This is a genomic window from Novosphingobium aquimarinum (genome assembly GCF_009746585.1).
Classification (GTDB): Bacteria; Pseudomonadota; Alphaproteobacteria; order Sphingomonadales; family Sphingomonadaceae; genus Novosphingobium; species Novosphingobium aquimarinum.
Map to the genome: position 1 here is coordinate 55412 of NZ_WRPO01000014.1, position 44146 is coordinate 99557.

Below are 44146 nucleotides of genomic sequence, written 5' to 3' on the forward strand. Positions count from 1 at the left end.
GCGCAAGACCGTCGAGGAAGCCAGCCAGGCCTTCGACGGGATCACGTATTCGAAGGGCGAGTCCGTCATCCGCATGCTCGAGGCCTACACCGGCCGCGACCAGTGGCGCGAGGGCGTGCGCGCTTACATGAAGCGCTACGAATACGCGAACACCGTCACCGACGACTTGTGGCGCGAGATGGAGAAGGCTTCGGGCAAGCCGATCATCCAGATCGCCAACGATTTCACTCGTCAGCCTGGCATTCCGCTCGTCAACGCCAGCGCCACTTGCAAGGGCGGCAAGTCCGTCCTCAGCCTGACGCAGGGCGAATTCACGCGCGATCGTCCGGACAAGCAGCCGCTTTCCTGGCACGTGCCGGTCGTGGCTGCGTCGTTGGGCGGCGCGCCTGCGGAAACGCTGTTCGAAGGCAGCGGCAGCCTGGATGTGGCCGGTTGCGGGCCGGTGATCGTCAATTCGGGGCAGAGCGGCTACTACCGGGTGGCCTACGCCCCCGATATGTTCGCGGCGATTTCCAAGAACTTCGCCAAGATCGCTCCGGTCGACCAGCTCGGCCTGATCTCCGACACGGGCGCCCTCGGGCTTGCCGGGATCAAGCCGATGGCGGACCTGATGGCGCTGGTGCAGGCGACCCCCGCCAACGCCGAGCCGGACGTGATCGAAGCTGCGGCCAATTACATGTCGTCGCTCTATTCCTACGCCGACGGGATGCCGCAGCTGCAGCAGCGGCTGACCAAGTTCGTCGGCCGCAAGTTTGGGCCGGTGCTCGACAGGCTGGGATGGACGCCCAAGGCGGGCGAGCCCGAAACCGAAGCGTCGCTGCGCGCCTCGTTGATCACGCTGCTGGGTGACGTCGGCGAGCCCAAGGTGGTCAAGGAAGCGCAGCGCCGCTTTGCCGCCGCGCCGAACGATCCTGCCGCCGTCGATCCTTCGCTGCGCAGCGCGATCCTCTCGGTCGTGGCCCAGCACGCGGACGCGGCGACCTGGGACAAGCTGCATGAGATGGCGCGCGCCGAGGAGTCGACGCAGCTGCGCAGCCTGATCTACTCGCGCCTGGGGACGGCCGACGATCCGGCGCTGGCGCAAAAGGCGCTCGACCTGGCGATGACCGATGAGCCGGGCGAGACGGTCAGTCCCAGCATCCTGCGCTACGCCGCGTTCAAGCATCCCGACATGGCCTACGATTATGCCATGGCGCACAAGGAGGATGTGCTGAAGCGGGTCGATCTGTCGGCAGCGAGCCGGTATCTGCCCGGCCTTGGCGCGGGCAGCTACGATCCGGCGATGATCGGGAAGCTGGAAACCTATGCAGCGACCTTGAGCGAAGATGCGCGCAAGCCCAGCGAGGAAGCGATCGCGCTCATCCGTTACCGCATGAGTGTGCGCGATAACCGCATCCCGGGCGTCGATGCCTGGCTGAAGCAGGCCGGCTACTAAGTCCGGCGCGACTGCTCTGCGGCTGCCATCGGTTCCGTCCTTGCGATGTCGGAGCTGATGGGGCGCATGGGCCTGTCCCCAAAACGAGAAACCCCGTGGCCGCTTGCGCGACCACGGGGTCCGTCGGGTCGTTGACCTCTGTGATCAGCGCAGGAGCTGCATCACCTGTTCGGTGGCCTGGTTGGCCTGAGCGATCATCGCGGTCGAAGCCTGCGAGAGGATCTGCGACTTGGCCATCGCGGTCGTTTCCACCGAGTAATCGGCATCTTCGATCCGCGAACGCGAGTCGGAAAGGTTGGCGACGTTGCTGGTCAGGTTGTTGACCGCCGATTCGAGGCGGTTCTGACCGGCACCCAGCGCGGCGCGGGTGGCGTTGACGTCGGTCAGCGCGAGATCGATGTTGTCGATCGTCGTCGAAGCCTTGGCCGTGTCGGTAACGTCGAGCGCGGTGGCCGAGATGTTCGTGCCGTCGATCGCGGTCGAGGTCAGCGTGACGGTCTCACCCGAGTTCGAACCGGTCTGGATGTCGAAGCTGACGTCCGTGCCGGCCGTGGTCGAGAAGAGCGCGTTGCCGTTGAACTTGGTGGTCGTCAGCACGTCGGCGACCTGCTCGGTCAGCGCGGTGACTTCAGCCTGCATCGCGTCACGGTCGGACGACTGATAAGTGCCCGAAGCCGACTGCACGGCCAGCTCGCGAACGCGCTGCAGCATGTTGGTGATTTCCGAAAGCGCGCCTTCCGCCGTCTGAGCGAGGCTGATGCCGTCGTTGGCGTTGCGGATGCCCTGGCTCATGCCCTTGACCTGCGCGGTCATCGACGTGGTGATGGCGAGGCCCGCGGCGTCGTCCTTGGCCGAGTTGATGCGTTTGCCGGTGGACAGACGCTCCATCGAGACGCCGAGCTGCTTGTTCGCCGAGATCGAGGCATTGGTAGCGCGGATGGCGCTGATGTTCGTGTTGATGACTGCCATTGTAATTCCCCATTCAATTGACCCGACTGCGTCGATCCAACGGCGCGGTCTGATCCCCAGAACGGTCGATGCCTCCGGAAATTTAAGTGGAGGCTATTCCGGCGCGGTGAGATCGGCCTTGATTGGCCCGGCGAATGAACGCATGCAAGCGGATCGCTGGCCAGTCTGACCAAAGGAGTACCCTGCAACATGCCTACCGGTCTCGTCGCCCTTCTGGACGACGTCTCCGTCATCGCCAGGGCCGCAGCGGCCTCGATCGACGATGTAGGCGCAGGCGTGGCCAAGGCGGGGAGCAAGGCCGCGGGCGTGGTGATCGACGACGCCGCGGTCACGCCGTCCTACGTCACCAATTTCACGCCCGATCGCGAACTGCCGATCATCTGGAAGATCGCCAAGGGCAGTCTGTTCAACAAGCTGGTCGTCCTGCTGCCGATCGCGCTGTTGCTGAGCCAGTTCCTGCCCTTCGCGATCACCATCCTGCTGATGCTGGGCGGGCTCTACTTGTCGTTCGAGGGCGCGGAAAAGGTCATCGAGAAGTTCAGCGGAGTGAAGCACGGCGACACTTTGGAAGACGAGATCGTCGATCCGGTCGCTTTCGAGAAACAGCGTGTTTCCGGCGCGATTCGTACCGATCTGATCCTCTCGGCCGAGATCATGGCGATCGCGCTGGCCGAAGTTTCGGACGAAAGTCTGATCGCGCGCGCCATCATTCTCGCGCTGGTCGGGGTGGTGATCACGGCCGTGGTCTATGGTGCGGTCGCGCTGATCGTGAAGATGGACGATATCGGCCTCAGCCTCGCCAAGCGGCCGAGCGAAGCGGCGCAGCGCACGGGCAAGGCGCTGGTGCGGGCAATGCCGATCGTGCTCAAGGTGCTCTCGAGCGTCGGCACGCTGGCGATGCTGTGGGTCGGCGGCGGCATCCTGCTGCACGGTAGCGAAGAACTGGGCTTCGCCGCGCCCGCGCATCTCGCGCACGATCTCCAGCACGCCGTCGCGCATGCGACCGGTGCACTGGGCGGGGCGCTGGGCTGGCTGACCTATGCTATCGCGTCGGGCGTCGTTGGCCTGATCGTCGGCGCTATCGTGGCCATGATCGTGCATGTCGTGATGATGTCACGCGGCCATTCCGCGCATTGACGTTTTGCGGCGGAACCGATCCGGCCGAAATTTGGGACTGAACGCGAAGTCCGTCAGGGCAAAGCGGCGAGGACCTCGCGCGCGAATGCCGTAAGCGTGTCGTCGCGCGCGCCCATCACCACGACCCGGTCCCCCGACTTGGCGATCTCGACGATCCGACGTCCGCATTCGCCGCGATCGGCGATGTATTCGGCGCGGCCGCCGGCTTCACGGATCAGGGCGACGATGCGCTCGCTGCCTTGCGAGCGGTCGACGGTGCCGCCGAAATAGACCGGATCGCACAGGATCGTCACATCGTCCGGCCCCAATTCGCGGGCGAATGTCTCCGCCAGTTCCGCGCCCATCTGCCGCAAGGGGCCGTAGCCGTGAGGCTGGAAGAAGGCGATGACCCGGCCCGGCTCCGCCTTCAGCGTGCGCAGCGTCGCGGCGCATTTCTCGGGATTGTGCCCGAAATCGTCGATGACGGGGATGCCCGAAGGGCTGGTGCCGACGACGTCGAAGCGGCGCGCGAGGCCGGCAAAATCCGCCAGCGCTGCCACCGCATCCGCCACCGGCACGCCTGCCGCCGCACATCCGGCAATCGCGGCGAGCGCGTTGGCAAGGTTGTGCCGGCCCGGCATGCCGAGCTCCAGCGCGTGCTCGCTACCGTCGCGGCGGTCGATCACGGTCGCGGACTGGCCGAGCGCGCGCGAAGCAATGCTTTCCAGAACGACCGAAATCGCCGCTTCGGTGCTATCGATGCCGAAGGTGAGCGCTTTCGCACTGCGCCCCGCCAGAGCGGCGGCCTCGGCATCGTCCGCATTGATCGCAGCGCGCTTCGCCACACCGAGGAAATCGCCGAAGAGCTGGCGCAGCTCTTCCATCGACTTGTGATCGAGACTGACGTTGAGCAGCACGGCCACTTCGGGACGGTAAAGCGCGATCGATCCGTCGCTTTCATCGACTTCCGAAACGAAGTCATCGCCCTTACCGACGCGGGCACTGGCGAACGGCGCATCGTCCGAGACGAAGTTCTTCATCACCGCGCCGTTCATGATCGTGGGATCGCGCCCCGCGTGCGTCAGGATCCACCCGATCATGCCGGTCACGGTCGACTTGCCGCTGGTGCCGCCCACCGCGATCCCGCGCGGGGCGGCGTTGAACAGCGCGGCCAGCAGTTCCGCCCGGCTCATCCGGCGGCAGCCGAGTTCGCGTGCGCGCACCATTTCGGGCACGGTATCCTCGACCGCGGCCGAAGCCACGAGCACTTGCGCGGCATCGGTGACGCCGCTGCCATCCTGCGGGAACAGCGTGAAGCCCTCGCTCTCGAGCCAGGCGAATTTCGCCGCGCTGCGGCCCTGGTCGCGGCTGCGGTCCGAACCGGCGATGCGCGCGCCGAGCCCTTTGAGAATCAGCGCCAGCGGCAGCATGCCCGAACCGCCGATGCCGCAGAAGAACCACGGCTGCGCGGCAAGATCGGCAGTCGCAGAGGTGGCGGAAAGGTCTGTCTCCATGAGCATGAGCGGTATGCGCGCTTGCGCCGCGTGACAACCTCGATAGGACGTGTGGGGCCATGATCCGCATTGCCGTTTGCGCCCCCTCCGCCCCGATTACCCGCCAGGATGCGGAGCGCGTCGTCGCGCTGGCCGCGCGCGACTATCCACAGATCGAGCTGCATGTGCATCCGCAATGCTTCGCCTCGGAAGGCCATTTTGCCGGCAGCGACGAGCTGCGGCTCGCGGCCCTGCTCGAATGCGCCAACGATCCGGCCTTCGATGCCGTCTGGTTCGCGCGCGGCGGCTACGGCGCCGGGCGCATTGCCGAAGAGGCGATCACGCGCATGGACAAATGTGCGGACGCGAAGATGTGGCTGGGCTTTTCGGATGCGGGCTACCTACTGGGCGGGCTCTACCGGGCGCGGATCGGGCGGCCGGTCCATGCGCCGATGCTCGCTTGCGTGCGCAGGGAAGGGGGCGAGGATGCGGTTCGCCGCGTGTTCGATTTCCTGAGCGGCGACGAGGCAGGCGTCGAACCGTCGGACGACGGCCATCCGCGCGTGGCTTTCAACCTGATGACGCTGGCGATGCTGTGCGGCACGCCCTTGATGCCCGGTCTTGCTCGTCATGTGGTGATGGTCGAGGAGGTGTCCGAACATCTCTATGCGGTCGACCGCTTGTTCTTTCACCTTTCCGCGCATCTTGGCGGCGTGGCCGGGCTGCGGCTCGGGCGGGTGTCCGATGTCCCGGACAACGACCGCAAGTTCGGCGCGAATGCCGAGGAGATCGCGCGTTACTGGTGCGAACGCCACGCCATCGCGTTTCTCGGGGCTGCGGATATCGGCCACGATTCCGCCAATACGCTAGTGCCTTTCGGCTGATCCGATCGCCATCGTTCTGCGCGACCTGAACATCGGGGGAGGATGCGGCGATGCTCCACTTCTCACAGGGGATTACGCGCGACATTGCGATGGGATGATGCGCGTTGGCGCGCCGAGGGGTCTTGCCCTTGGCGCGGCGGGTCAATAAACCCCGCCGCCTTTACCCCCTAGAGATCGGCATGGGGCGGCAATAAGGAAGATCAAGGCCATGCGTGCATTCGTGTTTCCAGGGCAAGGCAGCCAGAAGATCGGCATGGGCGCGGAACTGGCCGAAGCGAGCGCAGTGGCGCGCGAAGTGTTCGAGGAAGTCGACGACGTGCTTGGCCAGCACCTCTCGAAGATTATGCGCGAAGGGCCCGACGATCAGCTGATGCTCACCGAGAATGCGCAACCGGCGATCATGGCGAACGCGATCGCCTGCCTGCGCGTGCTCGAGAAAGAGGGCGGCATCTCGATTGCCGACAAGTGCGATTTCGTCGCGGGCCATTCGCTCGGCGAATACACCGCGCTGTGCGCGGTCGGGGCCTTCAGCCTGGCGGACACGGCGCGGCTCTTGAAGCTGCGCGGCCAATCGATGCAGGCCGCGGTGCCGGTCGGCGTCGGCGCGATGGCGGCGCTGCTGGGCGCGGACATCGAGAAGGCCACCGCGCTGGCCGAAGCGGCGGCACAAGGCGAGGTCTGTTCAGTCGCGAACGACAACGATCCCACGCAAGTCGTGCTCTCGGGTCACCGCGAGGCGATCGAGCGGGCGATCGGCATGGTCAAGGAGCACGGCATCAAGCGCGGTGTGGCGCTGCCGGTTTCGGCCCCGTTCCATTGCGAGCTGATGCGGCCCGCCGCCGATGCCATGGCCGAGGCACTGGAAGCGACGCCCGCCCGCGCGCTTCACTTGCCGCTGTTCGCCAACGTCACCGCGGCGATGGTCACTGACCCCGCAGACGTCACGCGGCTGCTGGTTGAGCAGGTCACGGGCCGCGTGCGCTGGCGCGAGAGCGCGATCGCCATGCGCGAGGCGGGCGTCGAGCGTTTCGTCGAGTTCGGCGGCAAAGTCGTCGGCCCGATGATCAAGCGCAGCGCGGGCGAAGTGGATGTCGCTTCGGTGGCGACGATCGCCGAAATCGAGGAACTGGCCAAGGCCCTCTGATCGCGGCTAGAGAGCCGCCCCTAATCAGTGAGAGAGGAAAGACGATGTTCGATCTGCACGGAATGACGGCGCTGGTAACCGGCGCTTCGGGCGGGATCGGCTCGTCGATCGCGCGCGCGCTGGCGGCGCAAGGGGCACGGCTCGCGGTTTCGGGCTCCAACCAGGCCAAGCTGCGCGCCTTTCGCGACGAGCTCGACGAGCATTCGCCGCAGCATGTCCAGGAAGTCGATCACGTCGCCATCGCATGCGATTTGTCGAACGAGGACGAGGTCGAAAAGCTCGTCCCCGCCGCGATCGATTCGCTCGGCAAGATCGACATCCTCGTCAACAATGCCGGCATCACCCGCGACAATCTGGCGATGCGGATGAAGGACGAGGAATGGGACGCGGTGATTCGCGTAAACCTCGAATCCGCGTTCCGGCTGATGCGCGCGGCGACCAAGCCGATGATGAAGGCCCGCTTCGGCCGCATCGTCAACGTGACTTCGGTGGTCGGCACCACCGGCAATCCGGGGCAGGCGAATTACTGTGCGGCCAAGGGCGGCATCACTGCCATGTCGAAGAGCCTGGCGCAGGAACTGGCGACGCGCGGGATCACGGTGAACTGCGTCGCGCCCGGCTTCATCCGCACCGCGATGACCGACGTCCTGCCCGATGCGCAGAAGGAGGCGCTCAACGCGCGCATCCCGATGGGTCGCATGGGCGAGGGCGACGAGATCGCCTCGGCGGTGGTCTATCTTGCCTCGAAAGAGGCGGGCTACGTCACGGGGCAGACGATCCACGTCAACGGCGGGATGGTCATGATCTGAGCTGCCGGGGCCGGGGCATCGCGCGACCGTGGAAAACTCGCGTTATGTGCCTCCCTTATCCCCGGATTTCGGCGCTTTGCCGGACTCTTCACTTGCCGGGGGGCTTCGCAACGCTAGAGAAGATGGTCCGTCGTTGACGACCCATTTGGCCGACAAGGGGACCAGAGGCTAACATGAAGGCCACAATCGAACGTTCCACCCTGCTGCGTTGCCTTTCCCACGTGCAGTCCGTCGTCGAGCGCCGCAACACCATCCCGATCCTCTCGAACGTTTTGATCGAGGCGGCTTCGGGTGGCGCGCTCAAAATCATGGCGACCGACCTCGATCTGCAGGTGATCGAGACGCTGTCTGCCGTCACGGTCGAGACGCCCGGCGCGATCACCGTTTCGGCGCACTTGCTGTTCGACATCGCGCGCAAGCTGCCCGAGGGTAGCCAGGTCAGCCTGGATGCGTCCGAGAATCGGATGCTGGTGAAGGCGGGGCGCAGCCGCTTCCAGCTGCCGACGCTGCCGCGCGACGACTTCCCGATGATCGCCGAGGGCGACTTGCCGACCAGCTTCGAGGTCCCGGCGGCCACTCTGGCGCAGCTCATCGACCGCACGCGCTTCGCGATCTCGACCGAAGAGACGCGCTACTACCTCAACGGCATTTTCCTCCACGTCACCGATGACGAACTGAAGGCTGCGGCCACCGACGGCCACCGGCTCGCGCGCTTCACGATCAAGAAGCCCGAGGGTGCCGACGGCATGCCCGACGTGATCGTGCCGCGCAAATGCGTTGCCGAGCTGCGCAAGCTACTGGAAGAAACGCTGGACACCTCGGTGCTGGTCGATCTTTCCGCGACCAAGATCCGCTTCACGCTCGGCGGGGCCAATGGCGTCGTTCTCACCAGCAAGCTGATCGATGGGACATTCCCCGATTACACCCGAGTGATTCCAACGGGTAATGACAAGCTCCTCAGGCTCGATCCCAAGACGTTCTACGCCGGCGTGGATCGCGTCGCGACGATCGCCACCGAGAAGACCCGCGCGGTCAAGATGGCGGTCGAAGCGGACAAGGTGACGCTTTCGGTGACCTCGCCGGACAACGGCACGGCCGCCGAGGAAATCGCGGCCGACTACCGCGCCGACGGTCTCGAGATCGGCTTCAACGCCAACTACCTCAAGGACATCCTCAACCAGATCGAGGGCGAAAGCGTCGAACTGCATCTCGCCGACGCGGGCGCGCCGACTCTGATCCGTCAGAACGAAAAGAGCGAAGCGCTCTACGTCCTGATGCCGATGCGGGTCTGACGGCGGTAGGCTACCGAGACCTTCGGGGATTCCATCCGCCCCTGTCGTCATCCCGGACTCGATCCGGGATCCCGCTCGCTTTGCGCAACAGCCGATCAGCGGGACCCCCGATCAAATCCGGGGTGACGAGTGAGGTCTGGGGGGAGACGACCGCGCAGGTACCGCGCGCGGGCAGGCGTGCTACTCCCGCCCCAGCGCCCCGATCATGTGATCGACGTGCACGAACTTCTCCCGCGGTGAGCCGGTGCGGGCGTTGGCGATTTCGGCTTCGTCGATCCGCTGCCAGTCGGTGAATTTCACAAAGTCGATGCCGCGTTCGGCCGCGATCGTTTCGAAGCCTGCGCGTCCGGGCTTGACGGCGCCCTCGGCGATGTCCTCGGCGACCTTTTCGATGATCGAAAACCCGTCGGGGCGGTTGGTGCCGATGGTTCCGGTCGGGCCCCGCCGCGCCCAGCCGACGCAATAGAGGCCGGGCGCGATGCGCCCTTCGTCATTGGCGAAGCGGCCGTTCTTTTCGTCATAAGGGACGTCGGGGATCGGCGAGGTCTGGTAGCCGATGCACGTCACGAGCAGCCCGGCGGCGATCCGGTAGGTTTCCCCGGTTCCGACTGCGCGGCCATTCTCCAGTCGTGTGCGCTCGACTTCGACCGCTTCGACACGGCCATCCTGCCCGAGGATCGCGACGGGTGAAGCAAAGAAGTCGAACTCGATTTCGATCCCTTTTTCGGGGCAGGAGGCCGCTTCTGCGAAAGCGCGCAGATGCATTACCGATTTGCGCACGCCGGGTTCGAGCGCCTGATCCTCGTCCACCGGGGGCAGGTCGGCGGGATCGACGCGCGGGCAAGCGCGTGAAAGCTGGCCGAGTTCGCCCAGCTCCTTGGGGGTCATCGCGATCTGATGCGGGCCACGCCGGCCCAGAATGACGATGCGGCGCACCGCCGAGCCTTGCAATGCCGTGAGTGCATGGGCCACGATATCGCTTCCCGCGAGCTCGTCCTGTGACTTGGCGAGAATGCGTGCCACGTCGAGCGCGACATTGCCGTTGCCGATGATCACCGCGGTGTCGTGCGAAAGCGCGGGATCGAGCCCAGCGAAATTGGGGTGCCCGTTGTACCAGCCGACGAAGGCGGCGCTGCCGAAGACGTTGCCGAGGTCCTCTCCGGCAAGCCCGAGCTGGCGATCGCTTGGGGCACCGGTGGCCAGAATGACGGCGTCGTAAAGGTCGCGCAATTCGCCCACGGTTACGTCGCTACCGACCGTGACGTTTCCGATAAACCGCACGTTTTCCGCCTTCGCGGTCGCTTCATAGCGGCGAGATACGCCTTTGATCGACTGATGATCGGGCGCGACGCCGCTGCGAATCAGGCCGAATGGAACGGGCAGCGAATCGAAGATGTCGACATGGACGTCCTCGCCCCACAGCTTCACGGCCGCTTCCGCCGTGTAGTAGCCCGCCGGGCCCGAACCCACGATCGCTATCTGCCTCACTTATGCGCCACTCCTGCTGTTCTTGGCTGCGCAGGCAAGCATGTCCGGGCCCTTCGTCGCAAGGAAAAAGCGCGGCTAGGCCCGAGCCAGCCGAAGCTTTTGCGCAAGAGCCATAAGATCCTGGAGTCATTTGAAAATGGGGGGTTTAACCAATTCTCAAGCGAGTGGGCCCCATGGGAACTCGATGCCACACAGGGGTAATTTCGGAGGGGCGGCACGCAGTATTTCGGCTGCACCCGCTGGCGTGCCCAAGTCTCGGACGGCATCCCCCGAAATCAGCGTGCCCAAGAGTCGGTTCAACTTGGCCTGGACCCGGTACGACGCGCCCAGTGATCCGCTGCATTTCTTCGTGGCGCCGGCGTGGGTGTTCATGGCGCCGTGCCTTCTCGTCGTCGTGCTGGTGATGGCGGCAGTGTCCTTGTCCTTGCCGAGCATTCTGTCCGGACTCGCCTTGCTGCTGGCGATCGCTCTTTGCGCCGCGACGCCCTTGCTCGTTCGCCTCGAACAAGCGTTCGCTGCGGACAGCTGGCAGCGCTATCCCGTGATGCTGGTAAGCATTGTCTTGCCGATGGCGATGCTCGGTTTCGCGACGGTCCGATGGGCGGGGCGAGTCGAAAGCCTCGAATGGGATCTGACGGTGCCTTTGCTGGCGATCATCGTGATGTTCGCGAACGCCTTGCTCAACGGACGGATGGTTTCGATCCTAGGGGTGTCGCTTGGCATCTGGGGTGGCGGTTCGATCGTCGCGGGTTCGCTGCCGGGGATCGTCCTCCTTTTCGCAGCGGCAATCACTTACGTGCAGATCGCGGTAATGCACGCCCGCTCCAGTTCAGCGGAGGCACTTCGCCGGGCCTCGCAGAACAGGGAGCATCGTCGCGCCGAGGAACTGCTGTCCGAATACGAAAGCACTGGCCAAGGATGGTTCTGGGAAACCGACCGGCGCGGTCAACTCACGTATATCACTCCTAGGATCGCCAGCTTGCTGGGGTGCGCCCCTGCCGACCTCGAAGGGCGCCCGTTCACGGATCTGTTCGAACTGAAGACAGCCGAGCAGGAGAGCGAACGAACTCTCGTGTTCCATCTTTCCACGCGCTCATCCTTCCAGGATCTGCAGGCCAAGGCTGCGACCGGCGAAAGCGAAGAACGCTGGTGGTCGATAACCGGCCGGCCCATGCACGATCAGTTCAAAAATTTCCTCGGGTTTCGCGGTTCGGGTACGGACCTGACCGAGCACCGCCGTTCGCAACGACATGTCACGCAGCTGGCGCGCTTCGATTCGCTGACCAAACTCGCCAACCGGTTTCAGATGTCCGAGTGGCTCGAGAAGATAATGAACGCACCGCGCGCCGAGAATCGTTCATGCGCCGTGTTCCTGCTCGATCTCGACCGCTTCAAGCAAGTCAACGATACGATGGGTCACCCTGCCGGCGACGCTCTGCTCAAGCAGGTTGCCGATCGTCTGCGAACCACGGTGGGGGACAGCGGGCGTGTCGGCCGCCTGGGTGGCGACGAATTCCAGGTCATCCTTCCCGGCCATCTCCCGCGCGACGACATCGCCAATCTTGCCAGACGCATTATCGAAACGCTGTCGCAGCCCTATTCGATCGAAGGCAGCCGCGTCAGTATCGGCGCCTCCATCGGCATCGCCCTGTGCCCGGATGACGGTAGCAAGTCCGACGCGATCATCCGCAATGCCGATCTCGCGCTCTATGCCGCGAAGGACGGTGGGCGCGGTCGTCATCACTTCTACGCCGAGGATCTGCACAGCGACGCGCAAGAGCGCCAGCAGCTCGAACAGGAGCTTCGCGATGCGATCGCCAACGGCGATCTCGAACTGCACTATCAGCCGCAAGTGCGAGTCACGACCGAGAAAATTACCGGTTTCGAAGCGCTGCTGCGCTGGAACCGGCCCGGCCACGGCTATCTCTCGCCCGCGAAATTCATTCCTGTCGCTGAGGACGCCGGGCTGATCTCGGCAATCGGCGAATGGGCGATCCGCACGGCGTGCCAGGATGCGGTGCGGTGGCCGCAGGACGTTCGCGTGGCGGTCAACGTGTCGACCCTGCAGTTCGCCAACCCGGCGCTTCCGGCCGTCGTCACCAATGCCATCGCGGCAGCGGGGATTCAGCCCTCGCGGATCGAACTCGAGATTACCGAGAGCGTGTTCCTCAATGACGACAAGGCGACCGAGGCGATGTTCGCGGCGCTCAAGGGTATCGGCGTTCGCCTCGCGCTCGATGATTTTGGGACTGGCTACTCCTCGCTCGGCTATCTCAAGAAGGCGCCGTTCGACAAGATCAAGATCGACCAGAGCTTCGTGCGCGGTGCGACGATCGACGGAAGCCGCAACGGCGCGATCATTTCCGCGATCGTAAGCCTGGCCGAAGCGCTGGGGATGGAGACCACGGCAGAAGGTGTCGAGACGCTCGACGAGCTCGATCTCGTCCGCATGCTCGGGTGCAGCCATGTTCAGGGCTACATCTACGAAAAGGCCCTGACCGCGCAGAACGCGACCGAACGGCTCGCTTCGGGCTTCACCGCGGTGGCGCGGGGGCCCCGCTCGGCACGGCCGCCGCGTCAGACGATGCTGCGCAAGGTGGTCCTGTCCTACGGCGATCATCGCTACAACGGGACCATTCGCAACGTATCGCAGACCGGGGCGATGATCGAGGGGCTGTGGAACGTGCCGGAAGGCACCACCTTCGCGATTCAGCTCTCGGAAGGCTACCAGGTGACTGCGACGGCGAAGTGGTGCAAGGAGGATCGCATGGGCATGGAGTTCGCCGTGCCGCTCGAACTCGACGAGACCGGGGCAGTCAGCTTCCTGCCTCCGGGCGCCAGGCGGACGAGACCCGAAGCCACGCTGCTGCGCAAGGCTGGCTGACAGGGTGCGAAAGCACTGCTAACGGCGGCGGATGACTGATCTTTCGCTCATCCGCAACTTTTCCATTATCGCCCACATCGACCATGGCAAATCCACGCTCGCCGACCGCCTGATCCAGGCCACCGGCGGGCTGACCGACCGCGAGATGTCCGCGCAAGTCCTTGATAACATGGACATCGAAAAAGAGCGCGGGATCACCATCAAGGCGCAGACGGTGCGCCTCAATTACACCGCCAAGGACGGGCTCACTTACGAGCTCAACCTCATGGACACCCCCGGCCACGTCGACTTCGCCTACGAGGTCTCCCGCAGCCTCGCCGCCTGCGAAGGCGCGCTGCTCGTCGTCGACGCCGCGCAAGGGGTCGAGGCGCAGACGCTCGCCAACGTCTACCAGTCTATCGAGCACGACCACGAGATCGTCCCCGTCATCAACAAGATCGATCTCCCCGCCGCCGAACCCGAAAAGGTCAAGGCCGAGATCGAGGACATCATCGGCATCGACGCCAGCGAAGCCGTGCTCGCCAGCGCCAAGTCGGGCATCGGCATCGAGGAGATCCTCGAACAGATCGTCGCCAAGATCCCCGCCCCGCAGGGCAGCCGCGATAAGCCGCTCAAAGCCATGCTGGTCGATTCCTGGTACGACCCCTACCTCGGCGTCGTCATCCTCGTGCGAGTGATGGACGGCGTCCTCAAGAAGGGCCTCCAGGTCCGCTTCATGCAGGGCGATACCGACCACCTGGTCGACCGCGTCGGCTGCATGACCCCCAAGCGCATCGACTTGCCCGAGATCGGCCCCGGCGAGATCGGCTTCATCACCGCGCAGATCAAGGAAGTCGAGCAGGCCAAAGTCGGCGACACCATCACCACGGTGAAAGGCGGCGCCAGCGAGGCGCTGCCCGGCTACAAGGAAGTGCAGCCGGTGGTATTCTGCGGCCTGTTCCCGGTCGACGCGGCGGACTTCGAGAAGTTGCGCGAATCGATCGGCAAGCTGCGCCTCAACGACGCCAGCTTCTCGTTCGAGGCTGAAAGCAGCGCCGCCCTCGGCTTCGGCTTTCGCTGCGGCTTCCTCGGCCTGCTCCACCTCGAGATCATCCAGGAACGCCTCACCCGCGAGTACGACCTCGACCTCATCACCACCGCGCCCAGCGTCGTCTACCGCATCCAGCTCAACAAGAGCCGCACCGACGACGCCCGCGAGATCCTGCTCCACAACCCGGCCGACTATCCCGATCCCAGCCGCATCGCCCAGATCGACGAGCCGTGGATCAAGGCGACCATCTACACCCCCGACGAATACCTCGGCTCGATCCTCAAGCTGTGCCAGGACCGGCGCGGCGTGCAGCGCGATCTCACGTACGTCGGCGGCCGCGCCCAGGCGGTCTACGAACTGCCGCTCAACGAAGTGGTGTTCGACTTCTACGATCGCCTCAAGTCGATCAGCCGAGGCTATGCCTCCTTCGACTACGAACAGATCGGCCTGCGCGAAGGCGACCTCGTCAAGATGAGCATCCTCGTCAACAACGAGCCGGTCGACGCGCTCTCGATGATCGTCCACCGCTCGGTCGCCGAAAGCCGCGGCCGACACATGTGCGAGCGCCTCAAGGACCTCATCCCCAAGCACCTCTTCAAGATCCCGATCCAGGCCGCGATCGGCGGCAAGGTCGTCGCCCGCGAGACGATCAGCGCCATGCGCAAGGACGTGACCGCCAAGTGCTACGGCGGCGACATCTCCCGCAAGAAGAAGCTCCTCGAAAAGCAGAAGAAGGGCAAGGCGAAGATGCGCGAGTACGGGAATGTGAGCATCCCGCAGGAGGCGTTTATCGCCGCGCTGCGTATGGGGGAGGAGTAAGCACGACCGCAGCTGCTTTGTCGAAAATCGTGCAGTAAGCGACGACTAGGCCATCGGTCATGAGCACGGGGACAGTATGACCATGCCGACGATTTCCGATGCTATTCTGCAAAATTGCCGATCGACCTGGCTGAAGGTCGCACGGGTCCTCCGGACTACGCACGAAGACTTGGGGCTTCCAGACGACGACGCAGCTTTTAATTCCATAGCGCTGGAACTGGAAAAGCTGGTCGAAGCGGGTACCCTAGAAGCCGCTGGCGAGCTCTCGAAATGGCGGGAAAGCGAAGTTCGGATCGCTGCCACCAAATAATCGTAGTTCAGAGCAGACAGGAAATGCGAGGGCCATCGCCCTCGCGCTCCCGGAAATGGGCGCTTGCTGCTAGGATGGCACCATGGCCACCACTCGATACTTCGACGAACAGGTTCTGCGTAAGCGGCCCTACCTGTCTGTCGAGCTATGCCGCGCCGTCCTCGCCGCGCCGATCCGCCGCGAAATGCAAGACGACGGCCGCATCCGCCACTGGGGCCGCATCACCTTGCCAGACGAGCCCGCGACGCGCATCTTGCGCGTCGTAACCCTCGAAGACGGCGAGACGATCCACAACGCCTTCCTCGACCGGGGATTTCGCGAGGACACGCCATGAAGCTGCACTACTATCCCGAAACCGACAGCCTCTATATCGAGTTGCGCGATGCGGCATCTGCCGAGACCCGCGAGATTGCGGATGGCGTGAATGCGGATTTCGGCGAGGACGGGAATATCGTGGGGCTTGATATCGATGGGGCTTCGGGGAAGCTTGATCTTGGGTCGCTTGAGACCGTCGCGCTGCCATTTGGTTCGCTAAGGGCGGCTTAAGCAGGAACTATGCCGGGCTCAGAGCCGGTACGCAGCTGCGCAATGTTTCTGGCAAGGAGAACAGTAAAAAGACAAGGAAAAATGCGAAGGCCATCGAACTCGCGTTCTCAGAAATCAAGGCTTCCTCGCTCCTTAATTGTATTTAAGCTCTAAGGTTTAGATAAGAGTATTTAGAATTTGGAGCACTAAATTTGCGGACAAGAAAATCGTACGTGATTGATATTGCGGCACTACCAGAGGGTTTTCCGACGCACCTGCATTTGGACGAGTTTTGGCAGGAACTTGGTCGCACGATTGCAACATATGGGTTTCTTGAAGAAACGCTTGGTAAAGCAATTTTTGCTTTTACGGCAGTTACTGAATACCAAGATGATGAAGTTTCAACTGCTTTAGAGAAGTGGCAGGGCCAGCTTGAAAAGGCTCTTACAGATCCGCTGGGCGCTAAAATACAGGCCTACGAATCCGCTGTGAAGGCATACGGGAGATGCGGATTGTCCGGTTTCGAGACCCTTATTTTGGACCTTCGCAAAGCAAGCCATTTGAGAAACGCACTCTGCCATGCTTCGTGGAGGCCGCCTGATCAAAATGGTGCATCGCGCGCAAGGTTCTTTGACCGTAAATTTTATGAATTCGAGACCGCCGTTGACGTTTCATTCCTCAATCATACTCGGCGACACGTGGTTGAACTTGCAATGGCAGTCGTGAGCAGCGTAACCTCTAATGGTTGGCAGTTCCCGGGCTCTAACGGTCCAGGAGAGCCAATTTGGAGGTCTTGCGGTGGCTGATCCTGTCGCATGACCTACGGCGTATTCCTGCATAAAGATGCGTCGATCTACGACGACATTCCCGAAGTGCGGTATCAATTCCCGAAAATTTACCTCAGCCGCGCAAAGCAAATGGTTGGCAACTGGATCGTCTATCGCGAGCCGGTGAAGCTCCCGCACTCGAAGGGGTTCTTTGCCGTTGCGAAGGTCGAGCGGATCGAAAACGACCCAGATGTGTCTGATCGCTTCCGGGCGCTGATCGAACCGGGCAGCTATCTGCCGTTTTCACCAAATGTACCGCACAGGATCGATGGCGAGCCCGTTGAGCGTGATTTGGCGAACGCGCAGGCAGCGGTGCGTCCGTTGTCCAATTCCGATTTCGCCCGCATCATTTCGCTGGGCTTGCCCGAAGATGACATGCTTCCACGCATTGGTGAGATTGAGCCGCTCGGCCGTGTGCGGGAAGGGCAGCTCCCTTTCGAAATCGAACGACCTGTCGTGCAATCGCTCATCAATCGGCCATTCCGCGACCGCGCGTTTCGTCGCGCGGTACTGGAAGCTTACGATGGGCGCTGTGCGGTGACAGGGTGGAAGCTCATAAATGGGGGAGGGCGGCTGGAAGCCGAGGCCGCACACATCCGTCCGGTCGAGCATGGCGGTCCCGACAGCGTCCGCAACGGACTGGCGTTATCCGGAACTGCTCACTGGATGTTTGATCGGGGATTGATTGGCTTCGCCGATGACCTTTCGATCCTTGTTCATCGTAAGGTGAACGACCGCGAAGGGGTCGAAGCATTGCTCAATCCGAGTCGTCAATTGCTAGCACCTGCGCGTGAAGGTGATCGGCCGCACCCACAGTTTCTTGCATGGCATCGCGAACACCATAGTTTCTGAAAGTTCTTTTGGCGTGGCGCTGGGGCCCGGCCCCGCACCAAACACCCGGGAGCGCGAGGGTAATAACCCTCGCATTCCCCTTCCTTCCTACTCCTTCACTCATCTCCCTGATCCTCATCCCACGGCATCGTGTACCCCTTCTTGTCCTCGCTGTGGCTGCGCTGGTACGCGTCCCACAGGCGGCGGGTTTCGGGGCTCATGCTGTCGTGCTGGGCTTTGCGCATGCGGTCGATCTTGGCGTCGATCGAGGCGAGGACCTTGTCGGAATCCACCGCGCGGGCGGCTTCCTGTTCGGCGTCCCACTCGGCGCGCCATTCGCGTTTGAGGCGGGCGAGGCTCGATTGGGTGGCGGCGTCGAGGTTGTGCAGGCTATCGGCGGCGAAGCGGTGGGGGGCGCGGTTGCGCAGGAGGAACATGAGCAGCCCGTCGTTGAACACGCGGCGGGTGCCGACGAGCTTGCCGTAGGAATAGACCGGCACTTCGATGCCGTGGATCGCGCGTTCCATGGCGATGTCCTCCAGCCGCTCGACGCCGAGCGCGAGCGCGGCTTCCCAGGCCTGGCGGAACTCCTCGCCCTCGGGGTGGCGGCGCAGCAGGTAGGCGCCTTCGGGCGTCATGCCGACGGCGCGGGCGGCGTGTTTCGGGCTGCCGGTGTCGGCGAGCGCCTCGATGAAGCCGCGCTGGCGCTCGGGCGTCCAGCCGTCGAAGCGCTGGCACTTGCGCGGGACGGGGGTGAACGCGGGCAGGGTGCGCGGCGGCGCGGGGGTGATGTCGAGCGTGGGCTCGGCGGTGAGGGGCGTGGCGGGCGGTTTGAGTCCGGTCGCGGGTCGGGGTGTCGATCTGGGCATGGGGGCAGGGGCTTTCTCGGCAAAAAGGGGCGCGCACTGTGCCTCGGCCAAGGCCCTGTAGGAAAACGGATAATGCGCGCGGGCCGGGCGCGTGTGCCGGGGCGGGGCGGGCGTGTGGCTTAGTTCACATTGTGCGACTCGCCCGGATTTGGCATTCGGGAGGCCGGAAAACCGGGGCTTTTGAAACGGAGGGACGCCGATGTCGGCCTTCTCGCAGCGCACATTCTCGCATCGGGCGGCGGCCGCCTGGCGGCTGGCGGTCTTGCTGTGCGCCGCGCTCGCCGGTGTGTGGGCGATGCCGGCCGAGGCCGCGCGCAAGGTGGCGCTGGTGATCGGCAACGCGACTTATGCCCACACCACGAGCCTCGACAATCCGCCCAACGATGCGCGGCTGATCGCGCAGTCGGCGCGCGACGCGGGCTTCGACGTGACGCTGGCGCAGAACCTGTCGAACGGCGATTTCCAGCAGGCGCTGCGCGAGTTCCGCATCCGCGCCGACGGCGCCGAGATCGCGATGATCTACTACGCCGGCCACGCGATCGAGGGGCAGGGGCGCAACTGGCTGATCCCGACCGACGCGCGGCTCGAGACCGAGTTCGACTTGCCTTACGAGGCGATCAATCTCGACCGGCTGCTGGAGAGCGTGACCGGCGCGCAGACGCGGATGCTGGTGCTCGATTCGTGCCGCAACAACCCGTTCGGCAACGCGTGGCGGCGCGGCGTGCGCGCAGTGGGGCAGGGGCTTTCGGGGATCGAGATCGACGACGTGCTGATCATCTTCGCCGCCGCGCCGGGTCAAGTCGCGCAGGACGGGGACGGCGCCAACTCGCCTTTCGCCGCCTCGCTCGCCCGCCGCCTGCGCGAGCCGGGGCTGCCGGTGCAACTGCTCGGCGGCGCCATCCGCGACGACGTGCTCTCGTCGACCGGCGGCAAGCAGCGCCCCTTCGTTTCGGCGAGCATGACCGGCACGCCGATCTACATCGTCCCGCAGCGCGTCGCCGCCGCGCCCGCCGCCACCGCGAACGACCGTGCCGCGCTCGAGGCGCTGGCCTGGCAAGGCGCGGCGAGCGCGAACACCGCCGGCGCCTACCGCTCGTTCCTGCGCCAGTTCCCCGAGGGGCTGTTCGCCGGCATGGCGCGCGACAACCTGGCGAAACTCGAGGCCGCGCCCGCGCCCGATCGCCCCAGGCTCGCCGCCCGCACGCCGGCGGTGAACGAGCCGGGGGCCGTCGATTTCGCCGCGTCGCGCCCGGCGAGCGCCGCCATCGCTTCGGTCGATCCCGATGCGGCGTCCGGTCTGGCCGATCCCGCATCTGCGTCTGCACCCGTACCCACCCCCGCACCGCCCGCCGAGTTCATCGCCCCGCGCCCCGCGCCGCCGTCCGGCTCGCTCGCCCGGCTCAACGAGCTGCGCGCCACCCAGCCGCTTCCGACGTTGCCCGCGACCCCGCGCTTTTCCGATGCGGCCTATCCCGATTGCCGCGGCGACTTCGAGGCGATCCCGGACCCGGTCGCGAAGGTCGGTGCGATCAACGCCTGCACTCTGGCGCTCGACGCGTATTACGCCGGGCCGCTGATGACCTTCCGTCAGGCGATGATGGCGCACCAGGATGCGATTTCGCGGCTCTATACGCAAAAGGTCGGCGGTAATCCGGTCTATACGCCCGAGGCACAGCAGCGCTTCTTTCGCGACATGCGCGCCGAGCATACCGCCTCGAACCCCGACGGCGCGAACTTCGCCGACTATCGCCGGACCGAGCAACGCTACGCAGCGGACCGCCGGTTCATGGCGGAAATGTACTGCCGGTATGCCGGCTGCGGACCCGACGGGACGCCGCAAGCGAGCCAATAAACAGGCTCGGCACCCCGCGCTTACCCATCATTCCCAGACAGCCGCCCCTGTGCCGCCATCGCGGCAGGACGGCCGGGGGTCGCGGCTCGCCTACATGCGGACTTACCGGACACGACCCAAAAGCCGTTATTGGCAGGGACGGTGACGGACTAACGCCTTTGGGACAAATCCGTCGTTGCGTAGGATCGCACGTAACGGCAGCAAACTCCCTTTCGATCTTTCCTCCAAGGGCGATATGTTCCTAAAGCCAATTCCCAAGATCTAGGCTGGGCATCGGCAAATGAAGCGACGTCGCGTGATTCTTCTTGCAGCGCTCACGCTGATGGGTGCGGTCTATATCGCAAATGCGTCGTGGCTTGCGCCTGAGTACGAAGGCGAAGCGCGGCTGATGGCGCATAGGGGGATTCATCAGCTTTACGACCGGGTTGGGATCGACAAAGACACTTGCACCGCGAACCGCATGCGGCCTCCGAAAAACCCATACATCGAGAACACCTTGCCCTCGATCGCTGCCAGCTTTTGGGCGGGCGCCGACATCCTTGAAATCGATATCCACCCGACGACCGACAACGAGTTCGTGGTCTTCCACGATTGGACGATCGATTGCCGGACCGAAGGGAGCGGCGTCACTCGTGAGCAGTCTCTAGCATATCTCAAGTCGCTCGACGTAGGCTATGGGTACACCGCTGACGGCGGCAAGACATTCCCGTTCCGTGGCAAGGGAAAGGGGATGATGCCGTCATTGGCCGAAGTCCTGAAGGCCTTCCCGGAGCAACGCTTCCTGATCAACTTCAAGAGCCGATGGATACACGAAGCGGATCTCTTGCGCGCCTATCTCGATAGGCATGGGATCGCTATCGACGACAAGATCATGGTCTATGGCCATGACAAGCCTGTCATGCGCTGGAAATCCATCAATCCGAGCGGCTTTGCCTTCTCCAAGGCAGAAATGAAAACGTGCACCCTCGATTACATGAAGGTCGGATGGAGCACGAAAACGCCCGGTTCTTGCGCTAACAGCGTGATCGGAGTGCCGATCAACTACAGGGTTCTGGTATGGGGATGGCCCAACCGGTTTCTTGAACGGATGCGCCAATCCAACACGACCGTGATATTACTCGGAAGCATTGAAAACGAAAATGGCGCACCCGGCATAACGGACCCTGACGATCTCGATGCTGTCCCGGCCAGCTTCAACGGTTTGATCTGGACCGACGCGGTAGAGGACGTCGGGCCAGCGTGGGCGAAGAAGTCAGGCGAGCTAAAAAGTGGAGCTTAAGCCCATCGCCGCATGACTGCCGTTGTCGCCAAGAAGCTCGGACATCCAGGGCAGCGATCCACTCAACAATCGACATTCCAAGCGGGCGGTCGAACAACAGCGTCTGGGGCGCGTACCGGCCAGAGCAGAGCGCCGCATCGTGAAACTGTCCTGCCGTTCATGCGCTGGATGGAATGGCAGTTCCTGTCTGCGGCACACTTTCGGTGTTCGCATCAGTGGTATTTCAGAGCAACTGGCCTGAGATTGGTTCAGGCGTTTTCCAAACCAATCGCTCACAAAGACGCCACGATCTTCGGTTACGCGATCGGGCATGACGATCATTCGGCATGCGATCTTCCCCGATGATACCGCTTCGGTGCTGGACATCTGGCGCGAGTTCATCGCCAGTTCCCCGGTCAATCTGGACTATCAGAAAAACGATGCCGAGTTGACGAACTTGCCCGGCAAATATGCAGCGCCTGCCGGATGCGTACTGCTGGCGGACCGCGGCGGCGACATCGAGGGTTGCGTCGCCTTGCGCAAAGTCAGCGCGGAGATCTGCGAGATGAAGCGGCTGTATGTTCGCCCTCGCGCACGAGACAGCCACACGGGCCGCAAACTGGTGGAGCAATTGATCGCGCAGGCTCGCACGATCGGTTACCGTGAGATGAGGCTCGACGTGCAGGAAAAGTCCGTCTCCGCCCGCAAGCTCTATGCGGCGTTCAATTTCACCCCTGCCGAGCCCGTATCCTTCAATCCGGTGCCCGGCGCATCCTTTCTCGGCCTCCTGCTCTGACTTGCGGCGATGTCCGTCCATGACGGACTTCATCTAGCTCGGCGCTGTGTACCTTTGGGGCTGTCACCGGAAAACCGGTCGTTCTCAGCGACGGCGCTCATCTGGTTTCCCGGGTCCGATGGGCAAATTCGAGGAGAAGCAAGCGCAACCGGATCCTGGAAAGATTTCCATAGCGGGCACTTGTCCGAAACCGAGCGCCGCAAAGATGCCGAGAAGTTTCGCTTCGAACGCGATCGTCTGTTGGCGATGATCGAACGCCTGGCATCGGGCAAAAGCCAATGAGCTTGATCCCGATGGCGCGCCTCGCTTTCTGAACTTCACAGCGATTGACATCGGCGGGATCGGCGTCCATTTCGCGGGGCAGGTGCCGGGCACCAGCCGCCTGCAGACGCGAGTCACGGTAAAGCCCGGAACAGACGAACATCTCACTTTCGAAAAAGCATTTCGTTGGTGGGCAATGCAGGCACCCCATCCTTTCAGAAATGTCTTGTTCGAGGAGTGGGCGATGTCGTCTGTGACTTTCGAAGAGAATCCATTTTTGGCAGCGCCGGTCGGTCGTCTGTTCGTCACCACGGGCGTGCCCATGGCGCTGGTCATGGCGATGAGTGGCTTGCTCAATATCGTCGATGCGGCGTTTCTGGGACGGTATGTCGGGCCGATCGCCCTGGCGGCCGTCAGCTTCAGCTTTCCCGCGGTCATGGTGCTGATCGCGCTGGGATCGCTGGTCGGCGGGGGGATGTCGAGCCTCCTGGCGCGGTACCTGGGGTCAAACGACCGCGCATCGGCCAGTGCGATTTTCGTCAGCGCGCATGGCCTGTGCCTGGTCGTGGCTTTCGGCCTGATCGCGATCTTTTTGCTGATCGGCCCGCCGCTGCTCGCGGGCATGGCGCAGGGGAACGGCGAGGTAAGCGACCTGGCCAGGACGTACCTGCTGATCCTCGTGTGCGGCGTGCCGTTGCAATTCCTGATGAATCTCCACGCCGATGCGGTGCGCAGTGAAGGGCGGGCGAATTTCATGGCGGTTCTTTCAGTCGGCGTGACGCTCGCCAACATCGTGTTGAACTATGTTCTGATCGTCGGTCTGCGCATGGGCGTGGCGGGATCGGCCTGGGGTACGGTAATCGCCCAGGCGATCGGACTGGTCCTGCTGGTGGACCTGCGGCGGCGCGATCGCCGGCTTCTTCCGCTCGCCGCGCTAAGGCATTGGCCATGGCGTGGGCATTGGCGGTCTATCCTGGCGCTGGGCCTTCCGCTCAGCCTCAGCTTCCTCGGCATGGCGCTGTCGTCCGGTGCAGTGATCGCTGCCATCCATTGGCGAGGCGGACCAAGCTATGCGGAGATCATCGCCGCTTACGGTATCGTGACACGCGTCTTCGGCTTCGCTTTCATGCCGCTGATGGCGCTGGCTCTGGCGACCCAGACCATCGTCGGGACGAATGTGGGAGCCGGTCTGCACGCGAGAGCGGACGCGGCGCTGACCCGGGCGCTTTGGATCGCGTTGATCTATTGTGGGGTGCTGGAAATAGCGCTTCTGGCGACGAGTGCGGATCTGGGTCGGGCCTTCGTCGACGATGCGGCGGTCGTGGCAGGGGCCGGGGCGATCATGCGGCCGATGCTGATGCTTTATGCCTTTTCCGGGCCGATCCTCGTCCTCGCGATGTATTTCCAGGCGATCGGCAGGCCGGAGCGCACTGCAATCTTGATGCTGCTTAAGCCCTTCGTTCTGGCACCGATCCTGATATTCGTGTTCGCAAGCCTCTTGTCGCCGGAGCATCTGTGGTTTGCGTTCCCTGCGGCGGACTGCGTCATCCTCATACTCGCCGCATCGGTTCTCATGCGCCATCGCCGCGCTGGCCAGCTTTTGCGCCCAAGCCACATTGCAGGGAGTGTCACGCCATGACCATACGGACGATCGCGGATGCGAAAAAGCGTGCGGCCGCTTTGCGGGAAGCCGCGCTCGCAAAGGGACAGGCGCTGTCGCAAGGCAAGGCGCTCGAAACGGTGGCGAAGGAGGAGGGCGCGCGCGACTGGAACACGCTGCGCGCCCGCCTTGCGAGCGTCCCGGCATCGGGCGACGGCTTCGATGGTGCTGCCCTGACGATCGGCGGGGAAGTCGAAGGTCGCTACATGAACCAGCCTTTTACCGGACGCCTTGTCGATGCGGCGAGCGAGGGGCAGGGCTTCAGAGTCGCGATCCATCTCGACCAAGCCGTTGATACGGTGACCTTCGCATCCTTTTCCAATCTGCGCCGCCGCATTCGCGGAGTGATCGGGAAGGATGGACGCTCTGCGGAGCGTACCTCCGATGGCGTTCCTCACCTCGTAATCAGCAAAATCAGGAAATAGGTTGGCTCGGGCTGGTTCGGTTTCGCTACCGGAGCGGCGTCAGGCTGAGTGGGCCAGTCTGCCGCCGCCGTCTTCGTCGTCGTCATCGGAGGCTTCATCGGTCGCCGCGGCTTCGGGGTAGGGTTTCGCCTTCGCCATGGGTTTGCCGTAGAGGAACCCCTGGCCGATGTCGCAGCCGTATCCCATCACGCTTAGGGCATTCTCGATCGTTTCGACGCCTTCGACGACCACTTGCAGGCCCAGGTTGTGCGCCATCGAAGTGATCGTCCGCACGATCGTCTGCGAGGATTCGTTGTGGGCGACGTTGTGAATGAACGAGCGGTCGATCTTCAGCTTGTCGAAGTCCAGTTCGCTCAGATGGCGCAGCGAGGAATAACCGGTTCCGAAATCGTCCAGCGCGACGCGGATGCCTTGTTTCTTGAATTCTTCGATGAGTGTGCGCGCCATCGCGACGTCGGTGACGAGCGCGTTTTCGGTGATCTCGATCTCGAGGCGTCCCGGCGCGATTCCGGCCTTGGTGAGGATCTGGAGGATGCGTTCGACCAGCCACTCATCGCTGAACTGCACGGGCGAGACGTTCATTGCGAACGTCAGTTCGGGCGACCAGTTCCGCACGTCGGCGGCGGCGCGTTCGACCAGACCATAAAACATGTCGCCGATGAGCCCCGTCTCTTCGGCGATCGCAATGAAATCGTCGGGCATCCGCAGACTGCCGTCTTCCAGGCGCCATCGGGCGAGGACTTCATATCCGATCAGCCGATTGTCCTTGAGACAGATGAGCGGCTGATAGTGCGGCTCGATCCTTCCCTCGTCGATGGCCTTGCGCAGAGCGCTTTCGATTTCCGCGCGGCGGATCGCCGCCATCTCCATGCCCGCCTCGAAGAAGTGGAAGCAGTTGCTGCGCCGCAACTTCGCCTTGTACATGGCGGCGTCGGCCTGCGACAAGACCGTGCCCGCGCTGATGTGCGATGTATCGACGGTCGTCGCACCGATACTGGCGCCCATCGACACCGAGCCGCTGTTCAATGTGAACGGCTCGTCGAACGAGGCGGATATTTCTTCGATCCGGGGCAGAATGGTCTCGCTGTTCGCCACATCCTTGAGCAGAACGACGAATTCGTCGCCGCCCAGCCGACTGACGATCGCATTGCTTCCGACGTGCGCCTGCAGCCGCTTCGCCGATTCGATCAGCAATTCATCCCCGGCCTGATGGCCATGCAGATCGTTGATCGCCTTGAAGCGATTGAGATCGATCAGCAGCAAGGTGAGTGGCGACACGTCCGCGCGGGCGATGGCCTTCTCGAGCGCCTGGGTGAGGTTGCGACGGTTCGCCAATCCCGTGAGCGGATCATGCATCGCCATCGCGTGCGCCCGCTCTTCCGCCGTGATCCGCCAGTCCAGCTCCAGATGCGCTTCGCGCAGGCGGCGGATCGAGAAAATGGCCATGGCGAAAGGGAGGACCATCATCGCGGTCAGGATTTCGTCCAGTTCCCAGCTTTCGTGACCATCTGAGAACCGAACGACGTATTCGAACGCCTCGATGTTGATGAACAAGATCAAAAGGGCAGTGAACCCACCGAAGATGACCAGCGCATCGCGACGTGCGCGAACCTCAAGATGCGTTCCGCCGGGTTCAGATCTCGCATTGAACATGGCCTAAATATATCGGGGGCGAACTTAAGGCATTACTAACGCGCCAACAATTCAACATATGTCAATCCAGGTATATTTGCCTGAAGAAATAAAGTAAATTTGGATAGATTACACATTGCGTCCAACGCATGGCATGGATCGATTTCTCATTGCGGCTGGCCATCAATGGGCGACCGGCTCCTGCTCGTGTGAGCGCGTCGGTCGGCGGCCCGTCATGGTGCTGGGCGCTGGCGCGCTGCAAGTGGCAGCACTTGGCATCGAGCAAGCGACATTTGCCGGTGCCGTTGCGCCGTGGATCGAAGCTGGAGGGCGAGAAAGCCTTCGGTCGACCACGTTCACCTTCGCTTTCGCGGGCCGGGCATAGCTGGATCAACTTCACTTGGCGTTCAGCCGCGCGCTGTCTATAGGCACCGACATGTTCGACCGTTCGCGCGCGCAGTCCGCCTCCTTCCGTCTTTCCGCCACCCGCGTTGCGACCGCCGCCGCGGCTCTCGCGCTGCTCTCCGCCTGCGCCGGCGGAGGCAAGGTGAAGGACACCGCCTACGTCGCCCGCGATGTCGATACGCTCTACGCCGCGGCGCAGGCGAAACTGGATCGTGGCCAGAGCAAGCAGGCCGCGGCGCTGTTCGACGAAGTCGAGCGCCAGCACCCCTATTCGCCTTGGGCCCGCCGCGCGCAGTTGATGAGCGCATTCAGCTATTACGCCGCGGCCGACTACAACAAGGCGACTCAGGCGGCCGAGCGCTTCCTCTCGATCCACCCGGGCAACAAGGACGCGCCTTACGCCTATTACCTGATCGCGATGTGCTATTACGAGCAGATCAGCGACGTCAGCCGCGATCAGAAGATCACGCTGCAGGCCAAGCAGTCGCTGACCGATGTGATCCGCCGCTATCCGGCAACGCCCTATGCGAGCGACGCCAAGCTCAAGCTCGATCTCGTCAACGATCACCTTGCTGGCAAGGAAATGACGATCGGTCGCTATTACGAGCGCAGCGGCAAGTGGCTGGCGGCCTCGCTGCGCTTCCGCAATGTCGTGGACAATTACCAGACCACCAGCCACGCGCCCGAAGCGCTGTTCCGGCTGGTCGAGACGTATCTGTCGCTTGGCGTTCCGGAAGAAGCACAGAAGTCCGCCGCCGTGCTGGAGGCGAACTATCCGGACAGCAAGTGGTACGACATGGCTTACGATCTGATGCGTAAGCACGCGCCGAATACGACTGCGACCTGATCACCGGCGTTGGAGCTTGTCGGCCTGAGTCTATCGGCTAGGTTGACAATGCTGCCCGTGACGGGCTGTGTGGCGAGGTCATGCTGTCGCAGAAGACTCGCTATACGATCCGCGCCTTGCAGGAACTCGCGCTCCATCACGGCGAAGCACCGGTACGCTTGGATGCCATCGCCGAAGCACAGAATATCCCGCGCAAGTTCCTGACCGTCATCCTTTCGGAGCTGGCGCGCGAAGGCATCGTGTTGTCGACGCGCGGGCGCAGCGGCGGCTATCAACTCGCGCTGCCGCCGGTCGACATCCGCTATGGCGACATCATCCGCATCACGCGCGGCAGTCTGGCCTTGGTGCCTTGCGCCAGCCGCAACGCGCACGAGACTTGCGATCATTGCCTGCCCGAATCGGAATGCCGGCTGCGCGGTCTGATGCTGATGCTGCGCGACGAGATGGCGGCGATGCTGGACCGGATGTCCCTGGCCGATCCGGTCGATCCGGTTCCGGCCTGGGACGAGGAAGAGTAAGCGATCATATCGGCGCGCGAAACTTTCGCTTTAGCGCGGGCAAGGCAAATTTCGATTGTCTATCTCTTGGGTAGAGTTAAAGAGGGGGCAGAAGGAGCGTCCTCATGGCCTCGATACGAACATCGCCAGTATCTCATGCCGACCGTCATCCTCTCACACACCCGGCACCCGCGCTCGATCGCGCCAGCGTAGCCTTGGCCGCCGTCGCTGATGCGATCGGCCGGATGCGTTACGGCGCGGTGCAACTGACTATCCACGACGGGCAGGTCGTGCAGCTCGAAGTGACCGAGCGCCAGCGCTTTACCTGACCTTGACGCGGTCGCGCGCGCGACCGCCCACTTTTCCAACCTATATAGGTGCAGACCGGACCGCCGGATGCATCCAATTCCCTTTCACCCAAGGATTTGGATATGCATTCGTTCGTCCGTATTTCTCTGCTTACCGGTTGCGCGCTGATCTTGCCGACCGCGCTATCTGCGCAGGAGGCGCCGCCAGAAGGCGCTCCGAACCCCGACCGCAATACGTCGCGCACATCCGTCGGCACCGGCGATGACGATACCAGCGACGCCATCGTCGTCACCGCGCGTCGCCGTGCCGAATCGAGCCAGGACGTGCCGATCGCGGTATCGGTGGTAGGCGGCGATCACATCGACGCGACCGGCGCGTTCAACGTGGGGCGGTTGCAACAGCTCACGCCGACGTTGCAGTTCTATTCCTCCAACCCGCGCAACACCGCCGTCAACATTCGCGGTATCGGCTCGCCGTTCGGCCTGACCAACGACGGGATCGAGCAGGGTGTCGGCATCTACGTCGACGACGTCTATTATTCGCGTGTCGCCTCTTCCACGTTCGATTTCCTCGATGTCGCCCAGATCGAAGTGCTGCGCGGGCCGCAGGGCACGCTTTACGGCAAGAACACCACCGCCGGCGCGATCAATATCACCACGCGCGCGCCAACGGACAGCTTCGAGGGGCGGGCGGAGATTTCGATCGGCAACCTCGATTTCAAGCAGGCCAAGGCGTCGATCTCGGGGCCCTTGTCGGATCAGCTGGCGGCGCGTCTTGCGATCTCGGCGACCAGCCGTCGCGGCACGATCTTTAACGTCGCGACCGGCAACTACGTCAACGAGCAGGACAATATCGGCCTTCGCGGGCAGCTTCGCTGGCAGCCAAGCGACACCTTCGAGGCCACCTTGGCGGGCGACTACGCCCGGCAGAACCCCGAATGCTGCGCGCAGATCTTCGTGAAGACCGGGCTGACTCAGCGCAGCCTCAATCGTCAGTACGAGGCGCTGGCCGCCGCGCAGAACTACGCGGTGCCGAGCACCGATCCCTTCGATCGGCTGACCGATCTCGATGCCGATCTCAACGCGCGCAACGCGATGGGTGGTCTCGCGCTCAAGGCCAGGCTGGAAACGGGTCTCGGTACGCTGAGTTCAGTCACCGCCTGGCGTTTTTGGGACTGGCTGCCCGCGAACGACCGCGATTACCTGGGCCTGCCGATCACGACCTTGTCACAGAACCCTTCGAAGCAGAACCAGTATACGCAGGAGTTCCGCCTCAACCACGAAGGCGAGGCGATCGACTTCGTGCTCGGCGCATTCGCGTTCCATCAGGCCGTGCGCACCACCGGCACCCAGCAGCAGGGCCCGGCGGCGAGCGCCTGGCTGATCAATCCGACCAACCCGCTGTCGCAGGACCCCAGCGTGCTCGACGGACTGACCGCCTCGAACGACATCCGCCTCACCAACACCAGCGCCGCGCTGTTCGGCCAAGTCAGCTGGAAAGTGACCGACGCGCTGACGCTGCAGCCGGGCGTGCGGCTGAACTACGACAAGAAGCGGGGCTCCTACGATTCGGTGGTGGTGAACGGCGATGGTCAGCTGGTCACCTTCGCGAGCACCGATCCGCGCATCGTCGCCCAGCGCGCGGTGCTGGCCCCGCAGCAGTTCGCGACGAGGTTTTCGGACTGGAACTTCAGCTACGACTTTACCGTCAGCTACCGCGCCGCGCCGGGCCTGCTCGCCTATGCGACGTATGCCAAGAGCTTCAAGTCCGGCGGCGTCAATCTCAACGGTCTGCCCGCGGATGCCAACGGCGCGCCGCTGCTCGCCGCCGCGACAGTGAAGCCCGAAAAAGTCGATCACTTCGAGATCGGGCTGAAGGCGCAGTTCCTCGACGGCAAGGCCATTGCCAACTTCGCCGCCTTCCGCACCGAGATCGCGGATTATCAGGCGCTGGTGAACAACGGGCAACTCGGCGTGCTGCGCGGCTATCTCGCCAATGCCGACAAGGTGCGCACGCAAGGCATCGAGGCCGACTTCTCGATTCGCCCGAGCCGCCGGTTCAACGCCTACGTCAACGGCGCCTACACCGATGCGACCTATCGCCGCTTCACCGACGCTCCGTGCCCGCCCGAGCTTTCCGGCGGTACCACCGTCGCTCCGGGACAAGCGCCGAGCGCGCCCGGCACCCCGGGTGGCCTCAGCCCCGCGTCATGCGATATTTCCGGCCAGCGCCTGCCCGGTGTGTCGAAATGGGCCTTCTCCTACGGCGCGGAGGGCAATGTGCCGGCCTCATTCTTCGGACTGGATGGCGAGGCGTATCTGGGCGTCGACGGCAATTACCGCTCGGCATTCTCGTCCAACCCTTCGCCTTCGGCCTATACGACGGTGAAGGGCTACGCGCTCACCAACCTGCGCGCGGGCTTCCGCGTTTCGGGCGGGCTCGATGTCTACGGCTGGGTCCGCAACGCCTTCGACGTGAAATATTTCGAGCAGCTCGCGGTGCCGAGCGGCAACACCGGCCTGATCGTCGGCCAGCCGGGCGATCCACGCACCTGGGGCGCCACCATCAAGACGGAGTTCTGATCCGATGAAACGCACGTTCAAGCGCCGATTGCCCCCGCAGATCCGCACGACCGGCTCGCGCGAGTGGCCTTCCGAGATCGACTGGATCGCCGCATTGGTCGTCGCTTTGTGGATCAACGGCCTCGGGCACCTTTTGCTCGGTTGAAGCGTTCTACAGGCAGCTCCGTCCGCACGTCCCCCTTGCCGTTGCGGCGGAGCAAAGCCGGGTGACGCATGTCGCGACTTTCGCTAGAACGCGACGCGAACATGCTCACTCGGCTTTCCATCCGCAATATCGTCCTGATCGACGCGCTCGACCTCGATTTCGTCGGCGGGCTCGGCGTGCTCACTGGTGAGACCGGCGCGGGCAAGTCGATCCTGCTCGATGCGCTCGGCCTCGTGCTCGGCAATCGCGCCGACAGCGGCCTCGTCCGCGCGGGCGAGGACCAGGCGAGCGTTACGGCCGTGTTCGATTTCGGGCGGTTGCCCGCGCCGATCGCCGACGCCCTGGCCGAGGCCGAGATCGACGTGGAGCCGGGCGAATCGCTGATCCTGAAGCGGCGCCTCAAGGCCGACGGCGGCAGCAAGGCTTTCGTCAACGACCAGCCGGTCGGCGTCGCGCTGCTGCGCGAGATCGGGCCGGCGCTCGTCGAGATCCACGGCCAGCACGACGATCGCGGGCTGATCAATCCGCGCGGCCACCGCATGCTGCTCGACCGCTTCGCGAGTGCCGATGTCGCCGGGCTCGAAGCCGCGTGGCGCGACTGGAGCGCGAAGCGCGAGGCGCTCGACGCGGCGCGGGCCCGCGTGGCGAAAGCGGCGGAGGATCAGGACCTGCTCGTCGCCTATCTGGAGGAACTGACCGCGCTGGCGCCCGAGGCCGATGAGGAGGAGTCGCTGGCCGAAGCGCGCGCGCGGATGCAGCAGGGTGAGCGGATCTCCGAGGATCTCGCCGAACTCGCGCACTTGTTCCAGGGCTCCGATTCGGCGCTGGCGAACTTGCGCACGGCGGCGCGGCGGCTCGAGCGAGTCGCGGGCGAGCATCCGCTGCTCGCAGACGCGCTCGGCGCGCTCGATCGCGCGGTGATCGAGGCGAGCGATGCCGAAGAGCATATCGAACGTGCCGCCGAAGCGCTTTCGTTCGAACCGGCCGAACTCGACCGGATCGAGACGCGGCTGTTCGATCTGCGCGCGCTGGCCCGCAAGCACCGCTGCGATGTCGCCGATTTGCCCGAAGTGGCGCGCGGCTATCGCGAACAGCTCGATTCGATCGAGGCCGGGAGCGAACAGATCGCCGCGCTGGAAGTCGCCGCCAGCCTTGCCGGCGAGCGCTATCGCGAGCTGGCGCAAGCGCTGCACGCGGCGCGGGTGGCTGGCGCGGAAAAGCTCGATGCCGCCGTGGCGGGCGAGCTGGCTCCGCTCAAGCTCGATGCCGCCAAGTTCCGCACCGCCGTCACGCCGCTGGCCGAAGAGCGCTGGGGGCCCCATGGCATGGACGCCGTAGAGTTCCTGATCTCGACCAACCCCGGCGCAGATTTCGCGCCGCTCGCCAAGATCGCCAGCGGCGGCGAGCTGTCGCGCTTCATTCTCGCGCTCAAGGTCGCGCTGGCTGAAGAGGGCGGGGCGGCGACCGTGATCTTCGACGAGATCGATCGCGGCGTCGGCGGCGCAGTGGCCTCGGCGATCGGCGATCGGTTGTCGCGCCTTGCCTCGAACGGCCAGCTTCTGGCGGTGACGCACAGCCCGCAAGTCGCCGCGCGGGGGCAGCAGCACTACATGATCGCCAAGTCCTCCGAAGGAACGGTGACGCGCACGTCCGTGGCGCTGCTCGACGAAGCCGCGCGCAAGGAAGAGATCGCGCGCATGCTCTCGGGCGCCGAAGTCACCGACGAAGCGCGCGCGCAAGCGGACCGCTTGCTGGAAGGCGTGTGAGGCCCTGAGGCCTTACGCTCAATCCTTCAGTACCTCGTCGAGAAACGCTTCCATCTTCGCCATCGAATCCTTGCGCGCGGCGTTGTTGCCTTCGCCGCTTCCGCCGAAATAGGTGAGCCGCGAGAGATCGCTGTCGGCGGGCAGGGGGCTCCCGAAGACGGCGTGGCCGGCATCCGCATAAGCGAGGATCTCGACCTCAGGCCCGTCCATGGCATCGGCGCGCGTCTTGACGCGGCGAGCCATGTCGCACGAAGGCCACAGCGTATCGGCTTCGCCGCAAATGAGCAGCACGCGGCCGGTGATCGCTTCGACCGGAATGATCGCGTCCTCGTGATTGGACAGCGCTTCGAGCCCGCGCCCGTATAGCTGCACCAGGGAATCCCCTTGTTGCACCTCGCCGAAAGGCAGGAACGGCAGCGGCTCGCCCGCGAAGCTCCACGAAGATCCGTATTCCGGGCGCTGCTCGGACGAGAACGAGAACCCTTCCCAGACGACGTTGCTCGGCATCGTGGCTACGACGGCCTTGAACTCGGGATGGCGCGAGGCGATCAACAGGGCCGCTTCGGCACCTTTGGAACTGCCGAGAATGCCGAGCCGCTCCGGATCGACGCCGGGCTGTTGTTTCAGCCAGGCAATGGCCTCGTCGAACGTTTCGACCGGCACCAGGGCGAAGTCGGCATTGGCGTCCGTGGTGCGGTAGTAGCTCTGGTAGAGGACGTTGTAACCGCGATCGCGCAGCGCCAGGGCATGCCGGTTGCTGCCTTTGGTCAGGCCGCCTTCCGAGCCGCCGAGCATCAGGATCGTCGGGTGCTTGATCTCGCCGCTCGCGGGATACCAGTTGCCCGGCAAGCCATTGAAGGTCACGCGGGTGCCGCCGACGTCCGCATCGGCGACCATGACCGGCGGGGCGAACTGCGCGGAGGCGGGGACCGGGGCGACGGCGAGCGCGGCCAGAGCCAGGGCGGCGCGAAAGATAAGACGCATGGTTCGGGCAAACTCCTTGAACGTGCTCCTCGATCGTCCCCCGAGTTTGCCCGGCGAAAGCCGGCGGCGCAAACGTCGCGGCGCATTTTTGCCCGATACGAGGTGATGGCCGATTGCGATTTGTCGGCTCTGGCGTATCGCTTTTGCATGACCAGCGAAGCCGAAGCCGCCAACGAACTGATGCGTCTCGCCCGTGCGATCGCGCGCGCCAACAAGGCGTATCACGCCGACGACGCGCCCGAGATGAGCGATGCGGAATACGATGCACTGGTGCGTCGCAATGCCGAGCTGGAAGCCGAGTTCCCGCATCTGAAGCGCCCGGATTCGCCGAGCGATGCGGTGGGGCACGAAGTCGCCGCGTCGCCGCTCTCCAAAGTGACGCACGAGGTTCGCATGATGAGCCTCGACAACGCGTTCTCGCCGGAGGAAGTGGCGGAATTTCTCGCCCGCGTGCGGCGCTTTCTCGCGCTGCCTGAGGACGCACCGCTCGCGGTGACGGCCGAGGACAAGATCGACGGGCTGTCCTGCTCGCTGCGCTATGAACACGGCAAGCTGGTGCGCGCGGCAACGCGCGGCGACGGGCTGGTGGGTGAGGATGTGACGGCCAACGTCGCGCATATCCCGGACATCGTGCAGGAGCTGAAGGGCAAGGACGTGCCCGAAGTCTTCGAAGTGCGCGGCGAGGTCTACATGGAAAAGTCCGCCTTCGCCGCGCTCAACGAGGCGCTGATGGACGAAGCGCGAACCGCCGCCGAAGTCAAGGGCGAGGAGTTGGACGAGGCCAAAGTGCGCCAATTCGCCAATCCCCGGAACGCGGCCGCAGGATCGCTGCGCCAGAAGGACGCGAGCGTCACTGCGCAGCGTCCCTTGCGGTTCTGGGCCCATGGCTGGGGCGCGGTGAGTGAAGGTGCGGTGCCGGGCGAGAGCCAGCACGAGGTGGTGCGCAAGATCGCAAGCTGGGGCCTGCCGGTCTCGCCCGATTTTCGCTTGTGCCAGTCGCTCGACGAGATGCTGGCGGCGTACGAGGCGATCCGCGAGGGGCGACCGGGCCTGCCTTATGAGATCGACGGCGTGGTCTACAAAGTCGACCGGCTCGATCTGCAGGCGCGGCTGGGCTTCGTCGCCAAGGCGCCGCGCTGGGCGATGGCGCACAAGTTTCCCGCCGAGCGCGCGGAGACGGTGCTGGAAAGCATCGACATCCAAGTTGGGCGCACCGGCAAGCTGACGCCCGTTGGGCGGTTGAAGCCGGTGCTGGTGGGCGGGGTGACCGTGACCAATGTCACGCTGCACAATCGCGACGAGATCGAGCGACTGGGTGTGCGCGAAGGCGACCGGATCGTGCTGCAGCGCGCAGGCGACGTTATTCCACAAGTTGTCGACAACCTTACCCGCAGCGAAGCTCGCGATCCCTACGTTTTCCCCGAGCGCTGTCCGGAATGCGGCAGCGAGGCGGTTGCGGAAGAGGGCGAAGTCGATGTGCGCTGCACTGGCGGGCTGATCTGCAAAGCGCAGCAATTCGAGCGGCTGCGCCATTTCGTCAGTCGCGGCGCGCTCGATATCGAGGGGCTGGGCGAGAAGACGATCGCCGAATTTCTCGATCTCGGCTGGCTCGACCGGGGCCCGCCGGACATCTTCCGCTTGCGCCGCCACCGCGACGACTTGCTCGGCCGGGAGGGCTGGAAGGACAAGTCTGTGGAGAACTTGTTGGCGGCAGTGGAAAGCAAGCGTTCGCCCGATGCGGCGCGCCTGCTGTTCGGGCTCGGCATCCGCCACGTCGGCGCGGTGACCGCGCGCGATCTGCTCAAGCGCTTCACTACGCTGCCTGCCCTGCGCGAAGCCGCCGAGAAGGCGCGCGGCGGCGACGAAGAGGCGCTGGCGGAACTCACCGCGATCGACGGCGTCGGCCCGGTGGTGGTCGAAGCGCTGGGCGACTTCTTTCACGAGGATCACAACAAGGCGGTGTGGGACGACCTGCTCTCGGAAGTCTCGCCGCCCGACTACGTGGTGGAGACCAAGGACAGCGAAGTCGCGGGGCAAACGGTGGTGTTCACCGGCAAGCTCGAAACGATGAGCCGCGACGAAGCTAAAGCACAAGCCGAGCGGCTGGGCGCCAAGGCCGCAGGCTCGGTCTCGGCCAAGACCGACCTGATCGTTGCAGGGCCGGGTGCGGGATCGAAGCTGAAAAAGGCGGAAGAGCTCGGCATTCGCGTCATCGACGAGGCGGAGTGGGCCGAAATCGTGAAGGCGGCGGGCTAGAGTCTATCTGCGTGTAGCGGCACCGGCCCGCTCCCCCAAAACCCCTCTAACCGAGGCGCTTCGCCAGTTCCACGAAGGCAAGGTCGTCGCGGCGGGGCATGCCGAAGCGCGCATCGCCGTACGGGAAGGGCGCGGAGGTGCCGGTTCGCGCGAAACCGCGGCGCTCGTACCAGGCGATCAGGGTGTCGCGAACGTCGATTACTTGCATGCGGATGCGGGTGCCGCCGTGGCCGCGAACATAGGCCTCGGCAGCGTCGAGGACTTGTCCGCCGACACCGCCCGATTGCGCCGCAGTATCGACCGCGAGCGAGCCCAGATACCAGGTACCGCGGCCTTCGTCGGCCAGCCAGACGCAGGCCATGGGCGGCGCGGTCGGATCGGGTTGCCAGATGAGGAGATGGCCGAGGGGCGTGTTGGCGAGGTCGTCGCGCAGCATCGCCTCGTCGGCGCGCTGCCCGCCCAGCAGTTCCGCTTCGCTGTTCCAGCCGGGTTGCCGATATGCGCGGTTGAGCAAGTCGGCGACGTCCCGCAGTTGGTCACCAGTGGCGGGGTGTAAGGTGACGAGCGGGGGGCTTGCGACAGGGTCGGTCATGCCTCGGCATGAACCGTCCCTGCGGCTATCGCAAGCGAGGCGCGGCGGCGTTCAGCCGCGGCGGCCTTGTTCTTCGTGAGCCTGACGATAGTGCTGCACGCGGGTGGCTCGCAGGCCGGACATACCCTCGCGCTCGACCGAACGCTGCCAGCTCGCCAGTTCCTCGAGCGTGAGATCGTAGCGCTCGCACGCCTCGCGGATCGTGAGCAAGCCACCATTGACCGCGGCGACGACCTGAGCCTTGCGCCGGATGACCCAGCGCGAAGTCTTGGGCGAAGGCAGATCCTCTGTTGTGAGCGCCTCCCCCAAGGGTCCGATCACTTCGGTCGGACGCGCTGCATCCCGACGAAGTCCTTCCTTCTGAAGCATTGTCGTTCCTCTCGATCAGTTAAACAAGACATGACCTCTGACGGGCTTAAGGATTGTCCCTGAAGCGTTAATAAGGGCTTCCGCCCACTGGTTAATTTTCAACATGCATTGCGCCTATAACCTTATGAAATAAAGACATTTTATCTCTTAAGAATTTGTCTGCGGCACTTAAATGGCCGTTTACCTATTCCCCTACCCTCACAATCAGGGAGGCGCTCATGGCTTGGGACCGACAAATGGAATTGAACGCGTTTGGTAGCCTCGTCGGTTCGGCGCTGCTGCGACACGTCTCGGCCGAAGGCTGCCAACTTATGGTCGAGTCGCTTCCGGTCGAGTCGGGTGCGCGACTCGCGGTCGTCGTCCCCGATTCGCCGCATTACGTTCTGGGTACGGTGCGCTGGCTCGTCGGCTCCCGCGCGGGGTTCGCCTTCGATGCCGACATCGGGCACGAATTGCGCGCGATCCTGGAAAGCCAGCATCCGCTGCCGACCCCCGTCCTGCTCTATTCGGCCTGACGGATCCGCGTCACTCTTCGATCAACGGCGGAATCCACTTCATCGTCCCACCCGCGAACGGCGTCCACTGCCCGACCCGCACGCCCGCCATGGCCAGCATGTCGCTGGTCCACTGGTTGCACGTCCGCGTGACGGTGTAGCGGCCGCCCGTTTCGTAGAATACGTCGTTGCGCCCGTAGCCGGAATGGCGCGGGCCGGGGCCATCGCGCCCCAGCTGCCCAGTAATGGCCGCGACCAGCGCGGCGTAGTCCTGCTTGCTCAGGCGTAGCGGCCGGATGTCGGGCGAGGCTGCCGGACGGACGTAGTGCGCGACGTGGAGCAGGCCTTCGCCGCCCACTCCGATCACGCGCAACGCGGTCGCGGGCGAAAGATCCCACCAGGTCGGCGTGTCGAGGAACACCTCGCGCTCGCCCCAGCTGATCGAGACGTGCGTGTAGGGGCGCTCGGCGGCGACGATATCGCGGACGGGGAAGGTGGCGCGCCAGTCCTTCGTCGGCGTGACCAGCGGCAGGACCAGCGCGGTGTGGACCCCGTTGGTCTCGACCATGATCGTGACGCCGCCGTCGTCGGGCTCGCGCCAATCGGCATTGCGGGGGATCGATGAGCCGACCCAGGCGGCGAGCATGAACAGGCCGATCGCGAGCGCGATCCACGCGGCGAGGCGGGCGGCGACGCGGCCCGCGCGCCGGATCAGCGGACCGCGCGCCGCCGCAGCCACAGGATCGACCAGTCTCCGTTCACGAGCCGCGCCGCCAGCCGCAGTCCATGGCGCTGGCAGGCGCTGCGCACCGCGCGTTCCTGCGTCGTCAGCAGCCCGGCAAGCACCAGACTGCCGCCCGGCACGAGCGCGCGCGCAAAATCGGGTGCGAGCGCGATCAGCGGCCCGGCCAGGATATTGGCGATCACGAGGTCGTAGGGCCCGCGCGCGGCGATCAGCGGATGGTCGAGCCCGTCGGCGACGGTCATCGCCAGTTGCCCCGCGCGGCCGCCGAGCGCGATGCCATTCGCCTGCGCATTGTCTTCCACGACGGGCACGCAGACCGTGTCGATGTCGCTCGCGGTGGCAAGCATGCGCGGCCACAGGCTGAGCGCGGCGAAGGCGAGCAAACCCGTGCCGGTGCCGACGTCGAGACCATTGCGCACCACGGTGCCGCGCTGCTTCATCGCATCGAGCATCGCCAGGCAGCCCGCGGTGGTCGCGTGCTGGCCCGTACCGAAGGCCTGGCTCGCCGGCACGGTGAAGTCGATCACGCCCGGTTCGTCGAGCGCGGGGTATTCGGGGGTGTGGACATGAAACCGGCCCGCGCGGATCGGTACGACGTCCTGCTGGCTGAGCGTCACCCAGTCGGCATCGGGCAGCTTTTCGGTCGCGAGTTCGGGCGCGCCGTCCACGAACAGCGCCGCGATCGCGGCGAGATCGGCCTTGCGCGGCTTACGCGGGAGCCAGGCTTCGAGCACCCAGTCCTCGGGCTTGTCCTCGGCGATCTCGCTGCCGGCGATGACGATCTCGGGATCCCAGTCGAACGCGTCCTCGTGCAAGAGCAACGCGCCTTCGACGACCGGCCGCGGGGCGTGCGCCGTGACTTTCCAACTCACGATGCGCTGCGCTCCTTCTTGAGCCGTTCGTCGAGCTTCTCGTGGATCGAATCGGCGTACTGGGCGCACGTCATCGGCGTCGCGCCTGCGATGCGGGCCCTCATTCCGCTGGCGGAGGGGTGGGGCGTCATCAGGATATCGCAGCGGGTCTCGCGCAGCCGATCGAGACTGGCATGATAAGCGGTGACCCATTGGGGGTGATCGGAGAAGCGGTAGTCGTCCGCACTGACGGGCGAGAGGCTGTCGGCATAGACCATGGCGCGGCAGTCGACACTGGCGGGCCCGCCTTCGCACGACATCCAGGTCCAGGAGAGCGCTCCGGCGGTATGGCCGGGAGTGGCGATCGGCGTCAGCGTCAGAGCGCCGAGCGTCACCGGCTCGCCCGGCGTGACGGTGCCATCCACGCGCGCAGCTGCGAACGGATCGTGCATGCCCGCTTGGGGATCGTCAGCGGCCGCCTCCCCGCTTGCGAGAACCGGGCCGGCGGCTTCGGAGGCCAGCAGACGTGCGCCGGTCATCCGCTGCAATCCGGCGAGACCGCCGACGTGGTCGAAATGCTCGTGGCTGTGCAGCAGGATTTTCACGTCGCTAAGGCGCAAACCCAGCTTCTCTATGTTGGCGGCGATCAGCGGCGCCCCGCCGCGCGATCCGCCGTCGATCAGGATGTGCCCGTCGGCACCGGTCACGAGGATCGCGGCGATGCCGCACGTGCCGACATAATAGGTGTTGCCGTAAATCCGGTAAGGCGGGCCGGCCTTGTCCCACTCGTCGAAGTCGGTGCAAGCCTCGGCCCACTGCGAGGCGGGGGGCGCTTCCGCATCCGTGACGGCGGTGGTGCTTGGCGGAGTCGGAACGGGCCCGGCCGTAGAAGCCGGCGCGGTCTGGCAGGCTCCGAGCAACAGCGCGGCAAGCGGCAATGCGGACTTAGCGGACATAGCTGGCTCCATTGGCGTCGAGCGTCGCGCCGGTCATGCTCGGCGGCGCATCGAGCGCGCAGAAAACGATCATGCTGGCGATTTCTTCGGGCTCCGCGACGCGGCCCAGCGGGATGTCGGCCAGCAGCGCCGCGCCGCCGCGGCTGGCGAGATAGTCGCCCGCCATGGCCGTGTCGGTGAAGCCCGGCGTGATCGCGAAGCTGTAGATAGCGTCCTTGGCATAAGCGCGCGCGATCGTCTTGTGCATGGCCAGCATGCCGCCCTTGGCCGCCGCGTAGTGCCAGTGCGCGGGCGAATCGCCGCGATGTCCGGCGCGGCTGGCAACATGGACGATCCGGCCGGAAACGCCGCGCTCCTGCCAGTGGCGCACCGAGAGGCGCGAAAGCTGCGCGCTAGCGGTGAGGTTGATCGCCAGGGTTCGCTCCCAGGCGGCGAGCCAATCGCCGTCCCCGGCATCGAGCGGCACGGCTTCGAACACACCGGCGTTGTTGACCAGCACGTCGATCGTGCCGCCCGCGCGGTCGAGCGCGGACTGCCACAGCTGCGCGGGCGCATCCGGATCGGCGAAGTCGGCGGCGAGCGTGTCGCCGTCGCGCGCGGTGGTGGCCTGGGCGATGACGTGGGCGTCGCGGGCCTTGAGTGCGGCGACGGCGGCGGCGCCGATGCCGCGGCTGGCCCCGGTGACGAGAATGGCAGGTGATATCATGGCCTCGCTCTAGGAGCGCTTGCCCGTCCTTGCAAAGCCACACGCGACGAATGCGGCTGTCCGGAAGGCGAGGTTGCCCCTAGCGGCGCTTGAACGCGAGCGCATTTCGATTAAGGGGGGATGCGAAATCCATCGTATCGGCAGTTCCGGGGGCAGTTCCGGCGGGTCTGCCGGCCGCCAAAGGGGAACGATTAGCATGGCTCAAGCCGGCACCCGCAACCGACCACTCTCGCCGCATCTCCAGATCTGGCGCTGGGGTCCGCACATGTTCGTGTCGATCCTGCACCGCGTCACGGGCAGCGGTAACGTCCTCGGCCTCGCGATCCTGTTGTGGTGGCTGGGCGCGCTGGCGAGCGGACCCGGGGCCTACGCGTTCTTCGCCCAGGTGATGACCAGCCCGATCGGCTACATCGTCCTCGTCGGCGTCTCATGGTCGTTCTTCACGCATATGATGAGCGGACTGCGCCACTTCGTGCTCGATATCGGCGCGGGCTACGAACTCGAGATCAACAAGATCTGGTCGATCGCCTGCCCGGTGCTCGGCGTGATCCTTACGGTCCTGTTCTGGGCCATCCTGCTGCTGCGCTGAGGAACTGACTGACATGGGTAACGGAACCTCCATCGGCCGCGTGCGCGGCCTGGGCTCGGCCAAGGCCGGTCCGCATCACTGGCTGCAACAGCGCTACACCGCGATCGGCAATCTGCTGCTCGGGCTGTGGTTCGCGATCTCGATTCTGCTGATGCCGAACCTGTCGTACGCGGCGGTCACCGAATGGCTCGGTTCGCCGATCCCGGCGACGGCGATGGCGCTGCTCATCATCAGCACGATCTGGCACGCGCGGCTTGGCCTGCAGGTCCTGTTTGAAGACTACGTTCACGACGACGGCAGCAAGTTCGCGGTCCTCGCAATTCTCAATCTGGTTTCCTTCGCAGCGGCCGCCTTCGGCCTGTTCTGCGTGATCCGCCTGGCGCTGGGAGGCGCATGACATGGCTACCGAGCCTGCATATCCGATTATCGATCACACCTACGACACTGTCGTCGTCGGCGCCGGAGGCTCGGGCCTTCGCGCGACGATGGGCGCGGCCGAAGCCGGGCTGAAGACCGCCTGCATCACCAAGGTCTTCCCGACGCGCTCGCACACCGTGGCGGCGCAAGGCGGCATCGCCGCATCGTTGAAGAACAACACGCCCGATCACTGGACCTGGCACATGTACGACACCGTCAAGGGGTCGGACTGGCTGGGCGACCAGGACGCGATCGAATACATGGTGCGCGAGGCGCCCCAGGCGGTCTACGAACTCGAGCACGCGGGCGTGCCGTTCTCGCGCAACGCCGATGGCACGATCTACCAGCGCCCGTTCGGCGGCCACATGCAGAACATGGGCGAAGGCCCCCCGGTGCAGCGGACTTGCGCCGCGGCGGACCGCACCGGCCACGCCATGCTCCACGCGCTCTACCAGCAGAGCCTGAAGTACTCGGCCGACTTCTATATCGAGTACTTCGCGATCGACCTCATCATGGAAGGTGGCCAGTGCGTCGGCGTGATCGCGCTGTGCATGGATGACGGCACGATCCATCGCTTCCGCTCGCAAGCCGTGGTGCTGGCGACGGGCGGCTATGGCCGCAGCTATTTCACCGCGACCTCGGCACACTCCTGCACCGGCGACGGCGGCGGCATGGTGCTGCGCGCCGGCCTGCCGCTGCAGGACATGGAGTTCGTGCAGTTCCACCCGACCGGCATCTACGGTGCGGGCGTGCTCATCACCGAGGGCGCGCGCGGCGAGGGCGGCTACCTCACCAACTCCGAAGGCGAGCGCTTCATGGAGCGCTATGCGCCTTCCGCGAAGGACCTTGCCAGCCGCGACGTCGTCAGCCGCTCGATGGCGCTGGAGATTCGCGAAGGCCGCGGCGTGGGTCCGAACAAGGACCACATCTTCCTGCACCTCGATCACATCGATCCCAAGGTGCTGGCCGAGCGTCTACCGGGCATTACCGAGAGCGGCAAGATCTTTGCCGGGGTCGACCTGACTCGCCAGCCGCTCCCGGTGGTGCCGACGGTGCACTACAACATGGGCGGCATCCCGACGAACTATCACGGTCAGGTCGTCACCATCGGTGCCGACGGCGATCCCGAGACGGTGGTTCCGGGGCTCTACGCGGTTGGCGAGGCGGCGTGCGTCTCGGTCCACGGCGCCAACCGCCTGGGTTCGAACTCGCTGATCGACCTCGTGGTGTTCGGCCGTGCGACTGGTCTGCATCTCAAGGAAAACATCGTCGCGGGGATCTCGCAGCCCGAGCTGCCGAAGGATTCGGCGGATCTGTCGCTGTCGCGGCTCGATCACTTCCGCAATGCCAACGGCGGTTCGCCGACGGCCGAAATCCGAACCGAAATGCAGCGCACGATGTCGGCGCACGCGGCGGTGTTCCGCACCGACGAAGTCATGGCCGAGGGCAAGGAAAAGCTCGCCGCGACCTACAAGCGGATGGAAGACATCCACGTCACCGACAAGGGCCTGATCTGGAACTCGGACCTCGTCGAAACGATGGAGCTCGACAACCTCATCAGCCAGGCCTCGGTTACGCTCGCCAGCGCGCACAACCGCAAGGAAAGCCGCGGCGCCCACGCGCACGAGGATTATCCCGATCGCAATGACGCCGAGTGGATGAAGCACACCGCGGCGTGGTTCACCGGCTGGGGCGGTAAGGGCGGCGAAATCCGCATCGATTACCGCCCGGTCCACGAATACACGCTCACCGACGACGTCGAGTACATCAAGCCCAAGGCGCGCGTGTACTGATCCAGGGCTTTGCCTGCCGGAGCAGTGCGCTCGCGACAGGTTTGCGCTAAGGCCGGCGCGCTGACTATAGTGCTCCCCATGGGCCGGGTCGTCCCGGTCGAGGGGAGCACCGAGTGGAGTAGGAAGCGCATAAGCGCTTCCCCTCCCCGAACCGTACGTGCACCTTTCAGCGCATACGGCTCTCCATTCAACCTTGGCCCATGGCCATGGCGACGTCATGATAGCGGGAAGTGA

The 44146-nt window shown here is 64.6% G+C and carries 42 protein-coding genes (1 of these 42 only partly in view); 29 read left to right on the forward strand and 13 right to left on the reverse strand.

From position 1 onward, the window contains the following. Positions 1-1435, forward strand: partial view of a M1 family metallopeptidase gene (locus tag GQO94_RS14085; protein WP_156842068.1) — the 3' portion only. The gene continues 1217 nt to the left of window position 1, outside the view; 1435 of the gene's 2652 nt are visible here — the last part of the coding sequence; the start codon falls outside the window, past its left edge; it ends in the stop codon at positions 1433-1435. Between the two features lie 144 nt (positions 1436-1579). Here GQO94_RS14085 and GQO94_RS14090 read toward each other — a convergent pair whose 3' ends face one another. Then, the gene (locus tag GQO94_RS14090; protein WP_156842069.1) at positions 1580-2404 is read right to left on the reverse strand and encodes a flagellin N-terminal helical domain-containing protein; all 825 of its coding nucleotides are present in this window, start codon (positions 2402-2404) and stop codon (positions 1580-1582) included. Between the two features lie 189 nt (positions 2405-2593). Here GQO94_RS14090 and GQO94_RS14095 point away from each other — a divergent pair, with 189 nt between their 5' ends. Beyond that, positions 2594-3541 (forward strand): DUF808 domain-containing protein, encoded by a 948-nt coding sequence (locus tag GQO94_RS14095; protein WP_156842070.1) that lies wholly within the window; start codon positions 2594-2596, stop codon positions 3539-3541. A gap of 53 nt (positions 3542-3594) precedes the next feature. Here the strand turns inward: GQO94_RS14095 and GQO94_RS14100 are convergent, their stop codons facing one another. Further along, the gene (locus GQO94_RS14100; RefSeq protein ID WP_232332939.1) at positions 3595-5040 is read right to left on the reverse strand and encodes a glutamate ligase domain-containing protein; all 1446 of its coding nucleotides are present in this window, start codon (positions 5038-5040) and stop codon (positions 3595-3597) included. Positions 5041-5093: 53 nt separating this feature from the next. On the opposite strand from GQO94_RS14100, the gene GQO94_RS14105 reads away from it, so the two are divergent. The 4 genes from GQO94_RS14105 (at position 5094) to dnaN (ending at position 9142) form a co-directional block, all read left to right on the forward strand. Beyond that, positions 5094-5897, forward strand: a complete 804-nt coding sequence (locus GQO94_RS14105; RefSeq protein ID WP_156842071.1) for an LD-carboxypeptidase — start codon at positions 5094-5096, stop codon at positions 5895-5897. Positions 5898-6105: 208 nt separating this feature from the next. Next, positions 6106-7041, forward strand: a complete 936-nt coding sequence (gene fabD, locus GQO94_RS14110; RefSeq protein ID WP_156842072.1) for an ACP S-malonyltransferase — start codon at positions 6106-6108, stop codon at positions 7039-7041. 44 nt (positions 7042-7085) lie between these two features. Further along, positions 7086-7850 (forward strand): 3-oxoacyl-[acyl-carrier-protein] reductase, encoded by a 765-nt coding sequence (gene fabG, locus GQO94_RS14115; protein WP_156842073.1) that lies wholly within the window; start codon positions 7086-7088, stop codon positions 7848-7850. Positions 7851-8023: 173 nt separating this feature from the next. Beyond that, positions 8024-9142, forward strand: coding sequence for a DNA polymerase III subunit beta (dnaN, locus tag GQO94_RS14120; RefSeq protein WP_156842074.1), 1119 nt, complete (start codon positions 8024-8026; stop codon positions 9140-9142). Between the two features lie 180 nt (positions 9143-9322). Here the strand turns inward: dnaN and GQO94_RS14125 are convergent, their stop codons facing one another. After that, entirely contained in the window at positions 9323-10630 is a 1308-nt protein-coding gene (locus GQO94_RS14125) for an FAD-dependent oxidoreductase (protein ID WP_156842075.1), read from the reverse strand. A gap of 184 nt (positions 10631-10814) precedes the next feature. On the opposite strand from GQO94_RS14125, the gene GQO94_RS14130 reads away from it, so the two are divergent. The 7 genes from GQO94_RS14130 (at position 10815) to GQO94_RS14160 (ending at position 17877) form a co-directional block, all read left to right on the forward strand. Then, entirely contained in the window at positions 10815-13514 is a 2700-nt protein-coding gene (locus GQO94_RS14130; protein WP_156842076.1) for an EAL domain-containing protein, read from the forward strand. Positions 13515-13545: 31 nt separating this feature from the next. Next, positions 13546-15363 (forward strand): translation elongation factor 4, encoded by a 1818-nt coding sequence (gene lepA, locus GQO94_RS14135; RefSeq protein WP_156842077.1) that lies wholly within the window; start codon positions 13546-13548, stop codon positions 15361-15363. A gap of 76 nt (positions 15364-15439) precedes the next feature. Beyond that, complete coding sequence (locus GQO94_RS14140) at positions 15440-15673, forward strand: hypothetical protein (protein ID WP_156842078.1); 234 nt, start codon at positions 15440-15442, stop codon at positions 15671-15673. 82 nt (positions 15674-15755) lie between these two features. Next, on the forward strand, positions 15756-16007 hold the full coding sequence (locus GQO94_RS14145; RefSeq protein WP_156842079.1) for a hypothetical protein: 252 nt from the start codon (positions 15756-15758) through the stop codon (positions 16005-16007). Next, positions 16004-16219, forward strand: coding sequence for a DUF2283 domain-containing protein (locus tag GQO94_RS14150; RefSeq protein WP_156842080.1), 216 nt, complete (start codon positions 16004-16006; stop codon positions 16217-16219). The genes GQO94_RS14145 and GQO94_RS14150 overlap by 4 nt, the downstream gene beginning before the upstream one ends. 212 nt (positions 16220-16431) lie before the next feature. Further along, positions 16432-17004: a hypothetical protein gene (locus GQO94_RS14155; RefSeq protein ID WP_156842081.1), complete on the forward strand. Its 573-nt coding sequence runs from the start codon at positions 16432-16434 to the stop codon at positions 17002-17004. Positions 17005-17013: 9 nt separating this feature from the next. Continuing rightward, entirely contained in the window at positions 17014-17877 is an 864-nt protein-coding gene (locus GQO94_RS14160) for an HNH endonuclease (protein WP_156842082.1), read from the forward strand. Positions 17878-17972: 95 nt separating this feature from the next. Here the strand turns inward: GQO94_RS14160 and GQO94_RS21050 are convergent, their stop codons facing one another. Continuing rightward, positions 17973-18725, reverse strand: coding sequence for a hypothetical protein (locus tag GQO94_RS21050; RefSeq protein ID WP_232332941.1), 753 nt, complete (start codon positions 18723-18725; stop codon positions 17973-17975). A gap of 199 nt (positions 18726-18924) precedes the next feature. On the opposite strand from GQO94_RS21050, the gene GQO94_RS14170 reads away from it, so the two are divergent. From GQO94_RS14170 to GQO94_RS14190, 5 genes are all read left to right on the forward strand, one after another. After that, on the forward strand, positions 18925-20577 hold the full coding sequence (locus GQO94_RS14170; RefSeq protein WP_156842083.1) for a caspase family protein: 1653 nt from the start codon (positions 18925-18927) through the stop codon (positions 20575-20577). Positions 20578-20872: 295 nt separating this feature from the next. Beyond that, a complete protein-coding gene (locus GQO94_RS14175; RefSeq protein WP_232332942.1) occupies positions 20873-21856 on the forward strand; it encodes a glycerophosphodiester phosphodiesterase family protein in 984 nt (327 codons plus the stop codon). 310 nt (positions 21857-22166) lie between these two features. Then, complete coding sequence (locus GQO94_RS14180) at positions 22167-22631, forward strand: GNAT family N-acetyltransferase (RefSeq protein ID WP_156842085.1); 465 nt, start codon at positions 22167-22169, stop codon at positions 22629-22631. Between the two features lie 505 nt (positions 22632-23136). Further along, positions 23137-24531, forward strand: a complete 1395-nt coding sequence (locus GQO94_RS14185) for an MATE family efflux transporter (protein ID WP_156842086.1) — start codon at positions 23137-23139, stop codon at positions 24529-24531. After that, positions 24528-24977, forward strand: coding sequence for a glyoxalase superfamily protein (locus tag GQO94_RS14190; protein WP_156842087.1), 450 nt, complete (start codon positions 24528-24530; stop codon positions 24975-24977). Before GQO94_RS14185 ends, GQO94_RS14190 begins: the two co-directional genes overlap by 4 nt. A 39-nt stretch (positions 24978-25016) precedes the next feature. Here GQO94_RS14190 and GQO94_RS14195 read toward each other — a convergent pair whose 3' ends face one another. Both GQO94_RS14195 and GQO94_RS14200 read right to left on the reverse strand, forming a co-directional pair. Next, entirely contained in the window at positions 25017-26630 is a 1614-nt protein-coding gene (locus GQO94_RS14195) for a putative bifunctional diguanylate cyclase/phosphodiesterase (RefSeq protein WP_156842088.1), read from the reverse strand. Between the two features lie 61 nt (positions 26631-26691). After that, positions 26692-27009, reverse strand: coding sequence for a hypothetical protein (locus tag GQO94_RS14200; RefSeq protein ID WP_156842089.1), 318 nt, complete (start codon positions 27007-27009; stop codon positions 26692-26694). Positions 27010-27045: 36 nt separating this feature from the next. Here GQO94_RS14200 and GQO94_RS14205 point away from each other — a divergent pair, with 36 nt between their 5' ends. The 6 genes from GQO94_RS14205 (at position 27046) to recN (ending at position 33160) form a co-directional block, all read left to right on the forward strand. After that, positions 27046-27861: an outer membrane protein assembly factor BamD gene (locus GQO94_RS14205; RefSeq protein ID WP_156842090.1), complete on the forward strand. Its 816-nt coding sequence runs from the start codon at positions 27046-27048 to the stop codon at positions 27859-27861. 80 nt (positions 27862-27941) lie between these two features. Then, complete coding sequence (locus tag GQO94_RS14210) at positions 27942-28379, forward strand: RrF2 family transcriptional regulator (RefSeq protein ID WP_156842091.1); 438 nt, start codon at positions 27942-27944, stop codon at positions 28377-28379. 104 nt (positions 28380-28483) lie between these two features. After that, positions 28484-28687, forward strand: a complete 204-nt coding sequence (locus GQO94_RS14215) for a YezD family protein (RefSeq protein WP_156842092.1) — start codon at positions 28484-28486, stop codon at positions 28685-28687. A gap of 102 nt (positions 28688-28789) precedes the next feature. Further along, on the forward strand, positions 28790-31249 hold the full coding sequence (locus GQO94_RS14220) for a TonB-dependent receptor (RefSeq protein ID WP_156842093.1): 2460 nt from the start codon (positions 28790-28792) through the stop codon (positions 31247-31249). Between the two features lie 4 nt (positions 31250-31253). Further along, on the forward strand, positions 31254-31394 hold the full coding sequence (locus GQO94_RS14225) for a hypothetical protein (RefSeq protein WP_156842094.1): 141 nt from the start codon (positions 31254-31256) through the stop codon (positions 31392-31394). Positions 31395-31495: 101 nt separating this feature from the next. After that, entirely contained in the window at positions 31496-33160 is a 1665-nt protein-coding gene (gene recN, locus GQO94_RS14230; protein WP_156842112.1) for a DNA repair protein RecN, read from the forward strand. 18 nt (positions 33161-33178) lie between these two features. Here the strand turns inward: recN and GQO94_RS14235 are convergent, their stop codons facing one another. Next, positions 33179-34144, reverse strand: a complete 966-nt coding sequence (locus tag GQO94_RS14235) for an acyl-CoA thioester hydrolase/BAAT C-terminal domain-containing protein (RefSeq protein WP_156842095.1) — start codon at positions 34142-34144, stop codon at positions 33179-33181. Positions 34145-34291: 147 nt separating this feature from the next. Between GQO94_RS14235 and ligA the strand changes: the two genes are divergently transcribed. Beyond that, positions 34292-36400: an NAD-dependent DNA ligase LigA gene (ligA, locus tag GQO94_RS14240; RefSeq protein ID WP_156842096.1), complete on the forward strand. Its 2109-nt coding sequence runs from the start codon at positions 34292-34294 to the stop codon at positions 36398-36400. Positions 36401-36446: 46 nt separating this feature from the next. Here ligA and GQO94_RS14245 read toward each other — a convergent pair whose 3' ends face one another. Continuing rightward, positions 36447-36992: a GNAT family N-acetyltransferase gene (locus tag GQO94_RS14245; protein WP_156842097.1), complete on the reverse strand. Its 546-nt coding sequence runs from the start codon at positions 36990-36992 to the stop codon at positions 36447-36449. 51 nt (positions 36993-37043) lie between these two features. Continuing rightward, a complete protein-coding gene (gene sciP, locus GQO94_RS14250; protein ID WP_156842098.1) occupies positions 37044-37361 on the reverse strand; it encodes a CtrA inhibitor SciP in 318 nt (105 codons plus the stop codon). 218 nt (positions 37362-37579) lie between these two features. Here sciP and GQO94_RS14255 point away from each other — a divergent pair, with 218 nt between their 5' ends. After that, a complete protein-coding gene (locus tag GQO94_RS14255; RefSeq protein WP_156842099.1) occupies positions 37580-37876 on the forward strand; it encodes a PilZ domain-containing protein in 297 nt (98 codons plus the stop codon). 10 nt (positions 37877-37886) lie between these two features. Here the strand turns inward: GQO94_RS14255 and GQO94_RS14260 are convergent, their stop codons facing one another. Genes GQO94_RS14260 through GQO94_RS14275 form a run of 4 tightly spaced genes read right to left on the reverse strand, consistent with a single transcriptional unit; the run spans position 37887 to position 41113 of the window. Continuing rightward, positions 37887-38594, reverse strand: coding sequence for a DUF2459 domain-containing protein (locus GQO94_RS14260; RefSeq protein WP_232332943.1), 708 nt, complete (start codon positions 38592-38594; stop codon positions 37887-37889). Then, positions 38567-39472 carry a 50S ribosomal protein L11 methyltransferase gene (locus tag GQO94_RS14265; protein WP_156842100.1) on the reverse strand — a complete coding sequence of 302 codons (906 nt, stop codon included), beginning with the start codon at positions 39470-39472 and terminating at the stop codon, positions 38567-38569. The genes GQO94_RS14260 and GQO94_RS14265 overlap by 28 nt, the downstream gene beginning before the upstream one ends. After that, positions 39469-40407, reverse strand: a complete 939-nt coding sequence (bla, locus tag GQO94_RS14270; RefSeq protein ID WP_156842101.1) for a subclass B3 metallo-beta-lactamase — start codon at positions 40405-40407, stop codon at positions 39469-39471. Before bla ends, GQO94_RS14265 begins: the two co-directional genes overlap by 4 nt. Beyond that, positions 40397-41113: an SDR family NAD(P)-dependent oxidoreductase gene (locus GQO94_RS14275; RefSeq protein ID WP_156842102.1), complete on the reverse strand. Its 717-nt coding sequence runs from the start codon at positions 41111-41113 to the stop codon at positions 40397-40399. The genes bla and GQO94_RS14275 overlap by 11 nt, the downstream gene beginning before the upstream one ends. A gap of 196 nt (positions 41114-41309) precedes the next feature. Between GQO94_RS14275 and sdhC the strand changes: the two genes are divergently transcribed. From sdhC to sdhA, 3 genes are read left to right on the forward strand one after another with little or no spacing between them, the layout of a single operon-like run. Further along, positions 41310-41702, forward strand: a complete 393-nt coding sequence (sdhC, locus tag GQO94_RS14280; RefSeq protein ID WP_156842103.1) for a succinate dehydrogenase, cytochrome b556 subunit — start codon at positions 41310-41312, stop codon at positions 41700-41702. A 13-nt stretch (positions 41703-41715) separates the two neighbouring features. Continuing rightward, positions 41716-42099, forward strand: a complete 384-nt coding sequence (gene sdhD, locus GQO94_RS14285) for a succinate dehydrogenase, hydrophobic membrane anchor protein (RefSeq protein WP_156842104.1) — start codon at positions 41716-41718, stop codon at positions 42097-42099. Between the two features lies 1 nt (position 42100). Further along, positions 42101-43912, forward strand: coding sequence for a succinate dehydrogenase flavoprotein subunit (gene sdhA / locus GQO94_RS14290; RefSeq protein WP_156842105.1), 1812 nt, complete (start codon positions 42101-42103; stop codon positions 43910-43912). The last annotated feature ends 234 nt before the right edge of the window (positions 43913-44146 follow it).

What these genes read in the sequence shown, in the direction of transcription:
- GQO94_RS14160 (WP_156842082.1), top strand. Translation starts at nt 17,014, where the DNA reads ATGACCTACGGCGTATTCCTGCATAAAGATGCGTCGATCTACGACGAC.
- lepA (WP_156842077.1), top strand. Translation starts at nt 13,546, where the DNA reads ATGACTGATCTTTCGCTCATCCGCAACTTTTCCATTATCGCCCACATC.
- GQO94_RS14225 (WP_156842094.1), top strand. Translation starts at nt 31,254, where the DNA reads ATGAAACGCACGTTCAAGCGCCGATTGCCCCCGCAGATCCGCACGACC.
- GQO94_RS14095 (WP_156842070.1), top strand. Translation starts at nt 2,594, where the DNA reads ATGCCTACCGGTCTCGTCGCCCTTCTGGACGACGTCTCCGTCATCGCC.
- dnaN (WP_156842074.1), top strand. Translation starts at nt 8,024, where the DNA reads ATGAAGGCCACAATCGAACGTTCCACCCTGCTGCGTTGCCTTTCCCAC.
- GQO94_RS14205 (WP_156842090.1), top strand. Translation starts at nt 27,046, where the DNA reads ATGTTCGACCGTTCGCGCGCGCAGTCCGCCTCCTTCCGTCTTTCCGCC.
- fabG (WP_156842073.1), top strand. Translation starts at nt 7,086, where the DNA reads ATGTTCGATCTGCACGGAATGACGGCGCTGGTAACCGGCGCTTCGGGC.
- GQO94_RS14210 (WP_156842091.1), top strand. Translation starts at nt 27,942, where the DNA reads ATGCTGTCGCAGAAGACTCGCTATACGATCCGCGCCTTGCAGGAACTC.
- GQO94_RS14170 (WP_156842083.1), top strand. Translation starts at nt 18,925, where the DNA reads ATGTCGGCCTTCTCGCAGCGCACATTCTCGCATCGGGCGGCGGCCGCC.
- GQO94_RS21050 (WP_232332941.1), bottom strand. Translation starts at nt 18,725, where the DNA reads ATGCCCAGATCGACACCCCGACCCGCGACCGGACTCAAACCGCCCGCC.
- sciP (WP_156842098.1), bottom strand. Translation starts at nt 37,361, where the DNA reads ATGCTTCAGAAGGAAGGACTTCGTCGGGATGCAGCGCGTCCGACCGAA.
- recN (WP_156842112.1), top strand. Translation starts at nt 31,496, where the DNA reads ATGCTCACTCGGCTTTCCATCCGCAATATCGTCCTGATCGACGCGCTC.
- sdhD (WP_156842104.1), top strand. Translation starts at nt 41,716, where the DNA reads ATGGGTAACGGAACCTCCATCGGCCGCGTGCGCGGCCTGGGCTCGGCC.
- GQO94_RS14150 (WP_156842080.1), top strand. Translation starts at nt 16,004, where the DNA reads ATGAAGCTGCACTACTATCCCGAAACCGACAGCCTCTATATCGAGTTG.
- GQO94_RS14105 (WP_156842071.1), top strand. Translation starts at nt 5,094, where the DNA reads ATGATCCGCATTGCCGTTTGCGCCCCCTCCGCCCCGATTACCCGCCAG.
- GQO94_RS14190 (WP_156842087.1), top strand. Translation starts at nt 24,528, where the DNA reads ATGACCATACGGACGATCGCGGATGCGAAAAAGCGTGCGGCCGCTTTG.
- GQO94_RS14130 (WP_156842076.1), top strand. Translation starts at nt 10,815, where the DNA reads ATGCCACACAGGGGTAATTTCGGAGGGGCGGCACGCAGTATTTCGGCT.
- GQO94_RS14195 (WP_156842088.1), bottom strand. Translation starts at nt 26,630, where the DNA reads ATGTTCAATGCGAGATCTGAACCCGGCGGAACGCATCTTGAGGTTCGC.
- GQO94_RS14145 (WP_156842079.1), top strand. Translation starts at nt 15,756, where the DNA reads ATGGCCACCACTCGATACTTCGACGAACAGGTTCTGCGTAAGCGGCCC.
- GQO94_RS14215 (WP_156842092.1), top strand. Translation starts at nt 28,484, where the DNA reads ATGGCCTCGATACGAACATCGCCAGTATCTCATGCCGACCGTCATCCT.
- GQO94_RS14100 (WP_232332939.1), bottom strand. Translation starts at nt 5,040, where the DNA reads ATGCTCATGGAGACAGACCTTTCCGCCACCTCTGCGACTGCCGATCTT.
- fabD (WP_156842072.1), top strand. Translation starts at nt 6,106, where the DNA reads ATGCGTGCATTCGTGTTTCCAGGGCAAGGCAGCCAGAAGATCGGCATG.
- sdhC (WP_156842103.1), top strand. Translation starts at nt 41,310, where the DNA reads ATGGCTCAAGCCGGCACCCGCAACCGACCACTCTCGCCGCATCTCCAG.
- ligA (WP_156842096.1), top strand. Translation starts at nt 34,292, where the DNA reads ATGACCAGCGAAGCCGAAGCCGCCAACGAACTGATGCGTCTCGCCCGT.
- GQO94_RS14255 (WP_156842099.1), top strand. Translation starts at nt 37,580, where the DNA reads ATGGCTTGGGACCGACAAATGGAATTGAACGCGTTTGGTAGCCTCGTC.
- GQO94_RS14220 (WP_156842093.1), top strand. Translation starts at nt 28,790, where the DNA reads ATGCATTCGTTCGTCCGTATTTCTCTGCTTACCGGTTGCGCGCTGATC.
- GQO94_RS14185 (WP_156842086.1), top strand. Translation starts at nt 23,137, where the DNA reads ATGTCGTCTGTGACTTTCGAAGAGAATCCATTTTTGGCAGCGCCGGTC.
- GQO94_RS14090 (WP_156842069.1), bottom strand. Translation starts at nt 2,404, where the DNA reads ATGGCAGTCATCAACACGAACATCAGCGCCATCCGCGCTACCAATGCC.
- GQO94_RS14275 (WP_156842102.1), bottom strand. Translation starts at nt 41,113, where the DNA reads ATGATATCACCTGCCATTCTCGTCACCGGGGCCAGCCGCGGCATCGGC.
- bla (WP_156842101.1), bottom strand. Translation starts at nt 40,407, where the DNA reads ATGTCCGCTAAGTCCGCATTGCCGCTTGCCGCGCTGTTGCTCGGAGCC.
- GQO94_RS14245 (WP_156842097.1), bottom strand. Translation starts at nt 36,992, where the DNA reads ATGACCGACCCTGTCGCAAGCCCCCCGCTCGTCACCTTACACCCCGCC.
- GQO94_RS14180 (WP_156842085.1), top strand. Translation starts at nt 22,167, where the DNA reads ATGACGATCATTCGGCATGCGATCTTCCCCGATGATACCGCTTCGGTG.
- sdhA (WP_156842105.1), top strand. Translation starts at nt 42,101, where the DNA reads ATGGCTACCGAGCCTGCATATCCGATTATCGATCACACCTACGACACT.
- GQO94_RS14235 (WP_156842095.1), bottom strand. Translation starts at nt 34,144, where the DNA reads ATGCGTCTTATCTTTCGCGCCGCCCTGGCTCTGGCCGCGCTCGCCGTC.
- GQO94_RS14140 (WP_156842078.1), top strand. Translation starts at nt 15,440, where the DNA reads ATGACCATGCCGACGATTTCCGATGCTATTCTGCAAAATTGCCGATCG.